52 protein-coding genes, 3 tRNA genes and 1 pseudogene (2 of these 56 cut by a window edge) are annotated in these 55,504 nt (G+C 66.9%); 27 read left to right on the forward strand and 29 right to left on the reverse strand.

What is annotated here, in order from left to right; translation table 11 throughout:
- The 3 genes from PHR85_RS00555 to PHR85_RS00565 all read left to right on the forward strand — a co-directional run.
- Positions 1-895 carry the 3' portion of an aminotransferase class I/II-fold pyridoxal phosphate-dependent enzyme gene (locus PHR85_RS00555; RefSeq protein ID WP_300049213.1) on the forward strand. Its footprint begins 389 nt before the window's first position, so the window shows 895 of its 1,284 coding nt (coding positions 390-1,284); the start codon falls outside the window, past its left edge; the stop codon is at positions 893-895.
- Between the two features lie 93 nt (positions 896-988).
- Positions 989-2,275, forward strand: coding sequence for an AAA family ATPase (locus PHR85_RS00560; RefSeq protein ID WP_300049214.1), 1,287 nt, complete (start codon positions 989-991; stop codon positions 2,273-2,275).
- A 4-nt stretch (positions 2,276-2,279) separates the two neighbouring features.
- Positions 2,280-3,020: a hypothetical protein gene (locus PHR85_RS00565; protein WP_300049216.1), complete on the forward strand. Its 741-nt coding sequence runs from the start codon at positions 2,280-2,282 to the stop codon at positions 3,018-3,020.
- A gap of 76 nt (positions 3,021-3,096) precedes the next feature.
- Here PHR85_RS00565 and PHR85_RS00570 read toward each other — a convergent pair.
- From PHR85_RS00570 to PHR85_RS00580, 3 genes are all read right to left on the reverse strand, one after another.
- A tRNA-Arg gene (locus PHR85_RS00570) sits at positions 3,097-3,173 on the reverse strand.
- Between the two features lie 76 nt (positions 3,174-3,249).
- A tRNA-Arg gene (locus PHR85_RS00575) sits at positions 3,250-3,326 on the reverse strand.
- Positions 3,327-3,402: 76 nt separating this feature from the next.
- A tRNA-Arg gene (locus PHR85_RS00580) sits at positions 3,403-3,479 on the reverse strand.
- Between the two features lie 117 nt (positions 3,480-3,596).
- On the opposite strand from PHR85_RS00580, the gene PHR85_RS00585 reads away from it, so the two are divergent.
- The 7 genes from PHR85_RS00585 to PHR85_RS00615 all read left to right on the forward strand — a co-directional run bounded on the left by PHR85_RS00585 (position 3,597) and on the right by PHR85_RS00615 (position 9,679).
- Positions 3,597-4,247, forward strand: a complete 651-nt coding sequence (locus PHR85_RS00585) for a TetR/AcrR family transcriptional regulator (RefSeq protein WP_300049218.1) — start codon at positions 3,597-3,599, stop codon at positions 4,245-4,247.
- 96 nt (positions 4,248-4,343) lie between these two features.
- Positions 4,344-4,877: a TRAP transporter small permease gene (locus PHR85_RS00590; protein ID WP_300049220.1), complete on the forward strand. Its 534-nt coding sequence runs from the start codon at positions 4,344-4,346 to the stop codon at positions 4,875-4,877.
- A gap of 30 nt (positions 4,878-4,907) precedes the next feature.
- Positions 4,908-6,188: a TRAP transporter large permease subunit gene (locus PHR85_RS00595; RefSeq protein ID WP_300049222.1), complete on the forward strand. Its 1,281-nt coding sequence runs from the start codon at positions 4,908-4,910 to the stop codon at positions 6,186-6,188.
- A gap of 94 nt (positions 6,189-6,282) precedes the next feature.
- Positions 6,283-7,284: a TRAP transporter substrate-binding protein gene (locus PHR85_RS00600; protein WP_300049224.1), complete on the forward strand. Its 1,002-nt coding sequence runs from the start codon at positions 6,283-6,285 to the stop codon at positions 7,282-7,284.
- A gap of 70 nt (positions 7,285-7,354) precedes the next feature.
- The gene (gene aroQ / locus PHR85_RS00605) at positions 7,355-7,828 is read left to right on the forward strand and encodes a type II 3-dehydroquinate dehydratase (protein WP_300049226.1); all 474 of its coding nucleotides are present in this window, start codon (positions 7,355-7,357) and stop codon (positions 7,826-7,828) included.
- Positions 7,829-7,845: 17 nt separating this feature from the next.
- Positions 7,846-8,679 (forward strand): shikimate dehydrogenase, encoded by an 834-nt coding sequence (locus PHR85_RS00610; protein ID WP_300049228.1) that lies wholly within the window; start codon positions 7,846-7,848, stop codon positions 8,677-8,679.
- A gap of 67 nt (positions 8,680-8,746) precedes the next feature.
- Positions 8,747-9,679 (forward strand): AEC family transporter, encoded by a 933-nt coding sequence (locus PHR85_RS00615; RefSeq protein WP_300049230.1) that lies wholly within the window; start codon positions 8,747-8,749, stop codon positions 9,677-9,679.
- 40 nt (positions 9,680-9,719) lie between these two features.
- Here the strand turns inward: PHR85_RS00615 and PHR85_RS00620 are convergent, their stop codons facing one another.
- Both PHR85_RS00620 and PHR85_RS00625 read right to left on the reverse strand, forming a co-directional pair.
- Positions 9,720-10,628: a sugar phosphate isomerase/epimerase gene (locus PHR85_RS00620; RefSeq protein ID WP_300049232.1), complete on the reverse strand. Its 909-nt coding sequence runs from the start codon at positions 10,626-10,628 to the stop codon at positions 9,720-9,722.
- 3 nt (positions 10,629-10,631) lie between these two features.
- Positions 10,632-11,546, reverse strand: a complete 915-nt coding sequence (locus tag PHR85_RS00625; protein WP_300049233.1) for a 4-hydroxyphenylpyruvate dioxygenase — start codon at positions 11,544-11,546, stop codon at positions 10,632-10,634.
- A 125-nt stretch (positions 11,547-11,671) separates the two neighbouring features.
- On the opposite strand from PHR85_RS00625, the gene PHR85_RS00630 reads away from it, so the two are divergent.
- Positions 11,672-12,451 carry an IclR family transcriptional regulator C-terminal domain-containing protein gene (locus tag PHR85_RS00630; RefSeq protein ID WP_300049235.1) on the forward strand — a complete coding sequence of 260 codons (780 nt, stop codon included), beginning with the start codon at positions 11,672-11,674 and terminating at the stop codon, positions 12,449-12,451.
- A 25-nt stretch (positions 12,452-12,476) separates the two neighbouring features.
- Here PHR85_RS00630 and PHR85_RS00635 read toward each other — a convergent pair whose 3' ends face one another.
- Together PHR85_RS00635 and ffh are read right to left on the reverse strand one after the other, a co-directional pair.
- Positions 12,477-13,115, reverse strand: coding sequence for a hypothetical protein (locus PHR85_RS00635; protein WP_300049237.1), 639 nt, complete (start codon positions 13,113-13,115; stop codon positions 12,477-12,479).
- Positions 13,116-13,141: 26 nt separating this feature from the next.
- Positions 13,142-14,527 carry a signal recognition particle protein gene (gene ffh / locus PHR85_RS00640; RefSeq protein ID WP_300049239.1) on the reverse strand — a complete coding sequence of 462 codons (1,386 nt, stop codon included), beginning with the start codon at positions 14,525-14,527 and terminating at the stop codon, positions 13,142-13,144.
- A 111-nt stretch (positions 14,528-14,638) separates the two neighbouring features.
- Here ffh and PHR85_RS00645 point away from each other — a divergent pair, with 111 nt between their 5' ends.
- The 4 genes from PHR85_RS00645 (at position 14,639) to PHR85_RS00660 (ending at position 16,790) form a co-directional block, all read left to right on the forward strand.
- Positions 14,639-15,433 (forward strand): inner membrane protein YpjD, encoded by a 795-nt coding sequence (locus PHR85_RS00645; RefSeq protein WP_300049241.1) that lies wholly within the window; start codon positions 14,639-14,641, stop codon positions 15,431-15,433.
- Positions 15,430-15,687, forward strand: coding sequence for a PP0621 family protein (locus tag PHR85_RS00650; protein ID WP_300049244.1), 258 nt, complete (start codon positions 15,430-15,432; stop codon positions 15,685-15,687). The genes PHR85_RS00645 and PHR85_RS00650 overlap by 4 nt, the downstream gene beginning before the upstream one ends.
- Positions 15,677-16,282, forward strand: a complete 606-nt coding sequence (gene ampD / locus PHR85_RS00655; RefSeq protein WP_300049246.1) for a 1,6-anhydro-N-acetylmuramyl-L-alanine amidase AmpD — start codon at positions 15,677-15,679, stop codon at positions 16,280-16,282. Before PHR85_RS00650 ends, ampD begins: the two co-directional genes overlap by 11 nt.
- A gap of 256 nt (positions 16,283-16,538) precedes the next feature.
- Complete coding sequence (locus tag PHR85_RS00660; protein WP_300049248.1) at positions 16,539-16,790, forward strand: hypothetical protein; 252 nt, start codon at positions 16,539-16,541, stop codon at positions 16,788-16,790.
- Positions 16,791-16,870: 80 nt separating this feature from the next.
- On the opposite strand, the gene prmA is transcribed toward PHR85_RS00660, so the two are convergent.
- Genes prmA through accB form a run of 3 tightly spaced genes read right to left on the reverse strand, consistent with a single transcriptional unit; the run spans position 16,871 to position 19,570 of the window.
- Entirely contained in the window at positions 16,871-17,758 is an 888-nt protein-coding gene (gene prmA / locus PHR85_RS00665; protein ID WP_300049250.1) for a 50S ribosomal protein L11 methyltransferase, read from the reverse strand.
- Positions 17,759-17,762: 4 nt separating this feature from the next.
- Positions 17,763-19,112 (reverse strand): acetyl-CoA carboxylase biotin carboxylase subunit, encoded by a 1,350-nt coding sequence (accC, locus tag PHR85_RS00670; RefSeq protein ID WP_300049252.1) that lies wholly within the window; start codon positions 19,110-19,112, stop codon positions 17,763-17,765.
- A gap of 11 nt (positions 19,113-19,123) precedes the next feature.
- Positions 19,124-19,570, reverse strand: coding sequence for an acetyl-CoA carboxylase biotin carboxyl carrier protein (gene accB / locus PHR85_RS00675; RefSeq protein ID WP_300049254.1), 447 nt, complete (start codon positions 19,568-19,570; stop codon positions 19,124-19,126).
- 155 nt (positions 19,571-19,725) lie between these two features.
- Here accB and pilB point away from each other — a divergent pair, with 155 nt between their 5' ends.
- Entirely contained in the window at positions 19,726-21,450 is a 1,725-nt protein-coding gene (gene pilB / locus PHR85_RS00680; protein ID WP_300049256.1) for a type IV-A pilus assembly ATPase PilB, read from the forward strand.
- A gap of 50 nt (positions 21,451-21,500) precedes the next feature.
- Positions 21,501-22,715: a type II secretion system F family protein gene (locus PHR85_RS00685; protein ID WP_300049258.1), complete on the forward strand. Its 1,215-nt coding sequence runs from the start codon at positions 21,501-21,503 to the stop codon at positions 22,713-22,715.
- Positions 22,716-22,731: 16 nt separating this feature from the next.
- Here PHR85_RS00685 and PHR85_RS00690 read toward each other — a convergent pair whose 3' ends face one another.
- Genes PHR85_RS00690 through PHR85_RS00705 form a run of 4 tightly spaced genes read right to left on the reverse strand, consistent with a single transcriptional unit; the run spans position 22,732 to position 30,510 of the window.
- Positions 22,732-23,886, reverse strand: a complete 1,155-nt coding sequence (locus PHR85_RS00690; protein ID WP_300049260.1) for a two-component system response regulator — start codon at positions 23,884-23,886, stop codon at positions 22,732-22,734.
- Between the two features lie 2 nt (positions 23,887-23,888).
- Entirely contained in the window at positions 23,889-25,583 is a 1,695-nt protein-coding gene (locus PHR85_RS00695) for a GAF domain-containing protein (protein WP_300049262.1), read from the reverse strand.
- Positions 25,580-29,623, reverse strand: coding sequence for a response regulator (locus PHR85_RS00700; RefSeq protein WP_300049264.1), 4,044 nt, complete (start codon positions 29,621-29,623; stop codon positions 25,580-25,582). Before PHR85_RS00700 ends, PHR85_RS00695 begins: the two co-directional genes overlap by 4 nt.
- Positions 29,620-30,510 carry a GAF domain-containing protein gene (locus tag PHR85_RS00705; protein ID WP_300049266.1) on the reverse strand — a complete coding sequence of 297 codons (891 nt, stop codon included), beginning with the start codon at positions 30,508-30,510 and terminating at the stop codon, positions 29,620-29,622. The genes PHR85_RS00700 and PHR85_RS00705 overlap by 4 nt, the downstream gene beginning before the upstream one ends.
- Positions 30,511-30,663: 153 nt before the next feature.
- On the opposite strand from PHR85_RS00705, the gene PHR85_RS00710 reads away from it, so the two are divergent.
- Genes PHR85_RS00710 through PHR85_RS00725 form a run of 4 tightly spaced genes read left to right on the forward strand, consistent with a single transcriptional unit; the run spans position 30,664 to position 33,154 of the window.
- Positions 30,664-31,512: an A24 family peptidase gene (locus PHR85_RS00710; protein WP_300049268.1), complete on the forward strand. Its 849-nt coding sequence runs from the start codon at positions 30,664-30,666 to the stop codon at positions 31,510-31,512.
- A complete protein-coding gene (coaE, locus tag PHR85_RS00715; protein ID WP_300049270.1) occupies positions 31,512-32,126 on the forward strand; it encodes a dephospho-CoA kinase in 615 nt (204 codons plus the stop codon). The genes PHR85_RS00710 and coaE overlap by 1 nt, the downstream gene beginning before the upstream one ends.
- A gap of 34 nt (positions 32,127-32,160) precedes the next feature.
- Positions 32,161-32,916, forward strand: a complete 756-nt coding sequence (gene zapD / locus PHR85_RS00720; protein WP_300049272.1) for a cell division protein ZapD — start codon at positions 32,161-32,163, stop codon at positions 32,914-32,916.
- A 10-nt stretch (positions 32,917-32,926) separates the two neighbouring features.
- Positions 32,927-33,154, forward strand: coding sequence for a DNA gyrase inhibitor YacG (locus PHR85_RS00725; RefSeq protein WP_300049274.1), 228 nt, complete (start codon positions 32,927-32,929; stop codon positions 33,152-33,154).
- Here the strand turns inward: PHR85_RS00725 and PHR85_RS00730 are convergent, their stop codons facing one another.
- The 5 genes from PHR85_RS00730 to PHR85_RS00750 all read right to left on the reverse strand — a co-directional run bounded on the left by PHR85_RS00730 (position 33,155) and on the right by PHR85_RS00750 (position 37,623).
- Positions 33,155-33,622 carry an NUDIX domain-containing protein gene (locus PHR85_RS00730; RefSeq protein ID WP_300049576.1) on the reverse strand — a complete coding sequence of 156 codons (468 nt, stop codon included), beginning with the start codon at positions 33,620-33,622 and terminating at the stop codon, positions 33,155-33,157.
- Positions 33,616-34,515, reverse strand: coding sequence for an ATP-binding protein (locus PHR85_RS00735; protein ID WP_300049276.1), 900 nt, complete (start codon positions 34,513-34,515; stop codon positions 33,616-33,618). The genes PHR85_RS00730 and PHR85_RS00735 overlap by 7 nt, the downstream gene beginning before the upstream one ends.
- Positions 34,512-35,741, reverse strand: a complete 1,230-nt coding sequence (gene argJ, locus PHR85_RS00740) for a bifunctional glutamate N-acetyltransferase/amino-acid acetyltransferase ArgJ (RefSeq protein WP_300049278.1) — start codon at positions 35,739-35,741, stop codon at positions 34,512-34,514. The genes PHR85_RS00735 and argJ overlap by 4 nt, the downstream gene beginning before the upstream one ends.
- 124 nt (positions 35,742-35,865) lie before the next feature.
- Positions 35,866-36,210, reverse strand: coding sequence for a hypothetical protein (locus tag PHR85_RS00745; protein WP_300049280.1), 345 nt, complete (start codon positions 36,208-36,210; stop codon positions 35,866-35,868).
- Between the two features lie 105 nt (positions 36,211-36,315).
- Positions 36,316-37,623 carry a YadA C-terminal domain-containing protein gene (locus tag PHR85_RS00750; RefSeq protein WP_300049282.1) on the reverse strand — a complete coding sequence of 436 codons (1,308 nt, stop codon included), beginning with the start codon at positions 37,621-37,623 and terminating at the stop codon, positions 36,316-36,318.
- A 297-nt stretch (positions 37,624-37,920) separates the two neighbouring features.
- On the opposite strand from PHR85_RS00750, the pseudogene PHR85_RS00755 reads away from it, so the two are divergent.
- Positions 37,921-38,100 (forward strand): annotated as a pseudogene (locus PHR85_RS00755) (3',5'-cyclic-nucleotide phosphodiesterase); the annotation flags it as partial.
- Between the two features lie 44 nt (positions 38,101-38,144).
- Here the strand turns inward: PHR85_RS00755 and pyrF are convergent.
- Entirely contained in the window at positions 38,145-38,981 is an 837-nt protein-coding gene (gene pyrF, locus PHR85_RS00760) for an orotidine-5'-phosphate decarboxylase (RefSeq protein WP_300049284.1), read from the reverse strand.
- 113 nt (positions 38,982-39,094) lie between these two features.
- On the opposite strand from pyrF, the gene PHR85_RS00765 reads away from it, so the two are divergent.
- Positions 39,095-39,862, forward strand: coding sequence for a class II glutamine amidotransferase (locus tag PHR85_RS00765; protein WP_300049286.1), 768 nt, complete (start codon positions 39,095-39,097; stop codon positions 39,860-39,862).
- Here the strand turns inward: PHR85_RS00765 and gshB are convergent, their stop codons facing one another.
- The 3 genes from gshB to gshA form a co-directional block, all read right to left on the reverse strand.
- A complete protein-coding gene (gshB, locus tag PHR85_RS00770) occupies positions 39,863-40,819 on the reverse strand; it encodes a glutathione synthase (RefSeq protein ID WP_300049288.1) in 957 nt (318 codons plus the stop codon). It lies immediately after the preceding gene.
- 51 nt (positions 40,820-40,870) lie between these two features.
- Complete coding sequence (locus PHR85_RS00775) at positions 40,871-42,739, reverse strand: potassium transporter Kup (RefSeq protein WP_300049290.1); 1,869 nt, start codon at positions 42,737-42,739, stop codon at positions 40,871-40,873.
- A 96-nt stretch (positions 42,740-42,835) separates the two neighbouring features.
- A complete protein-coding gene (gene gshA, locus PHR85_RS00780; protein ID WP_300049292.1) occupies positions 42,836-44,131 on the reverse strand; it encodes a glutamate--cysteine ligase in 1,296 nt (431 codons plus the stop codon).
- Positions 44,132-44,328: 197 nt separating this feature from the next.
- Between gshA and PHR85_RS00785 the strand changes: the two genes are divergently transcribed.
- Complete coding sequence (locus PHR85_RS00785) at positions 44,329-45,510, forward strand: MFS transporter (RefSeq protein WP_300049294.1); 1,182 nt, start codon at positions 44,329-44,331, stop codon at positions 45,508-45,510.
- 109 nt (positions 45,511-45,619) lie between these two features.
- Here PHR85_RS00785 and PHR85_RS00790 read toward each other — a convergent pair whose 3' ends face one another.
- The 4 genes from PHR85_RS00790 to PHR85_RS00805 all read right to left on the reverse strand — a co-directional run bounded on the left by PHR85_RS00790 (position 45,620) and on the right by PHR85_RS00805 (position 51,899).
- Entirely contained in the window at positions 45,620-47,611 is a 1,992-nt protein-coding gene (locus PHR85_RS00790) for a methyl-accepting chemotaxis protein (RefSeq protein ID WP_300049296.1), read from the reverse strand.
- Positions 47,612-47,820: 209 nt separating this feature from the next.
- On the reverse strand, positions 47,821-49,311 hold the full coding sequence (locus tag PHR85_RS00795; protein ID WP_300049298.1) for a M20 family metallopeptidase: 1,491 nt from the start codon (positions 49,309-49,311) through the stop codon (positions 47,821-47,823).
- Positions 49,312-49,354: 43 nt separating this feature from the next.
- On the reverse strand, positions 49,355-49,903 hold the full coding sequence (locus tag PHR85_RS00800; protein WP_300049300.1) for an adenine phosphoribosyltransferase: 549 nt from the start codon (positions 49,901-49,903) through the stop codon (positions 49,355-49,357).
- A 7-nt stretch (positions 49,904-49,910) separates the two neighbouring features.
- Positions 49,911-51,899 carry a monovalent cation:proton antiporter family protein gene (locus PHR85_RS00805; RefSeq protein WP_300049302.1) on the reverse strand — a complete coding sequence of 663 codons (1,989 nt, stop codon included), beginning with the start codon at positions 51,897-51,899 and terminating at the stop codon, positions 49,911-49,913.
- A gap of 68 nt (positions 51,900-51,967) precedes the next feature.
- Here PHR85_RS00805 and PHR85_RS00810 point away from each other — a divergent pair, with 68 nt between their 5' ends.
- From PHR85_RS00810 to lptC, 3 genes are read left to right on the forward strand one after another with little or no spacing between them, the layout of a single operon-like run.
- Positions 51,968-52,957, forward strand: a complete 990-nt coding sequence (locus PHR85_RS00810) for an SIS domain-containing protein (RefSeq protein ID WP_300049304.1) — start codon at positions 51,968-51,970, stop codon at positions 52,955-52,957.
- Positions 52,958-52,982: 25 nt separating this feature from the next.
- On the forward strand, positions 52,983-53,555 hold the full coding sequence (locus PHR85_RS00815; RefSeq protein WP_300049306.1) for an HAD family hydrolase: 573 nt from the start codon (positions 52,983-52,985) through the stop codon (positions 53,553-53,555).
- Positions 53,552-54,175: an LPS export ABC transporter periplasmic protein LptC gene (gene lptC / locus PHR85_RS00820; RefSeq protein ID WP_300049308.1), complete on the forward strand. Its 624-nt coding sequence runs from the start codon at positions 53,552-53,554 to the stop codon at positions 54,173-54,175. Before PHR85_RS00815 ends, lptC begins: the two co-directional genes overlap by 4 nt.
- 103 nt (positions 54,176-54,278) lie before the next feature.
- Here the strand turns inward: lptC and PHR85_RS00825 are convergent, their stop codons facing one another.
- Together PHR85_RS00825 and PHR85_RS00830 are read right to left on the reverse strand one after the other, a co-directional pair.
- The gene (locus PHR85_RS00825; RefSeq protein WP_300049310.1) at positions 54,279-54,716 is read right to left on the reverse strand and encodes an RNA-binding protein; all 438 of its coding nucleotides are present in this window, start codon (positions 54,714-54,716) and stop codon (positions 54,279-54,281) included.
- Positions 54,717-54,984: 268 nt separating this feature from the next.
- Positions 54,985-55,504: the 3' portion of a formate/nitrite transporter family protein gene (locus tag PHR85_RS00830; protein ID WP_300049313.1), read on the reverse strand. The gene runs 302 nt beyond the window's last position; only the last 520 of its 822 coding nucleotides appear in the window; its start codon lies beyond the right edge, outside the window; the stop codon is at positions 54,985-54,987.

Raw genomic sequence — 55,504 nt, forward strand, 5'->3', positions numbered from 1 at the left:
CTTTGCCGACTCGACCGATCCCGGCAGCTTCGAGGCGCTGATCGACGACCGCACCAAGGCCATCTACGCCGAATCGCTGGGCAACCCGCGCGGCAACATCACCGACATTGCCGCGCTGGCAGAGGTCGCGCACCGCCATGGCGTGCCGCTGATCGTTGACAACACGGTGCCCAGTCCCTATCTGTGCCGCCCCTTCGAGCATGGGGCCGACATCGTCGTGCATTCGCTGACCAAGTACCTGGGAGGGCACGGCAACAGCCTGGGCGGCGCGATCGTGGATTCGGGCAAGTTCCCCTGGGCGCGGCACAAGGAGCGCTTCAAGCGCCTGAACGAGCCTGACGTGAGCTACCACGGCGTCGTCTACACCGAAGCGCTGGGCGCCGCCGCCTATATCGGCCGCGCGCGCGTGGTGCCGCTGCGCAACATGGGCGCGGCGATTTCGCCGTTCAACGCCTTCCTGATCCTGCAGGGCATCGAAACGCTGCCGCTGCGCATGGACCGCATCTGCGACAACACGCTGGCGGTGGCGCAGTACCTGAAGAACCACCCGAAGGTGCAATGGGTGAACTACGCCGGCCTGAGCGACCACCCGGACCACGCCCTGGTGCAGCAGCTGATGGGCGGCCGTGCCTCCGGCCTGCTGACCTTTGGCGTGAAGGGTGGCCGTGCCGGTGGCGAGCGCTTCCTCGACGCGCTGCAGCTGTTCACCCGCCTGGTCAACATCGGCGACGTGCGCTCGCTGGCCACCCACCCCGCGTCCACCACCCACCGCCAACTGTCGGCGGCCGAGCTGGAGGCTTCGGGCGTGACCGAGGACACCGTGCGCCTGTGCGTGGGCATCGAGCATATCGACGACCTGAAGGCCGACCTGGAGCAGGCGCTGGCCGCGGCGTGATGGCAGCAGTCGCCGTGTGCATGCGCGGCGACTGTACTGAAGTAAAGCGCGCTGAAAATGTCGTCCGCAACGCCTTGAAAACGAAGGACCGCCATGTACCTTGATCACGTTACCTTGAAGAACCTCAAGGGCTTCACAAACTTGTCGTTCAGTCTGGCGAGGCCTGACGGGTCTTACGCCGGCTGGACGGTATTCACGGGCGACAACGGATCGGGCAAGAGCACGCTGCTCAAGGCGATCGCGATCGGCTTGACCGGACGCGACGTGGCGCGCTCGCTGCAGCCGAGCTTTCACCGCTGGATCAGCGAAGGTTCGCAGCAGCAGAGCGGCACGATCGAACTGACCCTGGTGCCAGAAAAGGGCGTGGACGAATACCTCCAAGTCGGGCGCACCAGCTACAGCCCGTTCCAGGCCGTGATTCACCTCAAGGCTGTCAATTCCGATGCCATGCTGGAGGAAGACGCCTCGAAGAAAAAGGCGATCTCGGCGCAGCGCGGTCCCTGGTCGGGTCAGGCCAAGGGATGGTTCTCTTGCGGCTACGGACCGTTCCGGCGCGTGTTCGGCGCTTCGCCCGAAGCCACCCGGCTCATGGTCGGTTCGACTACAGAGCGCTACGTGACGATGTTCCAGGAGGCCGCTTCGCTGTTCGAGGTGGACCAATGGCTCAGGAGCCTGAGCCACAAGAAGCTGGAACAGAAACAGCCTGAAGCACAGTTGCTTGATCTGATTCTTGAAATCCTGCGCGATGACCTGATGCCGAACCAGATCACGATCGACCGTGTTGATTCGGACGGTCTGTGGCTACGCGATCGCAATGGCATGCAGTTGGCCTGGAGCGAGATGAGCGATGGCTATCGTGCCGCACTGGCTCTGCTGGCCGACATCCTGCGCCATCTGATCAAGGCTTACGGCTTCGACGGCCTGACCGAGCGCGATGCGGAGGACAAGCTGCGCGTCGTGCGCAGCGGCGTGGTCATGATCGACGAAATCGACGCTCACCTGCACCCCGAATGGCAACAGAAAATCGGTTTCTGGCTCAAGGCACATTTCCCGAACATCCAGTTCCTGGTCACCACGCACAGCCCCATCATCTGCCAGGCGGCCGACCCGAACGGCTTGTTCGTGCTGCCTGAACCTGGCAGCATGCAGGAGCCGCGCGCCCTGAACCATGACGAATACCAGCGCATCATCGCCTCGCGCCCCGACACCATCCTGCTGACTTCGGCTTTCGGTCTGCAGAACACACGCTCGCCGCGTGCCGTCAAGGCCCGTGCGGATTACTCCAAGCTGGCGGCCAAGCGCAATGCGGGCGCGGCGCTATCGGCGCAGGAAACCGAGGCGCTGCAGCAGCTCAAGCTGTTCGTGACCGACGAGGAATGACGGCATGAAACGGGTGCAGCGACCGGAATTGCCCCATCGAGTGGCGCAATACCTGGAGCGCCAACAGCAAGAGATCAATCGGCGACAGTCAACGGGGATGCTGAACATTGACGCATTCTGGAAAGGTCGCCGCGCCACCAAAACCGTAGGCCAGGCACTCAAGGCTCTGCAAAAATCCATGGGGCCGACCGAGCCCTGTATGTATTGCGTGGACAACCATGGCACCGACGTCGAGCATTTCTGGCCCAAAGGCCATTACCCCGGCAGAGCTTTTGACTGGGCCAACTGGCTGCTGTGCTGCACGGAGTGCGGGCGCATCAAGGGCGTTCGGTTTCCACTGGATCAGTACCAACAGCCACTGCTCATTGACCCGACCATCGAGGACCCATGGGACTACATGGACTTCGACCCGGACACTGGCAACCTGGTGGCTCGTTTCGACCTGACAGCCAACGATTGGATGACAAAAGGCGTGGCGACAGTGGATGTGTTGCAACTTGATCGTCGTGAAGCCTTGGCGGAACGCTACCACAAGACTTTTCGGCATTTGTGCCAGAAAGTGACTACCGCTCTACAAGCACCGGACCTGGACTCCACCAACTTTATCGACGAGCTGCTGAAAACAGACGACCACGGGCTGCTGCCGTGGTGCATCAACGGCGCGGGACAGTTTCGAGCTCCCTTTGACCAGCTTCGTGCGGCCTACCCCCAGATCTGGGGCGTGCTCAGACAGAGATTTTGCTGAGGCACTGCTGACCGCCGCCAAGCGCGCGGTCAAGGCGAAAAAAAACCTGCCGCATTGCTGCAGCAGGTTTTTTGATTGGTGCGGCTGGCAGGATTCGAACCCACGACCCCTTGGTTCGTAGCCAAGTACTCTATCCAACTGAGCTACAGCCGCTAAACCGTAGTCCGCCTTGCGACGGATGAAACTCTTGCAGTGAAAACGCCACCGTTGGCGCGGCGTTTTCTATATATGGTGCGGCTGGCAGGATTCGAACCCACGACCCCTTGGTTCGTAGCCAAGTACTCTATCCAACTGAGCTACAGCCGCTAAACCGTAGTTCGTCTTGCGACGGATGAAACTCTTGCAGTGAAAACGCCACCGTTGGCGCGGCGTTTTCTATATATGGTGCGGCTGGCAGGATTCGAACCCACGACCCCTTGGTTCGTAGCCAAGTACTCTATCCAACTGAGCTACAGCCGCTGAAGCCGAAAGTATAGCAGCGTTTTTAGCGTCATCAGGAGTTTGTCCAATTTTCTTCTGCCAGCCAAGGGTTTTCGAGCATGGCCAGGGCCGGACCCCGCTCCTATACTCGCCAGAATGAACGAACCAGTACATTCATTCACGAAGGGGTCCCGGACCAACGACCCCGAGCGCACCAAGGCCAACATCCTGGCCGTCGCCGAGCAGGAGTTCGGCGAGAAGGGGCTGGCCGGCGCCCGCATCGACGAGATCGCCGCCGCCACCCAGACCAGCAAGCGCATGATCTACTACTACTTCGGCAGCAAGGAGGGGCTCTACCTCGCCGTGCTGGAGGAGTCGTATCGCAAGATCCGCCAGGAGGAAACCGACCTGCACCTGGAAAGTCTGGCGCCCGAGGCCGCGCTGCGCCGCCTGGTCGGCTTCACCTTCGACCGCCATTTGCGCAACGAGAGCTATGTCCGGATCGTGATGTCGGAAAACATCCACCGTGGCCAGTTCATGCGCCAGAGCCAGTACATCCAGGACCTCAACGTGCCCGCGATCGACGCGATCCGCGAGCTCTACCAGCGCGGCGTGACCGGCGGCGTGTTCCGCCCGGGGCTGGACCCGGTCGACATCCACGCCTCGATCTCGGCGCTGTCTTTCTTCAACGTCTCGAACCGGCACACCTTCGGCCTGATCTTCAAGCTCGATACCGCCTCGCCCGACTACCTGGCGCAGCGGCGCGAGAGCGTGATCGACATGGTCTGGCGCCACCTGCGGAGCTGACCCCGCGCGACCAACCCTCGGTGGAAAACGAGGGTTTCCCCCAGCTACAAAAAAAACTAACCAGTTCGTACAATTCGCTGCTTCCAGGAGAACCTCATGCTTCAAAAACTCATAGACCAGCTCTCCAAGCTGCTGTCGCTGCTGATGGTGGCGGCGCTGGCGCTGATGGTGGTGCTGGTATTCACCAACGTGGTGCTGCGCTACGCCTTCAACTCCGGACTCACGCTGTCGGAGGAACTCTCGCGCTGGCTGTTCGTCTGGATGACCTTCCTGGGCGCCTTCGTGGGCCTGCACGACAAGGGTCACCTGGGCACCGACACGCTGATCGCCAAGCTGCCGGTCGCGGGCAAGAAGGTCTGCTTCCTGCTGGCCCATGTGCTGATGCTGTTCTGCGCCTGGCTGATCTTCCGTGGTTCCTGGGACCAGGTGGTGATCAACTACGAAACCACCAGCCCGGTGATGGAAGTCTCGATGGCCTGGTTCTATGCGTCGGGCGTGGTGTTCTCGGTGCTCGCGGGCCTGATCCTGAGCCACGACCTGTTCAAGCTGCTCGCCGGGCGCCTGAGCGAGGGCGAGCTGATCGGCGTGCGCGAGTCCGACGACATGCCGCATGGCGATCCGCATCCCTGAACCACTGGCTGAACCGAATAGGAGAATTCCATGACGATAACCCTCTTTCTGGGCGCGCTGATTGCCGCCATGATGCTGGGCGTGCCGATCGCGTTCTCGCTGCTGCTGTCGGGCGCGGCGCTGATGTGGCACCTGGACATGTTCGACGCGCAGATCCTGGCGCAGAACGTGATCGAGGGCAGCAACAGCTTCCCGCTGCTGGCCGTGCCCTTCTTCATGCTGGCCGGCGAGATCATGAACGCCGGTGGCCTGTCGCGCCGGATCGTGAACTTCGCGATGACCCTGGTCGGCCATGTGCGGGGCGGGCTGGGCTATGTCGGCATCATGGCCGCCATCATCATGGCCGCGCTGTCGGGCTCGGCGGTGGCCGACGCGGCGGCGCTGGCCGCTCTGCTGCTGCCGATGATGAACCGCGCGGGCTATGACCCGGCGCGCTCGGCCGGCCTGCTGTCGGCCGCCAGCATCATCGCGCCCATCATCCCGCCCTCGATCGGCTTCGTGGTGTTCGGCGTCGCGGCCAACGTCTCGGTCTCCAAGCTGTTCATGGCCGGCATCGCCCCGGGCCTCATGCTGGGCGCGGCGCTCTGGATCACCTGGTGGCTGCTGGTGCGCAAGGAGAAGATCAAGGCCGCGCCGCGCGCGAGCAAGGCCCAGGTGCTGGCCGCCTTCAAGGACGCGACCTTCGCGCTGGTGCTGCCGGTGATCGTGGTGGTGGGCCTGAAGTTCGGCGTCTTCACGCCGACCGAGGCGGCCGTGGTGGCGGCCGTCTACGCGCTGCTGATCTCGACCCTGGTCTACAAGGAGCTCAAGCTGAACCAGCTCTACGGCCTGTTCCTGGCCGCGGCCAAGACCACCTCGGTCATCATGTTCCTGGTCGCCGCCGCTATGGTCTCGGCCTGGATGATCACGGTGGCCAACCTGCCGGCCGATCTGGTCGCGCTGCTGGAGCCGCTGCTGGACAACCCCACCATCCTGATGTTCGCCATCATGGGCGTCGTCATCCTGGTCGGCACCGCGATGGACATGACGCCTACCATCCTGATCCTGACGCCGGTGCTGATGCCCATCGTCAAGGCCGCCGGCATCGACCCGGTCTACTTCGGCGTGCTGTTCATGATCAACAACGCCATCGGCCTGATCACGCCGCCGGTGGGCACGGTGCTCTCGACCGTGGCGGGTGTCGGCAAGATCAGCATGGACGAGGTGACCAAGGGGGTCTGGCCCTTCATGATCGCGCAGTTCGCGCTGCTGTTCCTGATGGTGATATTCCCCGAGCTCGTCATGGTCCCGGCGCGCTGGTTCTACGGCTGAACCACGGTTCCCAAGCGCCTGGCGTGAACGGGTACGCCATGCCAGGCGCAATAATCAAGCGTACGACCATCCATCCTCAGACTGGAGACTCCACATGAAACGCCTGTTCATCAAGACCGTCCTCGCCACCGTCACGCTGGCCGCCTGCGGCATGGCCGCCGCGCAGAGCAGCAAGACCATCAAGTTCGCGACCCAGAACCCCAAGGGCCACCCGCTGGTGGCCGGCATGGAGAAGTTCAAGGAGATCGTCGAGGCCAGGTCGGGTGGCAAGCTCAAGGTCAACCTGTTCCCTGGTGGCACCCTGGGCAGCGACCAGGCCAACGTCTCGGCGCTGCAGGGCGGCACGCTCGAGATGGTGACGATGAACTCCGGCATCCTGTCGAATCAGGTCAAGGAATTCGCGATCTGGGACTTCCCCTTCATGTTCAGCAACGAGAAGGAAGCCGACGCCATCATGGACGGCGCCTTCGGCCAGAAGATGCACGCCAGGCTCGAACCCAAGGGCCTGATCGGCCTGGCCTACTACGAGCTGGGCTTCCGCCAGATCAGCAACGGCAAGCGCCCGATCAACAAGGTCGAGGACCTGGCCGGCCTCAAGCTGCGCGTGATCCCGAACCCGATCAACGTCGACTGGGTCAAGGCCCTGGGTGCCAACCCGACCCCGCTGCCCTTCCCCGAGGTCTACGGCGCGCTGGAGCAAGGCGCGATCGATGCCCAGGAGAACCCGATCTCGGTCATCCACGCCAACAAGTTCCAGGAAGTGCAGAAGCACCTGGTGCTGAGCAACCACCAGTACAACCCGCAGTCGGTGCTGATCAGCAAGAAGTTCTGGGACAAGCTCGACGCCAGCGAGCAGAAGGTCGTCGCCGATGCGGCCAAGGAATCAGCCAGGTACCAGCGCGAGTTCAACCGCGGCCAGACCGCCGGCGCGCTGGCCAACCTGAAGAAGGGCGGCATGCAGGTCACCGAGCTGCCGCCGACCGAACTGGCCAAGCTGCGCGACAAGCTGCGCCCGGTGACCGCCAAGTACGCGGTCAACGTCGGCCAGGAAACCGTGCAGGAATTGCAGGCCGAACTGGCCAAGGTCCGCAAGTAAGCGCGACAGGGACGCCGGGCTGCCGGCGCCCCTTTCTTGACAGCATGAAAACCAACCGGTTCGTACAAAAATGAAGAAGATCCTGATCCTCAACGGCCCCAACCTGAATCTGCTCGGCACGCGCGAACCGGCCCAGTACGGCTACACCACGCTGGCCGATGTCGAGGCGTTCTGCCAGGCCCATGGCGAGCGGATCGGCTACGAAGTCGAGTGCTTCCAGAGCAACTGGGAAGGCGCGCTGCTCGACAAGATCCATGAGTACGGCCGTCTCTACCAGGCGGGCGAGGCGCTGGGCATCGTCTTCAACCCGGGCGCCTTCACCCACACCTCGATCGCGCTGCATGACGCGATCAAGGGCGTCGATCCGCTGCCGGTGATCGAGTGCCATATCTCCAACGTGCACGCGCGCGAGGAGTTCCGCCATCACAGCTGGGTCTCGCCGGCCGCCGCCGGCATCGTGGTCGGCTTTGGCGTCGACGGTTACCTGGTCGCGATCGACGGCCTGGTGCGCAAGTTCGTCCATTCCGCCGCCCGCAAGGCCTGAATCCGATAAAACCGACCATGATCACCGGCAACACCGAAATCATCGCCCACATTGGCTACCCGACTTTCAGCTTCAAGTCGCCGATGATCTACAACCCCTACTTCGAGCAGGCCGGCATCGACTGCGTGGTGGTTCCGATGGGCTGCCAGGCGCCGGACTATCCGGCCTTCCTCAAGTCGGTGTTCCAGCTCACCAATATCCGTGGCGCGCTGATCACGATGCCGCACAAGGTCACGACGGTGGGCCTGCTCGACGAGGTGACGGCCACCGTCAAGGTCGCTGGCGCCTGCAATGCCGTCAAACGCCTGGCTGACGGCCGGCTGGTCGGCGACATGTTCGACGGCGCCGGCTTCGTGCGCGGCGTGCAGCGCAAGGGCCTGGACCTGAGCGGCGCGCGCGTGCTGGTGGTCGGCGGCGGCGGCGTGGGCTCGGCGATCGCGGCTTCGCTGGCCGGCGCCGGCATCGCCTCGATCGGCCTGTTCGACGTCAACACCGCCTCGGCCGAGGCCCTGGGCCAGCGCATCCAAACACACTACCCGCAAATCGAGGTCCGCACCGGCAGCAACGACCCAACCGGCTGCGATCTGGTGGTCAATGCCACGCCGATGGGCATGAAGGCCGGCGACCCGCTGCCGCTCGACGTCAACCGGCTCGCGCCCGAGACCTTCGTCGGCGAGGTGGTGATGGCGTCCGAGGTGACCGCCTTCCTGGCCGCGGCGCGCGAGCGCGGCTGCCGCACCCAGGTCGGCTCCGACATGCTGTTCGAGCAGATCCCGGCCTACCTCGAATACTTCGGCCTGCCGAGCACCACCGCCGAGCAGCTGCGCTCGGTGGCCCGTCTGTCATACTGACAGCCTCGCGGCTACCAAGCGCCCGCCCTGCCCCACACCGGCCCGCATTCGCGGGCTTTTTTCCGCCATGCTGCATATCCTCTCGATCACCTCGCCCATCTTCCTGCTGATCGCGGTCGGCTACCTGGCCGTCTGGCGCGGCCTCTTCAAGCGCGAGGACATGCTGGTGCTGGGCAAGCTGCTGGTCGACTTCCTGCTGCCGGCGCTGGTCTGCCGCGCGATCACCCAGTTCCCGCTGCAAGAGGTGCTCAACCTGCGCTACCTGGCAGTCTACGGCACCGGCTCGGCGGTGGCGCTGCTGGCCGGCGTGCTCTACGGCCGCTGGCGCCACATGGCCTGGCCACGGGCCGCGCTGACCGGCATGGGCATGTCGGCCTCCAACACCATCTTCGTCGGCTTTCCCATCGTCAGCGAGCTGATCGGCCCGGGCGCGGCGATCGCGATGACGCTCGGCGTGCTGGTCGAGAACCTGCTGGTGGTCCCGGTCATGCTGCTGCTGGCCGGGCGCGACGCCAGTCTGCCCTGGCAGCGTTCGCTGGCCCAGTCGCTGCGCACGCTGGCGCGCAATCCCATCATCTGGGCCATAGCGGCCGGCGTGGCCTGCTCGGCGCTGGAATTGAAACTGCCCTATGTGCTAGACCGCAGCCTGCAGATCGTCGGGTCGGCCGCCACCGGCGTCGCGCTGCTCATGATCGGTGGCGTGCTGGTCGGCCAGCGCCTGCAAGGCATGCAGCTGGACCTGCCGGTCGTGGTCGGCGGCAAGCTGCTGCTGCACCCGCTGTGCGTGCTGGCCGCGCTCGCCCTGCTGCCGGCGGTCGCGCCCGAGCTGCACCAGGCCGCCATCCTCTACGCCTGCATGCCGATGCCCGCGCTGTTCTCGGCGCTGGCGCAGCGCCTGGGCCACGGTGGCTACGCCGCCACCTTGCTGGTGGCCTCGACCGTGGTGGCCTTCTTCAGCGTCAACGCCTGGATCTGGGTCGTGATGCACGGGCTGGGCTGATACGGCTGATACGCCGGCCCCACTTGCGTCTGCGCCAGCCTCAGCCCGGCGTCTTCAAGCGCATCTGGTTCGGCAGCGGCACCGAGCAGCGCAGCACCTCCTCGGCCAGCCAGAGCGCCGACCGGCGCGCGCGCTCGGCCACGAAGGGCAGCGGCATCTGCACATAGTCGTCGTTGAAGACCTCGAAGCTGTAGTCGCCCCGGTAGCCCAGGCGGTCGAGCCGCAGCACCAGGTCGACCAGCTGCTCGCTGTGCACGCCCTCGCCCGGGAAGACGCGGAAGGTGCGCGCGGTCGCCATGCGCTCCTCGAAGGTCTTGGTCTCCTGCCACATGAAATCGGCCAGCTGCACCAGGAAGATCTTGCTCGGGTCGAGGTAGTCGATCTCGTCGAGCGGAGTCTTGGCGGCGAAGATGTGATACGAGTCGATGCCGAGCCCCAAGTTCGGGCAGTCGGCGCGCTGGACCACGTCCCAGGCGGTGGTGAACTCGTTGATCGTGCGGCCCCAGGACAGGCCCTCGTAGGCTATTCTGATGCCGTGCGGAATCGCCAGCAGCGCGAGCTTGCGCAGGTCGCGCGCGATCTGGTCGAGGTCCGAGCTCGCGTGCGCCGAGGTCGACGAGCAGGCCAGCAGCACCTTGCAGCCGAGCGCGGCGCACATCTCAAGCATCATCTTGGCGATGTCGACCTTGTAGTGGTGCAGATGCCCGCTCAGACCCTCGAAATCGCGCAGCACCTGGAAACCGGTGCCGCGCAGGCCGCTGTCTTGCACGGCCCGCACCGCGGCCTGCCAGCCGCCGAGGTGGCCGACCAGGTCATTGGCCTTGAGCATGACCTGACTGAAGCCGGCGTCCTTCATCGCGGCCAGCTTGGCCTCGAGCGGCCCGGCCAGCGTGATGGTGTCCATGCCGAAGCCTGCGATGGCCTGGGCGGTGCTGCGCTTGAGCGTCATGGTTCAGGCCTTCTCGTCGTGGACCAACTCGAACACCACCGATCCGAGGTAGGTCTTGCTGATCGCGCCGCGCGCGCCGCTGTGCGCGGCCGGGCTCTCGACGAACTCGACCCCGAGCGCGCGCAACGCCTGCACCGCCGCCGGCACGTCGGGCACGCCCAGGCCGATGCGCTGCAGCCGCTCGTCGGCGTCCAGCACGTTGACATCGGGCTCGATCAGCTGGATCATGAAACGCTTGTCCGGGTCCAGCGCCGGCGTGCGCAGCAGCTTGCCCTTGGGCATGATGCCGAAGCGCTGCTCGTCGGGGATCAGCTCGGCGCCGATCAGCTCGCGGTAGAACTCGATCCAGTCGTAGCTGCGCTCCGGGCCGATGTACTGCACGATGCCGAAGAAATGGATGCCGGCCGTCGCCGCCGGGCGCTGCTCGACCGACGGAATCGGCACGAAGTCGACGTCGTAGATCGAGAACTCCTTGTAGCGATCGACGAAGTAGATCCGGCTGCCACCGGCGCCGTGGATGGCGGGGATATTGAGCTCCATCACCTCGGGGTGGGTGCTGACCTCCCAGGCACCGCGCTCGAGCACATACTCGTAGGCGGCGCGCGCGTCGCGCACGCGCAGCGCGATGGCCGAGATGCTCGGCGCCTCGCTGACGCGGCCAGTGCCCTGGGCCACCGGCGGGTGTGCGTTGACCACGATGTTGAGCTCGCCCTGGCGGTACAGCAGCACCTCGCGCGAGCGGTGGCGCGCGACCGGCTTGAAACCCATGGTTTCGAGCACCTGGCCCAGCGCCTGCGGCTTGAGCGTCGCGAACTCGATGAACTCGATGCCGTCCAGGCCGATGGGGTTGGCGGCGTCGCTGAAAGAGGCTTGCAGCGGCTCGCGCTCGCCGGCCGACTTGAGCAGAAGGTCACTCATAGGATATCTCCAGGTTCAGCCAGCACTGTAAGCCAGTCCGGGGGGCTTTTCTCGCATCTGCTCACTCACGGCGATCGATAATCGAACCATTTACATCAATCATCGAACGAAACAGGCCAGAATCCATGAACGACTCCGATCCCCCCTTCACGCTCGAACGCCGCGACTGGATCGCCGGGCTCGAAAAGGGACTGGCCGTGATCGAGGCCTTCGACGCCGAGCACCCGCGCCTGAGCGCCAGCCAGGCCGGCCAGCGCTGCGGCCTGACCCGCACGGCGGCGCGCCGCCACCTGCTCACGCTGGTCCATCTGGGTTATGTCGCGACCGACGGCAAGCTGTTCTCGCTCACGCCGCGCGTGCTGCGCCTGGGTCAGGCCTACCTCGAATCAGCCAGGCTGCCGCGCGCGGTCCAGCCCTATCTGCAGCGGGTCACCGCCGGCACCGGCGAGGTCGCCTACGCTGGCGTGCTGGAGCAGGATGAACTGATCCATGTCGCGCGCAGCGGCACCCACCGCCAGCTCAATGCGGGCTACATGCTGGGCTCGCGCGTGCAGGCCCAGGTGACCGCGGCCGGCCTGGTGATACTGGCCATGTCGGGCCCCGAGGTCTACGAGCCCTGGCTGGCTCGGCAGGAATTGCGCGCCTACACCTCGCACACCGTGGTTGACCGGGACGAGTTGCGCGGGCGGCTTGAGCTGATCCAGCGCCAGGGCTGGGCATTGTCCGAACAACAGCTCGAAATGAACTACCGCGGCGTGGCCGTGCCGCTCTACGACCACAAGGACCATCTGGTGGCCGCGATGAGCGTGACCATGCCGATGCAGAACGAGGGCAGCGCAGACGCCGTCCGGCGCGTGCTGCCGGTGCTGCAGGACACGGCGCGCAGCATGAGACCGCTGCTCTGACCTGGCATGGCGCGAAGCAGCGCCTTCAGCCTGGCGGCGGCTCCAGGTAGCGCCGATCCGACCAGGTCGCCAGCCACTGCGGCGCGAAGGCGACGAAGATAGCGCAGAACATGCCGGTCAGGAAGGCATCGCCCCAGGCCATGAGCCAGCGCGCCACCAGCGCCTCCTGCAGACTCACGCCGGTGAGCCAGCGCTGGGCGAATTCCTGCAGCAGGCCGGCGCCAAACACCGCCAGCGCCGTGCCAAGGAAGCCTCGCCCCAGCGTGTAGACAAACGGGTTGGCCGGCATGAAGCGCCGCAACAGGGCGCCGATGCCGAGCGCCAGCGTCGCGGGCACCAGGCCCAACCAGACCCATTGCGACAGCACGGCCAGCGCATCGTGCTGGCCGATCAGCCAGACCAGCAGCGCCACCAGCGCCAGCACGGGCACCGCCAAGGGCCAGCCCAGCATCAGGGCCAGCAGGCTGGCGCCCGAGAGCTGGACCTGCAGGCCCTGGGGCAGCTGCTGCGGCAGCAGCCAGAACCAGGGCAGCAAGGCGAGCGCGGCCAGCGCGGGCGTCAGCAGCGGGCCGCGCAACATGCGCCAGGGCTTGAGCGAGCAGGCGGCGACCAGCGCTGGCAGCCCCAGCACCAGTTCCAGCACGAGCAAAGCGTCGCCGTCCATCAAAGCCCTCCGCCGCCGCGAACGGCTTACATGCCCGGCAGCTTGGGCATGCCCGGCATGCCGGCCAGGCCCTTCATGCCGCCGAGCTTCTTCATCATCTTCATCAGGCCGCCGCCCTTCATCTTCTTCATGACGGACTGCATCTGCTCGAATTCCTTCAGCAAGCGGTTGACCTCCTGCACCTGGACGCCGGCGCCAGCGGCGATGCGGCGCTTGCGCGTGGCCTTGATCAGCTCGGGCTTGCGACGCTCCTGCGCCGTCATGCTGCAGATGATGCCTTCCTTGCGCTTCATTTCCTTCTCGGCGCGGCCGAGATCGGCCTCGCTGGCCTTGGCCGACATCTGGCTCGGCAGCTTGTCCATGAAGCTCGACAGGCCGCCCATCTTCTTCATCTGGCGGATCTGGTCGAGGAAATCCTCCAGGTCGAAGCCGTCGCCGCTCTTGACCTTGGCCGCCAGCTTCTCCGCCGCCGCCAGGTCGATGCCGGCCGTGACCTGCTCGACCAGCGCGACGATATCGCCCATGCCCAGCACGCGGCCGGCATGGCGCTCGGCGTCGAACAGCTCCAGGCCGTCGATCTTCTCGGAGACGCCGGCGAACTTGATCGGCGCGCCGGTGACCGCGCGCACCGACAGGGCGGCGCCGCCGCGCGAGTCGCCGTCGAGCTTGGTCAGCACGATGCCGGTCAGCGGCAGCGCCTCCTTGAAGGCCTTGGCGGTGTTGATCGCGTCCTGGCCCTGCATCGCGTCGACCACGAACAGCGTCTCGACCGGATTGAGCGCCGCGTGCAGCTGCTTGATCTCGGCCATCAGCGCCTCGTCGATCGCCAGCCGGCCGGCGGTGTCGACCAGCAGCACGTCGAAGTAATGCTTCCTCGCGTAGTCCAGCGCGGCGCGCGCGATGTCGAGCGGTTTCTGCTCGGGCGAGCTCGGAAACCATTCGGCGCCAGCCTGCTTGGTCACGGTCTTGAGCTGCTCGATCGCGGCCGGGCGGTAGACGTCGCCCGAGACCGTCAGCACCTTCTTCTTGCGCCGCTCGATCAGGTACTTGGCCAGCTTGGCGGTGGTGGTGGTCTTGCCCGCGCCCTGCAGGCCGGCCATCAGGATCACGGCTGGCGGCTGCGCGGCCAGGTTGATGTCGCTGACCCCCTCGCCCATCGTCGCGGCGAGCTCGCGCTGGATCACGCTGACCAGCACCTGGCCAGGGGTCAGCGAGCCGACCACCTCGGCGCCGAGCGCCTTTTCCTTGACGCGCGCGATGAAGTCGCGCACCACGGGCAACGCGACGTCGGCCTCCAGCAGGGCCATGCGCACCTCGCGCAGCATGTCGCTGACGTTGCTTTCGGTGATGCGGGCCTGGCCGCGCACCTCCTTGACCAGTCGAGACAGTTTTTCGGTGAGGGCAGAGGCCATGATGAGCTGCTGTATGAGCGCCGGCTGCGGTCGCCGCTTGGGGCGACCCGGGGCTGGGGGATAGGGACGAAAAGGGGAATGACCGGCCGCGCGGGCCGTTAAACTCTGGGCATGATTCTATCCCCGAGCCCCTGGTGGAGCACCATCCCCGCGCTGGGTGCGGCGCTGGGCTATGCCTTGCTGGCGTGGCGACCGGCCAGGCTGACCAGCGGCAGCGTCAATGCACTGATGGTGCTGGTCTGGCTGCTGCACGCCCTGGCCTTGGCAGCGGGCCATGCCGGCACACCGGTTCGCTTCGGCTTCGCGCCGGCGCTGTCGGTCACGGCCTGGCTGGTCTTCACGCTGTACGCCATCGAGAGCCGGCTCTATCCCCAGCTGCATGTGCGCGCGCCAATGGCCGGTCTCGGCGCGGCGACCGTGCTGCTCGCGCTGCTGTTCCCGGGCACGCCGCAGCAACCGTTCGCCTCGCCCTGGCTGCCGCTGCATTGGTGGCTGGGCATCATTTCCTACAGCCTGCTGGCCGCGGCCGTGCTGCACGGCTGGCTGGCACAGCGTGCCGAGACCGCGATGCGCCAGGCGCGCCCGGGCGACACCACCCTGCCCCTGCTCGCGCTCGAACGGCTGACCTTCCGCCTGGTCGGCGCCGCGTTCGTGCTGCTCAGCGCCACCCTGCTGGCCGGCTGGTGGTTCAGCGAGCAGCTGCCGGCGCAAGGCTGGAGCTGGAACCACAAGACCGTCTTCACCCTGCTGTCCTGGCTGACGCTGGCCGTGCTGCTCTGGGGTCGCCGGACCCAGGGCTGGCGCGGCCGGATGGCGATCCACATGCTCTATGCCGCCGCCGCGCTGCTGCTGCTGGGCTATGTGGGCTCGCGCTTCGTGCTGGAAGTCGTACTATCGCGCGCATGAAATACCTGCTGTTACTGATGGTGATCCTGGCCGGCGTCTGGCTCTGGCGCAGTCGCCGGGTCGAACAGCGCCCACCCGCCGCGTCCAAGGCGCGCCAGCCCGCCGCACCAGACGCAATAGTGAGCTGCCGCCACTGCGGCCTGCACCTGCCAGCCAGCGAGGCCATCTCCGACGCCCAAGGGCATTACTGCAGCGTCGAGCACCTGCGCCTGCAGCGCAAGGAGCCGGCCCAGCTCCCGCGCGATGAGGACTGAACCGCATCCTGCGCCCAGCGGCTGGCGCGACGGCTGGCTGCTGGCGGCGCGCGCATCACCCTCGCCCAATTTCGGCCCGCGACCGGCCCGAGCGCCAATCGACCTGATCATCCTGCACTCGATCAGCCTGCCGCCCGGGCGGTACGGCGGACCCGAGATCGAGCAGCTGTTTTGCAACCGGCTGGACTGGGAGGCACACCCCTATTTCCAGGGCATTCGCGGCCTCGAAGTCTCCAGCCATTTCCTGATCCGGCGCGATGGCGAGCTGGTGCAGTTCGTCTCCTGCGACGATCGCGCCTGGCACGCCGGTCGATCAAGCTGGCGCGGGCGCGACAACTGCAACGACGACTCGATCGGCATCGAGCTGGAGGGCCTGGAGGGCGAAACCTTCGCGCCAGCGCAGTACCGCATCCTGGCCAGGCTGTGCCAGGCGCTGGCGCGGCGCTACCCGATCGCCCATGTCGCCGGCCACGAGCATGTCGCTCCCGGCCGCAAGCAGGACCCCGGGCCGGGTTTCGACTGGACGCTGCTGCGGCAGGTCACCCGCTGGCCGGCGGACCGCTTCCCGACCGCCAACCTGCCAAGCACGCAATAAAAGTGGAAAATTCGCGCCTGGCAGGGCTTGCATTTCGCCGCGACACTTTCATAATATAAAAGTCAGAGTTTGTGTATGTGGCATTTCCCTATCCGGTGTCGGGCCAGCAGCCCGCCTGAGCCGGATTCGGCATCCACCTGCCACGCCCTGGTTTCACTGGCGTCTTGCGCGCCCCGAGGCCATGGCGCTGACTCGCTGGGCCGGAATCGTCCGGAGCCATGCGCAACATGCAAGCTGTTTCAGGAGAAGATGCAAGATGGCGACTGCGAAGAAGGCCGCTCCGGCCAAGAAGGCGGCGGCGAACAAGGCGATCGAGCCCGCCGAGCTGGCGGAGCCTGTGCGCGCGGACGACGCTGCGCCGGCCAGGAAGACCGCGGCAAGAAAAGCCGCCACACCCAAGGCCGCCGCCAAGAAGGCCGCCAAGGTCCAGCCACCAGCCGAGCCCAACGCCGTGACCCGCCTGTCCCCGACCGCGGCCTGGCCCTTCCCGACCGGCAATCGGCCCTGAGGAACCCAAGCCCTGAATGACAAAAGCCTGATCGGCACCGGTCCGGATCAGGCTTTTGCCAGGGAAAAGCGCCTGCGCGCTCAGTCGGCGGCGCGCGCCGTCATCAGGATCCAGCCGTCCTCGCTGTCCGTCACCTCCAGCGCCAGCCAGGGCGCGTAGGCCTCCTTGAGCTCGTCGGCCTGGCGCTCCAGGATGCCGGCCAGCACCAGATGGCCGCCGGCCTTGACATGGCCGCACAACAGCGGCGCCAGCACCTTGAGCGGCGTGGCCAGGATATTGGCCAGCACCAGGTTGAAACCCCCCTTGACCAAGTCAGGCAGGCCCGCCCCCAGCGTGACATGGTTGTTGGCGGCGTTGATCTGCGTCGACTCGACCGCGGCCGGGTCGATGTCGACCGCCACGATCTCGGCCGCGCCATGCTTGGCCGCGCCGATCGCCAGGATGCCGGAACCACAGCCATAGTCGAGCACGCGCTGCGCCGACAGGTCGCGCCGGGCGATCCAGCGCAGACACATGCGGGTGGTCGGATGGGTGCCGGTGCCGAAGGCCAGGCCCGGATCGAGCCGGATCACCTGCTCGGCGGCCGCCGGCGGCTCGTGCCAGCTCGGCACGATCCAGAAGGTCGGCGTGATCTCGACCGGCGCGAACTGCGACTGCGTCAGACGCACCCAGTCCTGGTCGGCGACCAGGCGCACGCCCACGGTCTCGCAGCCCTCGAAGAAGTCCTGCTGCGCGAGCAGCGTGGCCGCCTCGCGCGCCTGCGCTTCCTGCTGGAACAGCGCGACCACGCGCGAGCGCTGCCAGCCGGCCTTGGGCGCGGGCATGCCGGGCTCGCCGAACAGGGCCTGTTCGGCCGGCGTCTGCGCGTCGGCGTCCTCGACCGACACGCTCAGTGCGTCCAGCGCTTCCAGCGCGTCGCTCAGATCCTCGATGCGCAACTCCGGCGCCAGCAATACGAGTTCAAACATCGGCTTAGCGCTTGTGTTGCTCGAGCCAATGCTCAAGGTAGTGGATGTTGGTGCCGCCGGCCTCGAAGCTGGCGTCGACCATCAGCTCGCGGTGCAGCGGCACGTTGGTCTTGATGCCCTCGATCGCCACCTCGGACAGCGCGGTGCGCATGCGCGCCAGCGCCTGCTCGCGGGTGTCGCCATGCACGATGATCTTGCCGATCATCGAGTCGTAGTTGGGCGGCACCAGGTAGTTGGCGTAGACATGCGAGTCGACCCGCACGCCCGGCCCGCCCGGCATGTGCCAGGTCGTGACGCGCCCCGGCGAGGGCGTGAACTTGAACGGGTCCTCGGCGTTGATGCGGCACTCGATCGCGTGGCCGCGCAGCTGGATCTGGCGCTGCGTGAACGGCAGCTTCTCGCCGGCGGCGACCAGGATCTGGGTGCGCACGATGTCGATGCCGGTGATGGCCTCGGTCACCGGGTGCTCGACCTGGACCCGGGTGTTCATCTCGATGAAGTAGAACTCGCCGTTCTCGTACAGGAACTCGAAGGTGCCCGCGCCGCGGTAGCCGATCTTCTTGCAGGCCGCCGCGCAGCGCTCGCCGATCTTGTCGATCAGGCGGCGCGCGATGCCCGGCGCCGGCGCTTCCTCGATCACCTTCTGGTGACGGCGCTGCATCGAGCAGTCGCGCTCGCCGAGGTAGACCGCGTTGCGGTGCTGGTCGGCCAGCACCTGGATCTCGATGTGGCGCGGGTTCTGGAGGAACTTCTCCATGTACACGGCCGGGTTGTTGAAGGCCGCGCCCGCTTCCGACTTGGTGGTCTGGACCGCGTGCAGCAGCGCCGCCTCGGTGTGCACCACGCGCATGCCACGGCCACCACCACCACCGGCGGCCTTGATGATGACCGGATAACCGATCACCTTGGCGATGCGCCTGACCTCGACCGGATCATCGGGCAGCTCGCCCTCGGAGCCCGGCACGCAGGGCACGCCGGCCTTGAGCATGGCCTGCTTGGCCGCGACCTTGTCGCCCATGATGCGGATAGACTCGGGCGTCGGGCCGATGAAGGTGAAGCCGCTTTGCTCGACGCGCTCGGCGAAGTCGGCGTTCTCGGACAGGAAGCCGTAACCGGGGTGGATGGCCTCGGCATCGGTGACTTCGGCCGCCGAGATGATCGCCGGCATGCTGAGGTAGCTCTGTCCCGAGGCGGCCGGACCGATGCAGACCGCTTCATCGGCGAGCTTGACATACTTGGCCTCGCGGTCGGCCTCGGAGTAGACCACCACGGACTTGATGCCCATCTCGCGGCAGGCCCGCTGCACGCGCAGCGCGATCTCGCCGCGGTTGGCGATCAGGATTTTCTTGAACATGGCCGCCGCCCTTATTCGATCACGAACAGGGGCTGGCCGTATTCGACAGCGTTGCCGTTTTCGACCAGAATCTGGGTCACGGTGCCCGTCTTGTCGGCCTCGATCTCGTTCATGATCTTCATGGCCTCGACGATGCAGATCGGCTCGCCTTCCTTGATCTGGCCGCCGATATCGACGAAAGCCTTGGCGCCCGGGCTGGCGGAACGATAGAAGGTGCCGACCATGGGAGACTTGACGACATGGCCCTTGACGGCCTCGGGCTCGGCGACAACGACCGGCGCGGCAACCGCCACGGGGGCCACGGCGACAGCGGCCGGGGCGGCGGCCACCATGGGCACGGCGCCAACCGGCGCGCTCTTGACGATTCGAACCTTGCCCTCGGCCTCGGTGATTTCGAGTTCGGACACGTTGGATTCCGACACCAGGTCGATCAGGGTCTTGAGTTTGCGCAGATCCATATCTTCTCCAATAAGTGCATCTAAAATGCACCAAAGTTTCCACAACGACGTGAAATTGGGCACGAATATACACGATACGGCGCAAGCTGCGTGTACTGATTTTGTGGTATGGCCAGCGGCATTTTTCGCAAAAATGCGGAAAATATCCAAGAAAAATGCCTGAAAGAAGCCCTCCATCCGCGACCGAACTGCCGGGACTGGCACGCGCGCTGGTGTCGGCCGGCAAGCTCTCGCTCGCCACCGCCGAGGAGCTCTACAGCAAGGCCCGTGAACATAAAAGCAGCTTCATCGCCGAGCTGCCCGGCAGCGGCGCGGTCTCGGCGGCCGACCTGGCCCATATCCTGTCGCAGGCCTACGCCGTCCCCCTGATCGACATCGACGCGCTGGACCCGCAGCGCCTGCCCAAGAACCTGCTCGACCCTCGGACCTGCCTGCAATACCATGTGCTGCCGCTGGGCCGGCGCGGCAACCGCATCAGCATCGCCACCGCCGACCCATCGGACCAGAAGGCCGCCGAGAAGGTCAAGTTCGCCACCCAGCTCGGCATCGACTGGGTCGTCGCCGAGTTCGACAAGCTCGGGCGCTTGGTCGAGGCCGCCGCCGCCAGCGCTGGCGAGACCATGGAGCAGATCATCGGGAGGGACTTCGAGTTCGACGAGTCCAAGGTCGAGCTGACCAGCTCCGAGGCGTCAGACAAGATGGCGCAGGAAGTCGAGGACGCTCCCATCGTGCGTTTTCTGCACAAGATGCTGCTCGACGCCTACAGCCAGCGCGCCTCCGACCTGCACTTCGAGCCTTATGAGCACAGCTACCGGGTGCGCTTCCGCATCGACGGTGAGCTGCGCGAGATCGCCGCGCCCCCGGTCGCGATCCGCGACAAGCTGGCCTCGCGCATCAAGGTGATCTCCAAGCTCGACATCTCGGAAAAGCGCATCCCGCAGGACGGACGCATGAAGCTCAAGGTCGGCGCCGACAAGGTGATCGACTTTCGCGTCAGCACGCTGCCGACGCTGTTCGGCGAGAAGATCGTGATCCGGATCCTGGACCCGAGCAGCGCCCAGATGGGCATCGAGGCGCTCGGCTACGACCCGCAAGACAAGCAAACGCTGCTGGAGGCGATCGCCAGGCCCTACGGCATGGTGCTGGTCACCGGACCGACCGGATCGGGCAAGACCGTCTCGCTCTACACCTGCCTCAACATCCTGAATCAGCCCGCCGTCAACATCTCGACCGCCGAGGACCCGTCCGAGATCAACCTGCCCGGCGTCAACCAGGTCAACGTCAACGAGAAGGCCGGATTGACCTTCGCGGCCGCGTTGCGCGCCTTCTTGCGCCAGGATCCGGACATCATCATGGTCGGCGAGATCCGCGACCTCGAAACGGCCGACATCGCCATCAAGGCCGCGCAGACCGGCCACCTGGTGCTGTCGACGCTGCACACCAACGACGCGCCCAGCACGCTGTCACGCCTGCTCAACATGGGCGTCGCGCCGTTCAACATCGTGTCCAGCATCAACCTGATCACGGCGCAGCGGCTGGTGCGCAGGCTGTGCCCCGCCTGCAAGACGCCGCTCGACATCCCGCCGCAGGCCCTGGTCGACGCCGGCTTCAAGCCCGAGGAGCTCGACGGCAGCTGGCAGCCCTACCAGCCCGTAGGCTGCAAGGACTGCAACGGTGGCTACAAGGGACGGATCGGCATCTACCAGCTGATGCCGATCAGCGAGGCGATGCAGCACATCATCCTGGCCAATGGCAGCGCGCTCGAAATCTCGCAGCAGGCCAGGCGCGATGGCATGCCGAGCCTGCGTGAATCCGGGCTGCGCAAGGTTAAACTGGGTATCACTTCGCTGCAGGAGGTGTTGGCGAACACCAAGGATTGAGCTGGCACGGCCGCGTCAGGCAGACGAGCATTCAAAAAAGAGGGGAAGTCATGGCCACAGCCGTGAGCAAGGTCAAGGAATACGTCTTCGAGTGGGAAGGCAAGGATCGCAGCGGCAAGGCCATCCGCGGCGAGACCCGCGCCGCCAGCGAGAACCTGGTCATGACCGCGTTGCGCCGCCAGGGCATCGTTCCGCTCAAGGTCAGGAAACGTCGCATGTCGGGTGGCAAGTCGATCCGCCCCAAGGACATCGCGATCTTCACCCGTCAGCTCGCGACCATGATGAAGGCGGGCGTGCCGCTGCTGCAGGCGTTCGACATCGTCGGGCGCGGCAACCCCAACCCCAAGGTGAGCCGGCTGCTCAACGAGATCCGCACCGACGTCGAGACCGGCACCTCGCTGAGCGCGGCCTTTCGCAGGCACCCGCTCCACTTCAACGCGCTCTACTGCAACCTGGTCGAGGCCGGCGAGGCCGCCGGCATCCTGGAGGACATCCTCGACCGGCTGTCGGTCTATCTCGAAAAATCCGAGGCGCTCAAGAGCAAGGTCAAGTCGGCGCTGATGTACCCGACCGCGGTGCTCGTGGTCGCCTTCGTGGTGGTGGCCGTGATCATGATCTTCGTGATCCCGGCCTTCAAGGAGGTGTTCTCCTCCTTCGGCGCCGACCTGCCCGCGCCCACGCTGTTCGTGATCGCGCTGAGCGAGTTCTTCGTCGCCTGGTGGTGGCTGATCTTCGGCGGCCTGGGCGGCGGCTTCTACTTCTTCATGCAGGCCTGGCGCCGCAACGAGAAGGTGCAGCGCGTGATGGACCGGCTGCTGCTCAAGCTGCCGATTTTCGGCACGCTGGTCGAGAAGTCGACCGTGGCGCGCTGGACCCGCACGCTCGCGACCATGTTCGCCGCCGGTGTGCCGCTGGTCGAGGCGCTCGACTCGGTCGGCGGCGCCTCGGGCAACTCGCTCTACGCCGACGCCACCGTCAGGATCCAGCAGGAGGTCTCGACCGGCACCAGCCTGACGCAGGCCATGACCAATACCCGAATCTTTCCGTCCATGGTGCTGCAGATGTGCGCCATCGGCGAGGAGTCGGGCTCGATCGACCACATGCTGAGCAAGGCGGCCGATTTCTACGAGCAGGAAGTCGATGACATGGTGGCCGGTCTGTCCAGCCTGATGGAGCCCATCATCATCGTGATCCTGGGCTCCATCATCGGCGGCATCGTGGTCTCGATGTACCTGCCGATCTTCAAGCTGGGGCAGGTGGTCTGAGCGACATCGCTGGCGCTCAGGCGCTCATGACACGCGTGACATGCTGGCGCTTGAGTTCGAGCTCGGCGTCGCTGTCGACATAGCGCTGCGCGATGGCGCGGAACTCCTGCTGGATGAGGAGGAAGGCATCCACCATGTCGGGATCGAAATGCCTGCCGCGCCCCTCGGTGATGAGGGCCACCGCCTGCTCGTGCGGCATGCCCTCCTTGTAGACGCGGCGACTGATCAGCGCATCGTAGACATCGGCCAGCGCCATCATGCGGGCCGAGACCGGGATGGCCTCGCCCTGGAGCCCCTCGGGGTAACCCGAGCCATCCCATTTCTCCTGGTGGCTGTAGGCGATCTCCTTGGCCAGCGTCAGGAACTCGACCGGCATGCCGAGCTGGCGCTCGGCGGAGTGGATCGCGTCGCGCCCGAGCGTGGTGTGCGTCTTCATGAGCTCGAACTCCTCGGGCGTGAGCTTGCCGGGCTTGAGCAGGATGCGGTCCGGGATGCCGACCTTGCCGATGTCATGCAGCGGCGCCGACTTGAACAGCATCGCGACATAGCGGTCATCGAGCCAGCTGGCGAACCTGGCCTGCTCGCGCAGCTTGAGCGCCAGCGCCTTGACGTAATGCTGGGTGCGTCGAATGTGGTTGCCGGTGTCGGAGTCGCGCGTCTCGGCCAGCGAGGCCATGGCCAGGATGGTCACATCCTGGATCGCGACGACCTCGGCGGTGCGCTTGCCGACCTCGCGCTCCAGGAATTCAGCCTTGTCGCGCAGGAAATCGGCACTGGCCTTGAGGATCAGGTGGTTGCGCACCCGCGCCATCACGATCGGCGGGCTGATCGGCTTGGTGATGTAGTCGACCGCGCCGAGGTCGAGCCCCATCTTCTCGTCCTCGACGCCGCTCTTGGCGGTCAGGAAGATCACCGGAATGTCGCGCGTGGCGGGGTCGGCCTTGAGCTGGCGGCAGACCTCGTAGCCGTCCATGCCCGGCATCATGATGTCGAGCAGGATCAGGTCGGGCGGCGGGATCGCCTGCGCGATGCGCAAGGCTTTTTCGCCATCGATCGCGGCCTTGACCTTGTATTCGTCGCGCAGCAGCCCCGTCATCAGCGAGAGATTGGCCGGGGTGTCATCGACCACCAGGATGGTGGCGGGCTCTTGGGGCTTGGTGTCGGGGTTCATGGTCATGCTCGAAAAAGGGTGGCTCGTTCGGTAGCGGGGCTCCGGGCCGCGGGTGCGGCAGCCGTAGTGTCAGCGTAATCCAGCTGCGGACTGGCGTCGACCGCGACGGCCGCGGCGCCGGCCTGCGCGCGCGCCTCGGCCAGCAGGCGCTCCAGGCGCTGCTCGGCCAGCAGGACTTCGAGGTTCATCGCCAGCACCGGCAACAGGCCCTCGAGCGCGGCCTCGATCCGAGCGCAGTCCGGGTCCATCGAGGCGAGCTCCAGCACCCCGATCAGGACATCGTTGCGCAGCACCGGCAGCAGCAGCAGGGAGCGCGGCAACGCCTGCCCCAGGCCGGATTCGATGGTCCAGAAGCCCGGGGGCACGTCGCTGAAGCTCAGGCTGCGCCGCTCGCGCGCGCATTGTCCCAGCAACCCGTCGCCCAAGGCCACCCGCTCGGGCGCCTGGTCGGTCGCATAGCTGCCCGCCAGGCGCAGCCGAGGCTCGCCCGCGGGCCCCGGCTCGACGCAGTAGAGGCTGCCCTGGTGCATGGGCAGGAAGCGGCTGATCTCGTCGAACAGCGTGCGGGCCAGGGCTGGCAGTTCGCGCGCGCGCTGCAGTTGCAGCGTCAGCTCGGACTGACGCGCCTTGAACTGGGCCAGTTGCATGAGTTCACGCGAGGCCGCCTCGCTCAGGGCCAGCGCCTGGCGCCGGGCATCGTGGTTTTGCACCCCACGCAGCAACAGGGCCAGCAGGGCAAAGACCAGCAGCGCAACGACGCCACCGATCGTCATCAAGCCAAACGCCGATTCCTGCCGCGAGGGCGAGGCCAGCAGCACCAGTTGCCAGCGGCCGGTGGCATCGGGCCAGCGCAGGCTGGCGCGCGCACTCAGGTGACGCTCGCCGAGCAGGGTGACCCGGTCACGCGCCAGGTCGAAGGACAGCCGGCGCGGGATGGCGCCATCCTGGAACGCGGGCCCGAACTGCTGACTCAGGCCAGCGGCCTGGGCGTGGTCGAGGTCGGCAGCCAGCCGGAAATTCCAGCGCTCGTCGCTGCTCGCGTAGACCAGACCCAGGGGCGACAGCAGCAGGGCGTGCTCGCCGAGCGCGCGCAAGCTCGCATCCAGGCCCTCGGCCGGGAGCTTGATGGCGACAACGCCGATCACCAGGCTGGCACGATCGGCTTCGGCGTAGAGCGGCGCGGCCAGGAAGAGACTGCGCCGCAGCACATCATCGCCCTCCGCTATTGGATAGACGGTTTCCTGGCCAGCGAAGGCCTGCTGCCAGTAGGGCCGGTCCTGCCACAGCAAGCCGGTGACCGCGGGAAAATCGGAGGCATTGGCGACCACCCGGCCGTCGGCATCCATGACATAGAGGCCCTCGGCAGCGAGCGCACGCCGCAGTGGCTGCAGCCGCTCAAGCGCCCGCGGTGCGTCAGGCGGCAGGCGGCCCTGGACCAGTTCCTTGAGGACGGGCTCGTTGATGCCGAGCATGGCGACGGCCCCCATGGTCCTGCCACGCAGGGTCTCATCGGTCAGTTGCACCGCCTGGCGCTGCGCCTGGGTCTTGAGCAGATGGCTCAGGTCGGCCTCGTCCGCGCGTCGGTAGGTGCCAGCCGCCAGCCCGCCCGCCAGCAGCGACAGCAGCAGGGCGAACACCAGATAGGTGGGCGCATGCCGCAGCAGCCCGCGCGCGAAGTCTTCCCTGAGGCGGCTCATGCGGCCTCCCCTCGGGCGAGCACCGACTCGCGCAGGGCGCGCAGCGCAAGGTCGTAATCGAAGCCGCGCAACGCGCCGTCCACCTCGGCCCAGCGTTCGCCGAGCGCGGAGCGCAACAGCGCGCCGTCGGTCTCCCAGGCCTGCTCGGCGGCTGAATCGGAATCCGCCAGCAACCGCTCCAGCCGCTGCCAGGCGGCACGCAGCGCCAGCTCGTCCACTTCGGCTGGCATGGCCGGCGCCGGGGCATCGCCATCCTGGTTCGCGGCCAGCCATTGCGCGAGCGCGGCGACCAGCGGATCCAGCCGCGCCGAGCAGGCCACCAGCAGGGGCCCGAGCGCATCGCGCGGCGCGCGCTCGCGCAAGGCCTGCTCGAGTTGCTCGGCCTCGGCCTGCAGCTGTGTCGCGCCTATGCTGCCGGCGGTCCCCTTGAGCGTGTGCGCCGCGCGCTCGGCACCGACCTCGTCGCCGGCGTCGAGCGCGGCCGACACCTGCGCGACAGCGCCCTGTTCTAGCGCGATGAACTTCTGCAGCAGCTTGCGGTAGAGCGCCGGCTTGCCAGCGGAACGGGCGAGGCCGAGCACGGCGTCCAGTCCGGGGATCTCCTGCGGGAGCAAGGCATCGGCCTGCTGCGGACGGGGCACTGACGGCAGTTCGACCGGTACAGGCAAGGCGATGGCATCCGGGACTGGCGCCTCCGCAACCGCGTTGCCGACGGCTGCGCTCACGGCGCGCGGCGGGATCCGGCGCAGCAGGGCCCGCCAGAGCTCGTCGGGATCGATCGGCTTGGCCACGTAGTCGTTCATGCCCGCCGCCAGGCAGCGCTCGCGGTCGCCCTGCATCGCGTTGGCGGTCATCGCGATGATGGGCAGATCGGCGAACTGGGGCAACTGGCGGATCTCGGCGGTGGCGGCCAGACCGTCGAGCACCGGCATCTGCATGTCCATCAGCACCGCGTCGTAATGGCCGACGGGATGCCGCAGCAGCTGGTCGAGCGCGATGCGACCGTCGACGGCGACCTCGACGGCGAAGCCGGCGTCATGCAGCAACTCGACCGCCACCTCCTGGTTGAGCTCGTTGTCCTCGGCCAGCAGCAGCCGCGCGCCAGCGATGGCAGCGAGCGCCGGCCCGGCCGGCGCCGCTTCGCGCCCCGCCGGGGGCTGCGGTGGCTGTTCACCGAGCGCCCGCATCGCGGCATCGAACAGCTGCGAGGGGTTGGCCGGCTTGGTCAGCACGCTGGCGAAACCGGCTGCCTCGGCCGCCTCGGCCACCTCCTCGCGGCCGTAGGCGGTCACCATGACCAGGCGCGGCGGCGGCTGCAGGCCCAGCGCCAGGATGCGGCGACCCGCCTCCAGCCCGTCGATGCCGGGCATCTGCCAGTCGCTGAAGATGAGCCGGAACGGCCGCCCCGCAGCGGCGCCGCGGCGCACGGCCTCGATGCCCGCCTCGCCACCGGCAGCCCCCGTGACGTCGAAGCTCATCGCAGCCAGCATCTCGGCCAGGGCGAGACGCGCGTACTCGTTGTCCTCGATCACCAGCACGCGGCAACCGCGCAGGTCGATGCGCGGCTGCAGGACACGGGCCTGCTGGACCCCCTTGCCCAGGCGCGCGGTGAACCAGAAGGTCGAGCCCCGGCCGAGCTCGGACTCGACACCGACCGCCCCGCCCATGAGCTGGGCCAGGCTCTTGGAGATCGCCAGCCCCAGCCCGGAGCCGCCATAGCGGCGCGAGGTCGAGCTGTCGGCCTGGCTGAAGCTCTGGAACAGCCGGCCTTGCTGCTCCTGACTCAGACCGATGCCGGTGTCCTGCACCGCGAAATGCAACAGCACGTCATGCTCGCCTTCCTCGCGCAGGGAGACCCGGATCCGGATCTCGCCGCGCTCGGTGAACTTGACCGCGTTGTTGCAGTAGTTGACCAGGATCTGGCCCAGCCGCAGCGAGTCGCCGATCAGGGAGCGTGGCAGGCCGGGTTCGAGCTCGAACACCAGCTCCAGCCCCTTGCTGCTGGCCTTCTCGGCCACCAGGTTGGCGACATTCTCGAACACCGCGTCGAGCTCGAACTCGGTCGATTCGATCTCGAGCTTGCCGGCCTCGATCTTGGAGAAGTCGAGGATGTCGTTGATGATGCCGAGCAGGTGCTGGCTCGAGCGCTGGATCTTGCCGAGGTAGTCGCTCTGGCGCGGGTTGAGCCCCGACTTGTGCAGCAGGTGGGCCATGCCGATGATGGCGTTCATCGGGGTGCGGATCTCGTGGCTCATGTTGGCCAGGAAGCTGCTCTTGGTGCGCGCCGCGTCCTCGGCCAGTTCGCGCGCGCGCCGCATTTCGTCGGCGACGCGCCACTCCTCCGAGATGTCGTCGAGCGTCCAGACGACGCCCTGCGACAGGTCCTGCAGGTCGATCGCGTGACCGTTGAGCCGCACCCAGAGCTGGCTGCCATCGTGGCGCCGCAGGGCCGCGTCCAGCCGCACGGCGTCACCGCGGCGGATCTGCTCGTCGCTGCGCTCGATCTGTTCGCGCGTGCGCGGATCGGCGAACCAGTGCAGCATGCCGCGGCCGACCAGCTCGGGACAGGACTGGCCCAGCAGCCGACCCAGCGGCGGGTTGCACTTGACGACCTGCTGCTCGCGCAGCACGGCAATCCCGCTCGTCACCGACTCGAAGATCGCATTCTGCTCGTCGAGGATGGCGGAGATCGAACGGCGCTGGAACTCGATCTCCTCCTTCTGGCGCGCGAGTTCCAGCGCCTGCTGCTGGCTGGACTCCAGCAGGCGCTGGGTCCTGACGTTGCGCTCCAGGATCTCAAGCCCCAGCGCCAGCATCGGCAACAGGCCTTCGAGCAGGCCCTCCTCGCGCTGACCGAACACGCGCAGCGCCGCCAGCTCGATCACCGCGAGCACCTTGCCGCTGCTGAGCACGGGCAGCGCAATGATGGCCTCGGGCGCCGCCTCGCCCAGGCTGCTGACGATGCGCACGTAGTCGGCCGGCGGACGGGTGATCTGGATCACCGCCTTCTCCAGCGCGCACTGGCCGACCAGGCCCTCGCCGAGGTCGAAGCGCTGGGCCAGGCCCTTGCGCTCGGAATGGGCGTACTGGGCGATCAGGCGCAGCTGGCGCTGCTCGGCCTCGACCACGTAGAACACCGCATGACCGACCTGCAGCAGGGGCGAGACCTCGGACAGGAAGCGCTGCGCGAGCTCGCTGAAGCTGTTGCAGGACTGCAGCAGGGTCGCGATCCTGGCTTGGTGCGACTTGGCCCATTGCTCCTGCGCGACCTGCTCGCGCGTGACGCTGTACTGGGCCAGCGAGCGCGCCAGCTCGCCGACCTCGCTGAGCTCCTGCTCGCAGGCCAGCGGCTTGAAGGGCTGGCCGGTCTTCATCGCCTGGACCTGCTCGTTCATCTCGGACAGCGGCCGGATCACGCGCCGCCGGTAGTAGTAGCCCAGCATCACCGTCATCAGCAGGGCATTGAGCAGGATCAGCCCGAGCTGGGCGGAGCGGGCCTGATCCAGACGGCGATCGGCCGAGCGGAGTTCGGCATCCAGCCGTGAGCCGAGTTGGCGGCGAAAGCGCCGTACCGGCTCCTGGATATCCGCCAGCGCCGCGTCATAGGCCGGGCCGAACACCAGATCGGTCGCGGTGGCCCTGTCGCCACTGCTGCGCCCATCCAGCGCCATCGTCTCGATCTGGAGCAGACCAGCGGCCCGCTCACGCGCCTGATCGAGCAAGCCTTGCTCGGCGGGCAGCAGTCCCATGCGTTGCAAGGCGTCGAGTGCCCGCGGCACACGCTGATTGAGCTGGACTTCGTCCCTGTAGGCGCGCTCATAGCGGGCATTGCCCGTCACCACGAAAGCCCGCACCTGATTGCCCAGATAGGTGACACCCTCCAGAAACAGCTCGCTCTGCTGACTGGCCACGAACTGGCGTTCGGAGGCGAGCTGTCTGCGACCCGTGAGATGGCTGACGAACAGGAAGCCCAGGCCGTCGAGCAATGCCAGCAGCAGGCAAAGCGCCACCGCACTGAAGTTGATGCGACTGAGCTTCATGAGCGCAGCCCGGAAGGCATGGCAGCCAGCGCCACCCTGGCCTGCTCAAGCAGGCCCTCGCTGTGCTCGGCCCGCTGCAGGATATCCAGGCACATCGCAAACACCGGGGCGATCTCGTCGAGCAGCGCGCGCGCCGCCTCGTCCAGGGGCCGCAGGCTGGCCAGTTCCAGCACCGCGAACAGGCGACCCCGGTGCTCGATCGGCTGGATCAGCAGCTCGGCCGGCTCGGCGTCGCCCAGGCCCGAAGTGATGCGCAGGTAGCCAGGGCCCGGCTGGGCGATGACGATCCTGCGCCGCAGGCGGGCGGCTTCGAGCAACAGCGGTCCGATACGGGGCTGGCGCTCCAGCACGGCGGCGGCACTGGAACCCTCGGCGCCATAGCGCGCCGCCGCCGTCGGCGACTGGCTGCCCTCGTCCCAGAAGCAGCACAGCCCCTGCTGCATGGGCAGGCTGGGCGCCAGACCGGACAGCAGCTGGCGGGCCAGTTCGTCAGGACTGCGGGCCTGTTGCAAGCGCGCCGACAAGCTACCGAACAGGGCGCGCCGCTCGGCCTGGGCCGCGGCAAGACGCTGACTGACTTCGACCCGCTCCAGCTCGGCCATGACCTGGCGACCGGTCGTGAACCGGGCCAGCAGCAGCAACAGGATGGAAAACACCGCCATGCCGACCACGGCGAACGAGAGCATCGAGGCCGATCCGGGCGGCAGCAGGCCGGTCGACTCGGCGGCGTGAAAACCCGCAGTGGCCAGCAATGCCGCCAGCAGGTTCAGCGCGGACAGCCACCCGCTCAGGCGGTGCAGCGAGCGGCACCAGGCGGGCAGGCGCACCACCTCGGCGACCGCCAACCTGGGCGAGTCGGGCTCCGCCACTACTCGGCCTTCTTCCATCACAAGCCAGTCTCCATCATCCATCCACGTGCGACGCGGCCCGCTGGATTACGATCGAAAATCGTCCGCCTGACCCTGTCACGGCTGCGGCGCGAATCCGGAACACGGCCGCCTTGACTTATGCTAGAGATGTTAAACCAAAGGTGCGCCTAATTGCTTGACCTCCCGAATGGAATATGGAACTGGTGGCTGGCTGGCCTGATCGGCCTGCTGGTCGGCAGCTTCCTCAACGTGGTGATCCACCGCCTGCCGCTCATGCTGGAGCGGCGCTGGGCGCGCGAGTGCGCCGAACTGAGCGGACAGGAACCCGCGCCCGGGGAGGCCCTGAGCCTGGCCCGGCCGCGCTCGCGCTGCCCGTCCTGCGGCACACTGATCCACTGGCATCAGAACATTCCCTTGCTGAGCTACGCCCTGCTGCGCGGGCGCTGTGCCCACTGCGGCGCGGCCATAGGCTGGCGCTACCCGCTGGTCGAGGCGCTGACCGGCCTCCTGTTCGCCTGGGTGGTCGCACACCACGGCAGCGGCATGGCCGGTCTGGCCGGTTGCGGACTGGCCGCCACTCTGGTCGTGCTGACATGCATCGACTGGGACACCACGCTGCTGCCGGACGACATCACGCTGCCACTGAGCTGGGCCGGACTGGTCGTCGCCGCGCTGGGCTGGAGCGCGACCGGGCTGACCGACGCGCTCTGGGGCGCGGTCGCGGGCTACCTCTCGCTCTGGCTGATCTACTGGGCCTTCAAGCTCGCCACCGGCAAGGAGGGCATGGGCTACGGCGACTTCAAGCTGCTGGCCGCGCTCGGCGCCTGGTTCGGCTGGCAGGCGCTGATCCCCATGATCCTGCTCGCCTCGCTGAGCGGCGCGGCGGTCGGCATCGCGCTCAAGCTGCGCAGCGGGCTGCGCGAGGGCGGCTACATCCCGTTCGGCCCCTTCCTGGCGCTGGGCGGACTCTGGGCCCTGTTGTTCGGCCCCGACAATTTCCTGCACTGGATGGGACTCTGATGAAACAACATGTTGTGAGGCTGGGCCTGACCGGCGGCATCGGCAGCGGCAAGAGCACGGTCGCGGCCACGCTGGCCGAACTCGGCGCAGTGGTGATTGACGCCGACGCCATCTCGCGCGCCAGCACCACCGCCGGCGGGATCGCGGTCGAGGCGATTCGCGCCGCCTTCGGCGACGAGTTCGTCACCGCCGAGCATGCGATGGATCGCGAGCGCATGCGCGCGCGGGTGTTCACCGACCCGGCCGCCAAGGCCCGGCTCGAAGGCATCGTGCATCCGATCGTGCGGGCCGAGATCGACCGCCAGGTCGCGGCCATGACAAAGGGCATCGCGGTGCTGGATCTGCCGCTGCTGGCCGAGTCGCCTGCCTGGCGCCAGCGCTGCGATCTGGTCTGGGTCGTCGACTGCGACCCCGAAACCCAGATCCGGCGCGTGATGCGGCGCAACGGCTGGCCGCGCGCCCAGGTCGAGCAGGTACTGGCCGCCCAGGCCAGCCGGGCACAGCGGCTCGCGATCGCCGACGGCGTGATCGCCAACGACGGGGTGACGCTGGCCGAGCTCAGGGCAACGGTGGGCCAGCGCTGGGACGAGCTGCGCCAGCGATTCGGGCTATGATGATCCGTTAAGCCCGAATACCGACCCGCGCGCCGTGATCCTCTACGAGTACCCCTTCAACGAACGAACCCGCACCTACCTGCGCCTGGAACACCTGCTGAACCGGCTCGCCTTGCTGGTCTCGCGCACCCACTCGGTCGACCACCACTACGCGATCCAGACCCTGTTCGAGTTGATGGAAGTGGGCTCGCGCTCGGACCTCAAGTCCGAGCTCATGAAGGACATCGAGCGCCACAAGCAGATACTCAATGGCTACCGCGACAACCCGGCGATCTCGGAGCAAGCGCTGGACCAGTTCATCGCCCGGCTCGACGCCTGCTTTGCGGTGCTCAATGCCGATGGCGGCCGGGTCGGCCATGGCCTGCATGGCAACGATTGGCTGATGGGCATTCGCAATCGCATGGGCATCCCGGGCGGCACCTGCGAGTTCGACCTGCCCTCCTACCATGAGTGGCTGCACCGCCCGCCCGAGGCGCGCCAGCATGACCTGGCCCAATGGTCGGACGAATTCAGCGGCCTCGGCCGCGCGCTGACCATGCTGATGAAGCTGCTGCGCGACAACGGGATGCCGCAGAAGGTGATGGCCATGGACGGGCAGTACCAGCAAAGCCTGCCGCAGGGAAGAGGCTTCCAGCTGCTGCGCTTGCGGCTGGACCCCAAGTCGGGACTGGTGCCGGAAATCAGCGGCAACCGTCTGCTGTTCTCGGTGCGGCTGATGCGGCGCGGTGACGACGGCCGCCTGCAGCCCTCCGCTGCCGACCTGCCACTCGAAGTGAGCCTCTGCGCCTAAAGGAGAAACCATGAGCCAGCCAAACCGCCACCAGGCGCCCGCCAGCTTCGAGGCCCGGACCGTCAAATGCCCGGCCTGCGGTGGCCCCAGCCGCTATGCCGCCGACAACCCCTACCGGCCATTCTGCTGCGAGCGCTGCAAGAAGCTGGACCTGGGCGCCTGGGCCAGCGAGGAGTTCCGCGTTCCGAGCGCGCCGCCACTGGAGCCCGCGCCGCCCGAGGACGGCTGGCGCTCCTGATCAGGGCTGGCCGGCAGCCTGGTCGGCCTCCTGCTGCAGCCATTCGAGCACCGGCACGGTACCGGGCAGCACCGGCTCGACATTCACCGGCAGGGTCTGCCAGGCGGATTCCTGGCCCTCGTGCATGTGCAAGTCACCGCTCCAGTGGTAGACCTTGCAGAAGTTCAGCCGCACCAGCGCGTGCGGATAGTCGACCAGCTTCTCGTGCCAGGGGTGGGCCTGGCCGATCGTGACGCCGATTTCCTCCTGCAGCTCGCGCCGCAGCGCCTGCGCCACGGTCTCGCCGGCTTCGAGCTTGCCACCCGGAAATTCCCAATAGCCCGCGTAGACCTTGCCAGGCGGGCGCGTCGTCAGCAGGAAGCGGCCCCGGGCGTCGATCAGCACCCCGACCGCGACCTCGGTCACGGGACGATCAGCCCCGCCCTCGCGCGGCCGGTCGCCGTCCGCCACCAGCAGCCCGCTCACGATGAGGCTCCAGCATGGGCAGCCTTTGCGTCGGCACGCTCGCCCGCGTGGTGACGAGCGAACTGGTAGGCCACCCGGCCGCTGCGCGAGCCGCGCTCGAGCGCCCAGACCAGCGCCTGCGGGCGCGCCGCCTGGAACTCGGACTCGGGCACGCCGTAGGACGCCAGCCATTGCCAGACCACGCTCAGGTACTCGTCCTGGCTGAAGGGATAGAAGCTGACCCAGAGCCCGAAGCGCTCGGACAGCGAGATCTTCTCCTCGACCGCCTCGCCCGGGTGCAGCTCGCCGCTCTCGCCCCGGCTGGCACCGAGGTTGTCCTTCATGGTCTCGGGCAGCAGGTGGCGCCGGTTGCTGGTCGCGTAGATCAGCAGGTTGTCGCTCGCGGCCGAGACACTGCCGTCCAGGATGGACTTGAGCGCCTTGTAGCCGGACTCGCCGCTCTCGAAGCTGAGGTCATCGGCGAACACGACGAACTTCTCGGGCCGATCCGCCACCAGCTCGACGATGTCGGGCAGGTCGATCAGATCGTCCTTGTCGACCTCGATCAGGCGCAGACCCTGCGGCGCGTAGGCGTTCAGGCAGGCCTTGATCAGCGAGCTCTTGCCCGTGCCGCGCGCGCCGGTCAGCAACACGTTGTTGGCCGGCAGGCCGCGCACGAAATGCTCGGTGTTGCGCTCGATCTTTTCCTTCTGGCCCTCGATCTCCCGCAGGTCGGCCAGTGCGATGGTCGCGACATGGCGCACCGGCTCCAGCCGGCCATGGCCGCCGCGCTTGCGGTAGCGAAAAGCCACCGAGGCCTGCCAGTCCGGCGCCGACAGCGGCTGCGGCAGCACCGCCTCGATGCGCTCGATCAGGGATTCGGCCCGCTGCAGCAGGCGCTCGAAGGCTTCGTTCATGAGCGGTAGTCGGCGTTGATGGTCACGTAGTCGTGGCTGAAGTCGCAGGTCCAGACGGTGTCGGACACCTCGCCGCGGCCCAGGCCGACGCGGATCGTGATCTCGCTTTGCGCCATCACGCGCGCGCCGTCCTCCTCGCGGTACTCGGGGCGGCGGCCACCCTGGCTGACCACATGCACATCGTCGAGGTGCAGCTCGATCAGGCCCTGGTCGAGGTCGGCGATGCCGGCGTAACCCACCGCCGCCAGGATGCGGCCCAGGTTCGGGTCGCTGGCGAAGAAGGCGGTCTTGACCAGCGGCGAATGCGCGATCGCATACGCGACCTTCAGGCATTCCTCGGTGGTCTTGCCACCTTCGACGCGCACAGCGATGAACTTGGTCGCGCCTTCGCCGTCGCGCACGATCGCATGCGCCAGCGTGCGCGCGACCTCGGTCATGGCGGCGACCAGGGCCTGGCCGTCGGCGCTGCCCAGGTCGGTGACCGGCGCGTTGCCGGCCTGGCCGGTGGCGATCACGACGAAGCTGTCGTTGGTCGAGGTGTCGCCGTCGACCGTCACGCGGTTGAAGGAGGCGTCGGCCAGCTGCTTGGCCAGCGCCGGCAGCAGCTCGGGCGCCACCGCGGCATCGGTCGCGAGGAAGCCCAGCATGGTCGCCATGTTCGGGCGGATCATGCCCGCGCCCTTGGAGATGCCGGTCACGCTCACGGTCTTGCCGCCGACCTGGGCCTGGCGGCTGGCGGCCTTGGGCACGGTGTCGGTGGTCATGATGCCCTCGGCGGCCTTGAGCCAGTGATCGGCCTGGGCATCGGCCAGCGCGGCCGGCAGGCCCGCGACGATGCGGTCGACCGGCAGCGGCTCCATGATGACGCCGGTCGAGAACGGCAGGATCTGCTCGGGCGAGACGCTGAGCTCGCGCGCCAGCGCGATGCAGGTCGCGCGCGCGTCGACCAGGCCCGGTGCGCCGGTGCCGGCATTGGCGTTGCCGGTGTTGATCACCAGCGCGCGGATGCCGTGATGGGCACTCAGGTGCTCGCGACAGACCTGCACCGGCGCGGCGCAGTAGCGGTTCTGCGTGAAGACGCCCGCCACCGCAGTGCCCGCGTCGAGCAGGAAGACGGTCAGGTCCTTGCGGTTGGCCTTGCGCACGCCGGCTTCGGCGACACCGATCTTGACGCCCGCGATGGGCAGGAGGCTAGCGGCCTCGGGTGCGGTCCAGTTGACTGCCATGTATGACTCCGGATGATGTATTCGGGCGCCGACGCGCGCCATCGCGCGCCTGGACGGAGGGAATTGAGCGTCCGATTCTAGGCGCTCGCAATGACGGTGAGATCCGACGGGAACGCCCGCGTGCTCACTTTGGCCGTGCGGCGGCCGGTGCACTGGCGCTGCCCTGCGTGGCAGGGGCAGGCGGCGTCACGTCTACCACCTGCTGGCGATTCTTGACGCAGCTGATCGCGCCGACATTGTTGCCGTCGTAGACCAGATTGCCCTCAACCGACTTGCGCGACGCGCGCTCGGGCGTCAGCACGTAGCAGATCACATCGGCTTGCTGGTCGTAGAGCTTGAGGATGACCGCCTCCGGCTGGCCGGCGTCGAACACCTCGACCAGTTGCATGGGCTTGGCTTTCTGGGCGAGCGCGACGCCCGCCGTGCCTGCCAACAAGGCGACCAACAGGGAATGAAGGGGCTTTTTCATCAGATCGATTATCCGTTTGTATCCGGCCCCGGGGTGTCGGCGCTCTGCATACGAAAAAGGGCCGCCCGAAGGCGGCCCCGTCAATTATCCGGCCTCAGGGTCGGATCAGAAGCTCCAGCCGACACCGGCGCTGACGGTGGCATCGCTGCCAGTGAAGCCGACGCCGAACTTGGCGGTGGTGTCGGGGTTGATGCGGGCATGACCGCCGAGCGACAGCGCACTCTCGCCCTTGTAGTGGCCGACACCGACGCCGAAGTTGTACTGCTTGCCGGTTTCGAGAGCCGGCAAGCCGGCCAGTGCGGCAGCGCCGGCGATACCGCGGCGAGCTTCCTTGCGGACGTCCTGCACCTGACCCCAGTTGGCGGCGTCGTGAGCATTGGTACCGTCAGCCAGCCCCGTGATCTTGTTGCCATTCATATTGGCACCAGTGTTGTAAGTCACCGATGTCGGCGTGACCACCAGCGGTGCGCTCGCGTCCGTCCCCCCCAAATAGGCGTTGGGGGTGGAAATCGAGTTGGTGGCGTTCACGTTCGCGACGTTGGAGTTGGTCGCGGTCACAGTGCCGGCGCTCACGCTGGTAGCGTTAATGACCCCGGTCGTACCATCCAGCGTGATGGTGTTGGTGCCAGCGCCATTGGTGACGTTGACCGAACCCGCCTGCGTGTTGCCGACCGTGCCGTCACCGCCAACACTCAACGCGCCAGCATTGCTGACGGCAAGAGTCTGGCCATTAGTGGTGTCGGCCACCGTCATGCCACCATCGCCCAACGTCAGCGTGGTGGAAGCCGTGCCGCCGCGCAGCGAAGCGCTGCTGTCGGTCACGGACAGGCCGTTCCAAGCCGTGTTGGCAGTATTCCTGACGCCGATGCCAGCGGACCCGGCAGTCACCTGAAGACCACCAGCGCCAGCGACATCCGTGCCGCTGTTGGTGTGAACCTGGAGTCCGCCAGCTGCAACTGAAGCCGCAGACACCTGACCCGAAGCGCCGTCCAGACTGATGGTCGTCGCGGCACCATCGCGAACATTCACGACACCCGCGATACCACTCGTGCTGCCGAAGTTGCCTTGACGGGCACCCAGGGTGTTGACGCCGGTGATGCTGTTACTGTCAGAGGGATTGATGCTGATCGAGCCGGAGTTGATGCCACCATTGGCAGTCAGCACGCCCGTCATCGTCGTCGCGCCGGTCACACCCAGAGTGCCCGCCACGGTGGCATTGCCGCCCACCGAGGCATCACCAGTGGTCGTCAGGGTGGCGGTGCCGATGATCGACCCACCAGTAAGGGCGACTGAATCCCCGTTAACAACCGCCCCGCCCACGCCACTACCACCTGAAATCGCCCCCGTAACTTGAGCGAATGCACCACCAGACAGCAGGCTTGCGACGGTCAAAGCAATTACTCTTTTTTGCATTAAAGATCCCCCTTGAGTTGGTTATGGATGGGCATGACTGCGCCAGCAGATCGATTTATTCGATACCGGGACTGCAGTCAAACCTCCCACCCCAAGAGGCAGTCTATATCATGATATTTTCATATTCAACGACTCTTTAGTCCCATGATAATACCAGGACAAATCATAAACAACATATGACACATGACATCCAGTCGCCCTCAGACGCCGAGAAAGACATATGCCCAAGCTGACCGTCAAGGCGCACCCGAGGCTGGGCAAGCCCGGCATCGCGGTGGTTCCGATCGTGCGACTCGCATGAAGGTACGCGTGCTGGGCTGCTCGGGCGCGATCGCGCGCCATGCGTGCACCACGTCCTTCCTGATCGACGAGTCCCCGCGGGTCGATGCCGGCACCGGCGTGGGCGACCTGACGCTCGACGAGATGGCGCGCATCGACCATGTGTTGCTGACCCAATCGCACCTGGACCATGTGGCCTGCGAGATCCTCGATGCGAGCCGACAACCGCCAGCCTGCCGCTGTCAGCGCGCAGCGTTCAGCAGGTCGCGCGTGCGCAGCGCCTCGGCGCGCGCGGCCTGCGCGAAATCCTCGCCGGCGCTCGCGTAGAGCACGGCACGCGAGGAATTGACGATCACGGCGCCAGTCGTGACACCGCCCTCGGCGCGCCAGCCGGCCTGCACCGTGGCCTTGGCGTCGCCGCCCTGGGCGCCCACGCCGGGGATCAGCAGCGGCAAGGTCGGGGCGAGCTCGCGCACGCGGCGGATCTCTTCCGGATAGGTCGCGCCGACCACCAGGCCCAGCTGGCCGTTGAGGTTCCAGGGGCCTTGGGCCAGGCTGGCGAGGTGCTCGAACAGGCGCGGCTGGCCCTCGACATCGGCCAGGCGCTGGAACTGGAAGTCGTCGCCGCCCGGATTCGAGGTGCGGCAAAGCAGGAACACCCCCTTGCCGGGATAGCGCAGGTAGGGCTGGACGGTGTCGAAGCCCATGAAGGGTGACAGCGTGACGGCATCGGCGCCGTAGCGCTCGAAGGCCTCCTTGGCATACTGCTCGGCGGTGCTGCCGATGTCGCCGCGCTTGGCGTCCAGGATGATCGGCACCTGCGGCGCGCGCACCCGCATGTGCGCCATCAGGCGTTCGAGCTGGTCCTCGGCGCGGTGCGCGGCGAAATAGGCGATCTGCGGCTTGAACGCGATCACGAGGTCGGCGGTCGCGTCGACGATGGCCGCGCAGAAGTCGTGGATCCTGGAGGGATCGTTGCGCCAGTGGTGGGGAAATTTGGCCGGTTCGGGGTCCAGGCCCACGCAGAGCATGGACTGGTTCTGGCGCTCGGCCGCGCCCAGCATGTCGATGAAGTTCATGCGCCCGATTGTAGAGAGGCACACCCCAGGCCGGAAGTTCCCGCAGCACAGCGACTGGCCGGAGAGTGCAGGCGCTAAACTGCTGGATCTGCCCCTACCCTCTGCCCGCCCCCATGTGCCAACTGCTCGGACTCAACTGCGCCACCCCGACCGACGCCACCTTCAGCTTCTCCGGCTTTTGCCAGCGCGGCGGCGCCACCGATCAGCATGCCGACGGCTGGGGCATCGCCTTCTTCGAGGGCAAGGGTCTGCGCCTGTTCGTCGACCATCACAGCGCGGCGGCCTCGCCGATGGCGGACTTCCTGCGCCATTACCCGCTCAAGAGCACCAACATCATCGCGCATGTGCGCAAGGCCACGGTGGGCCAGGTCAGCCTGGAGAACGCCCACCCCTTCACGCGCGAGCTCTGGGGCCGGCATTGGGTATTCGCGCACAACGGCGACTTGAAGGACTACCAGCCGCGGCTGCACAGCCAGTTCCAGCCAGTCGGCAGCACCGACAGCGAACGGGCCTTCTGCTGGATCATGCAGGAGCTGGCCAAGTCGCATGCCGGCGTGCCCAGCATCGCCGAACTCACGCTGACGCTGCGCGAACTGGTGCCTCAGATCAGAAAGTTCGGCACCTTCAACTTCCTGCTCTCGAACGGCGAGGCGCTGTGGGCGCACTGCAGCACCAAGCTGTACTACCTGGTGCGCCAGCATCCCTTCCACCAGGCCACGCTGATGGACCAGGACTTGACGGTGGATTTCGCCCAGCTCAACCAGCCGGGTGACCGCGCCGCCGTGATCGTGACCCAGCCGCTGACCAAGGACGAGGACTGGATCGCCTTCGAGCCCAACGAGCTCAAGGTGTTCGTCGACGGCCTGCCGCAGCCAGGCTGATCAGGCCAGCGCCACCTCGAGCGCGTCGAGGTAGAGCGCCGCGACGTCGCAGCCGGTCTGGTCGAAGATCTCCTGGAAGCAGGTCGGGCTGGTGACGTTGATCTCGGTCAGGTGCTCGCCGATGATGTCCAGCCCCACCAGCAGCAGGCCGCGCGCCAGCAGGATGGGACCGAGCGCCTCGGCGATCTCGCGGTCACGCGCCGACAGCGGCTGCGCCACGCCCTTGCCGCCAGCGGCCAGGTTGCCGCGGATCTCGCTGCCCTGCGGGATGCGCGCCAGGCTGTAGGGCACCGGCTTGCCACCGATCAGCAGCACCCGCTTGTCGCCCTGGGCGATCGACGGCAGGAACTTCTGCACCATCAGGCTCTGCGCGCCATGGCGGTTCAGCGTCTCGATGATGCTGCCCAGGTTCAGGCCGTCCGGACCGACGCGGAAGATGCCCATGCCGCCCATGCCGTCGAGCGGCTTGAGGATGATGTCGCCATGCTCCTCATGGAAGCGGCGCACGTCAGCGGCGTCGCGCGTGACCAGGGTCGGCGCGATCAGCTCCGGGAACTCCATGATGGCGAGCTTTTCCGGATGGTCGCGCAGCGCGGCCGGGGCGTTGAAGACGCGCGCGCCCTCGCGTTGCGCCTGGCCCAGCAGGTGGGTGGCGTAGAAATATTCGCTGTCGAAGGGCGGGTCCTTGCGCATCAACACGGCGTCGACCTCGGCCAGCACCTGGGGCCGCTCGTCGGGCGCCTGCTGTGCGGCGACGAACCAGTCGTCGGCGTCGCCGGTCAGCGTGATGTCGCGCACATGGGCCGTCACGCGACCGCCGCGCTGCCACATCAGGTCCTGGGGCTGGCAGGCCATCAGCTGGTGGCCGCGCCGCTGCGCCTCGCGCATCATGGCGAAGGTGCTGTCCTTGTAGGTCTGGAACGATTCGAGCGGGTCGGCGATGAAAAGTATTTTCATGAGATTGGCGGGACAGACCGGCGCCTGGCGACGCTCTGTCCTAAACAGGTATTAGATTTCGATCTTGGAGCCCAGCTCGACCACCGCGTTGTTGGGCAGGTGCAGGAACTGAGCCGCCGCGCTAGCGTTGTGGTGCATGGAGGCAAACAGCTTTTCGCGCCATTGCGCCATGCCGCCACCGATGGTGGGGATCACGATGTCACGCGACAGGAAGTAGCTGGTCGTCATCGGTTCGAGCGCGACGCCACGGCCCTTGAGCTGCTCCAGCGCCTTGGGCAGGTCGGGATCGTTCTTGAAGCCGTAGTTGACGATCACCTCCCAGCAGTCGTGACCCAGCGGCTCGATTTCGAGGCGCTTGTCCATTCCCACCCAGGGCACCGGATGGTTGCGCACGGTCACGAACAGGTTGTGCTCGTGCAGCACCTTGTTGTGCTTGAGGTTGTGCAGCAGCGCATTGGGCACGACACCAGGCTGGGCCGTCAGGAACACCGCCGTGCCCTGCACCCGCACCGGCGGACTGATGAAGACCGCATCGAGGAAGCCGCCGAGATCGAGCGCATCGCTCTTGAGCGACTCGTTGAGCAGACGCCGCCCCTCATGCCAGGTGATCATCAACAGGAAGATCGCGGCACCGATCAGCAGCGGGAACCAGCCCCCCTCGGTGAACTTGAGCAGGTTGGAACTGAAGAAGGCCAGGTCGATCACGAAGAAGAAGCCGGTAGCCCCCACGCACAACCACCAGTTGTAGCCCCAGCCGTAGCGGATCACGAAGAAGGTCAGCACGGTGGTGATCAGCATGTCGAGCGTGACCGCGATGCCATAGGCGGCGGCCAGGTTGCTCGACGACTTGAACAGCGCCACCGCCAGCACGATGGCGACGAACAGCCCCCAGTTGACCAGGGGGATGTAGATCTGGCCGGTATCCTTGATGCTGGTGTGCAGGATATGCAGGCGTGGCAGGTAGCCCATCTGGATCACCTGCTTGGTCACGCTGAAGGCGCCCGAGATCAGCGCCTGCGAGGCGATCACGGTCGCTGCGGTCGCCATGATCACGGTCGTCGGCAGCAGCCAGTCCGGCGCCAGGTTGAAGAAGGGGTTCTTGACCGCCGTCGGGTCGGCCAGCAGCAGCGCGCCCTGACCGAAGTAGTTCAGGATCAGGCAGGGCATGACCACGCTGAACCAGGCGAGCCGGATCGGCTTCTTGCCGAAGTGGCCCATGTCGGCATAGAGCGCCTCGCCGCCCGTCACGCACAGCACCACCGCGCCCAGGATGATGAAGGTGGTGCCGGGGTAGTTCCAGATGAAGCGCAGCGCGTGGTGCGGGCTCAGCGCGCCGAGGATCTCGGGGTGGTCGGCAATGTGCGGCACGGCCAGCGCGGCGATGCCGATGAACCACAGCAGCGTGATCGGGCCGAAGAACTTGCCGATGCCGGCGGTGCCGTGCTTCTGTACCGCGAACAGGCCGAACAGGATCACCAGCGTGAGCGGGATCACCGCCTTCTTGAAGGTCGGCGAGATCACCTCCAGGCCCTCAACCGCCGACAGCACCGAGATCGCGGGCGTGATCACGCCGTCACCGTAGAACAGGCAGGTGCCAAAGACACCGATCAGCAGCATCCAGCGCCGCAGCCTGGGCTTGTGCTTGATCGATTCCGACGCCAGCGCCAGCATCGCGACCAGCCCGCCTTCGCCGTGGTTGTCGGCGCGCAGCACCAGCGTCACGTACTTGAGCGAAACGATGATGGTCAGCGTCCAGACAAAGATCGACAGCACGCCGTAGATGTTGTCCGGGGTGAACTCGACATGGCCGGAGTGGAATACTTCCTTGACCGCGTACAGCACGCTGGTGCCGATGTCGCCGTAGACGACGCCGATCGCGCCCAGGGTGAGCGCACCGAGTGAAGATTTGGAAGCAGACACGGGATATGCGGGTGGCCCCTGGCCACCCGGTAAGTTTAGCTGGCGCTATTGTGCGCCCGAATTGTTACCGGGCGTAACCGATGGAGCGCCGCCGCTTCAGTCGTAGACTTCGGCGTTGGGGTCGGTGGCCTCCAGCTCGTAGCTCGCCGCCAGCATGGCCAGGCGCCCGATCACGCCGTACATGTAGAAGCGATTCGGCACGCTGGCGCCGGGCTTGAAGCCGGGCTGCGGCTGCTGCGCGCCCTTCTCGAAGGCCAGCGGCACGAAGCTGGCGCCCGGCGCATTGAGGTTCTCGTCGACGCCGCGATCGGCATGGACGCGGTAGAAGCCGCCCACCACGTAGCGGTCCAGCATGTAGACCACCGGCTCGGCGACCGCGTCGTTGACGCGCTCGTTGGTCAGCACGCCCTCCTGGATGATCACGTCGTTGACGATCTGGCCGTCCTTGATGACGTTCATCTTGTTCTTGGTGCGACGGTTCAGGCTTTCGAGCTCCTTGGCGTCGCGCACCGTCATGATGCCCATGCCATAGGTGCCGTTGTCGGCCTTGACCACCACGAAGGGCTTCTCGTTGATGCCGTATTCCTTGTACTTGCGCCGGATCTTGCCCAGCAGCGCATCGACATTGGTCTGCAGGCATTCCATGCCGGTGCCCTCGGCGAAGTTGACCGCGCCACAGCTGTTGAACAGCGGGTTGATCAGCCAGGGGTCCATGCCCAGCAGCTTGCCGAAGCGCTTGGCGACCTCCTCGTAGGCCTTGAAATGCTGGCTCTTCTTGCGCACATGCCAGCCCGCGTGCAGCGGGGGCAGCAGGAACTGCTCGTGCAGGTCCTCCAGGATGCCGGGCACGCCCGCGCTCAGGTCGTTGTTGAGCAGGATGGTGCAGGGGTCGAAGTCCTTCAGGCCGATGCGCCGGTTGTGGCGGATCAGCGGCTCCAGCATGACCTGCTCGCCGTTGGGCAGCTGGAAGGTGGTGGGCTCCTTGATCTCGGGGTTCAGCGAGCCCAGGCGCACGTTGAGACCGGCCTGGTAGAAGATCTTCTGCAACTGCGCCACGTTCATCAGGTAGAACATGTTGCGGGTGTGGTTCTCGGGCACCAGCAGCAGGTTCTTGGCCTCGGGGCAGATCTTCTCGATCGCGGCCATGGCGGCTTGCACCGCCAGCGGCAGCATCTCGGGCGTGAGGTTGTTCCAGCCGCCGGGGTAGAGGTTGGTGTCGACCGGCGCGAGCTTGAAGCCGGCGTTGCGGATGTCGACCGAGGAGTAGAACGGCGGCGTGTGCTCCATCCACTCCAGGCGAAACCAGCGCTCGATCACCGGAGTGGATTCCAGGATGCGCTGTTCGAGTTCGTTGATCGGGCCGGTGAGTGCGGTGACGAGATGGGGAACCATGGTGAGGCCCTTTTTTAAGTATTGGATTGCGCCTGGTCAGGCACCGTTATGAGGCGACATTCTAGAGACTGGGGGCGACAGCGGCTATTGCAAGCAAGACGATCGCAGACTGGGACACGCCCGAGCTCGAAAATACCCCGCCCCCCATATACTCGCAAGCTGCCCTCCCGACCTGTCCACCTGCTACCTCGCCTTCCATGAACCCCAACCTCTGGCTGCTGGCCGCCGCGCAAGGCCTGTTCCTGACCAACAACGTGGTCTTCATCGCGATCAACGGCCTGGTCGGCCTGAGCCTGGCGCCGCTGGGCTGGATGGCCACCCTGCCCGTCATGGGCTATGTGGTCGGGGGGGCGCTATCGACCGGACTGGTCGCGCGCAGCCAGCGGCGCTGGGGCCGCAAGGTCTCGTTCCAGCTCGGGCTGGGAGTGGCGCTGCTGTCGACCCTGGCCTGCGCCGCCGCGCTGCAGCTCGGCAGCTTCTGGCTGCTGGTCGCCTCCACGCTGGTGGCGGGCTACTACAGCGCCAACGGCCAGCTCTACCGCTTCGCCGCTGGCGAGCTGGCCGCGCCGGTCTTTCGCGAGCAGGCGGTCTCGCTGGTGCTGGCCGGTGGACTGATCGGCGCCGTCGCCGGCCCCAACCTGGCCACGCAGACGCGCGACTCGCTGGGGCAGCCCTTCCTGGGCGCCTACCTCGCGCTGGCGCTGGTCGCGCTGCTGGGAATGGCGGTGATCGGACTGATCCGCTTTCCGGCGGAACCGGCCAGGAAGGCCGGCGCCAGCAGCGGCCGCCCGCTGCGCGAGATCGCGCGCCAGCCGGAGTTCATCGTCGCGGCGGCCTGCTCGGCGCTCGGCTACGGCGTCATGAACCTGCTGATGGCCGCCACGCCGCTGGCGATGCAGGTCTGCGGCATGCCGTTCTCGGACGCGGCGCTGGTGCTGGAGTGGCATGTGATCGGCATGTTCGCGCCCGGTTTCTTCACCGGCCATCTGATCAAGCGCCTGGGCGTGCTGCCCGTGATGGGCGCGGGCGTGCTGCTCAACGCGGTCTGCATCGCGATCGCGCTCTCGGGCCAGGAGCTGCACCAGTTCCTGCTCGCGCTGTTCCTGCTCGGCATGGGCTGGAACTTCCTGTTCACCGGCAGCACCACGCTGGCGATGCAGGCCTACCGCCCCGAGGAGAAGGACAAGGCGCAGGCCGCGATCAACTTCTGCGTCTTCGCCACCATGGCCCTGACCTCGTTTGCCTCGGGCGCCCTGGTCACGACCCAGGGCTGGGTGCTGTTGAACTGGGGCTCGCTGATCCCGGTCGGTCTGACCGGCCTGGCCTTGCTGTGGCTGGCCGCCAAGCGGCGCACCATCAACGGCAAAGCCCCGGTCTGACCCAATCCATTATTCTTGGCGCCGGCCGCGCCTGGTGGCTGAAAAGTTTCCAGAACGTTTCCAGAACGCGGCCTGCCGCGTCGCTCTCGCTGGGCCGTGGCCAGCGGCGCTAAGCCGCCTGCGGCCCGGGCAGGGCAAGTTGGCTGTTCGGCTCCAACTGGAACACCGACACCACCTTGACCAGATCGTCGGCCTGCATGCTCAGACTGCTGGCGGCGGCGGCCATCTGTTCGACCATCGCGGCATTCTCTTGCGTCGCCTGGTCCATCTGCGTGACCGACTTGCCGACCTGCATCACGCCCGCGCTTTGCTGCGCACTCGCCACGCTGATCTCACCCATGATGCGGGTGACGCGCTGAATCGCGTTGACGACCTCCGACATGGTGCGGCCAGCCTGATCCACCAGCAGCGAACCCTGTTCGACCCGTTCGACGCTGATGCCGATCAGGTCCTTGATCTCCTTGGCGGCGGCCGCGGACCGGCTGGCCAGACTGCGCACCTCGGAGGCCACCACCGCGAAGCCGCGACCCTGCTCGCCGGCCCGCGCTGCCTCTACCGCCGCATTCAGGGCCAGGATATTGGTCTGGAAGGCAATGCCATCGATCACGCCGATGATGTCGGCGATCCGGTTGGAGCTTTCGTTGATCGAGCGCATGGTGGTGACGACGCGACCCACCACCTCGCCGCCAGCCAGGGCCACCTGCGAGGCCGTCTGCGCCAGCTGGGTGGCCTGCTGGGCGTTCTCCGCGTTGTGCTTGACGGCGGAGCCCAGCTCATCCATCGAGGACGCGGTTTGCTGCAAAGTGAACGCCTGGTTCTCGGTGCGGCTCGACAGGTCGTGGTTGCCCATCGATATTTCGGCGCTGGCCGAGGCCACGGCCCGCGCGCCCTGACGCACCTTGGCCACCACGTTGACCAGGCTGGCTTGCATGGTTTGCAGCTGCATCATCAGGCAGTTCGGGTCCTGGCCTTGCCCTCCTGCCGGCTGGCTCAAATCACCGGCGGCGATGCGCTGGGCGACTGCCGCCGCGTCGGCCGGCTCGCCACCAATCGGCCGCAGCACCATGCGATCCAGCGACAAGCCCAGCACCAGCGAGACACCCACGATGCTGACCAGCCCGAGGGCCAAGGCCCAGAAGCGCAGCCGATGGACCTCGGCCAGCATTTCGCTGGTGGGAATGGTCACGACAAACGACCAGGGCATCTGGGTCGCCCCCACCTTGACCGGAACATAGAGGCGGGTGACCTCGCCCAGGCGCTCGTCGTGGGTGGTCAACTCGTGCCGCTGGCCAGCCTGGATGGCGGACCGCACCGCGGCGAGCCCGGATTCCTGGCCCAGGCTCTTGCCAATATTGGCCGCGTCACGGTCGCCGACATAGACCGCCTGGTTCGACAGCAAGCTGGCATAGCCGGTGTCGAGGATACGGATCTTGCCGACATGCTGCTGCAGGCTGGACAAGGTGATGTCCACCCCGGCGACCCCGACGAATTGGCCGTCGATCCTGATCGGCACCACCACGCTGGTGATCTGGAACTCCTTGCCGACCACGACATAGGGGTAGGGCTCGACCAGCGTTTCATTGCCCGTCTGCTTGGGGATCAGGTAATAGTCGCCGGGCCCGGGCTTGTCGTAGTCGAGCAGCGGCTCCAGCACGATCTGGCCCGAGCCACGGTTCCAGTAAGGCACGTAGCGGCCGGTGCCATCGTGGCCGGACTGGTTGATGTACTTGGCATCCTGGCCGTCGAGTGCATTAGGCTCCCAGCCAGACCAGACCCCCAGAAAGTTCGGATTGCCCGCCAGCACCCCCTTGAGCATGGCATCGGCCTTCGCTCGGTCGATATGGCCCTGGGCTTTCATCTCGCCCATGGCCTGCGCCAGCGTGCGCGCCGCGTCCAATGCGTTGTCAAGCACGGCGGAGACCTGCCGGCTCTGATGATCCGCCAGCTCGTTGGCGTAATCCAGGGACAACCGTTTTTGCGCGCTCCCGGCCTGACCGACCAGGACGGCCACGGTCAGCGAAAAACCGATCAGGACAACCAGTATCACCAGCAACTGCTGCCTGAGGCGCAGGTTGAATTTCGGCTTGATTGGGTTCCACATGCTGACGTTCCTTGCAAAGACCGATCCGGCCTCGATCCAGGTGTGAAGCCATATCGGGATGGGTCGGCTGTCATCAAGCACGATCCATGCCGGGCGATTCCCAGCGCTGGGGCAGCGCGGAACCAAAAACAGGAAAGTCTGTTGGGAAAGAAGAGGCAATGCGCACCAATATGGGGCGAAAGCCGGAACCTCAAGGCCCAATTGCGGGCTCAGGGCATGCGCGCGATCACCTCGACCACGGCAGCCGTCAGGCGCTGCGCATAGGGCAGATGCAGGAATTCATTCGGGCCATGCGCGTTGCTACGCGGGCCCAGCACGCCGCAGACCATCATCTGCGCCTTCGGGAAGCCCTGGCTCAGCATGTTCATCAAGGGGATGGTGCCGCCCTGCCCCAGGGTCGCGCAGGGCGCGCCGTAATGCGCCTGACTGGCGGCCTGCAGCGCCTGCTCGAACCAGGGCGTGGTGGCAGGCGCGTCCCAGCCGGTCGCGGCGCCCTCGGGCTCGAAGGTGACCTTGGCCTGATAAGGGGCGTTGTCTTCGAGCAGGGTTTTCAGCTGCTGCACGGCCTGGCCCGCGTCAACGGTGGGCGGCAAGCGCAGACTGAGCTTGAACGCGCTCCAGGGGCGCAGCACGTTGCCGGCATTGGCCAGGCTCGGAAAACCGTCGGCGCCGGTCACGCTCAAGGTCGGACGCCAGGTGCGCCGCAGCAGCGCCTCGACCGGATCGGTCGTGGTCGGCAGCGTGAAGCCCGAAGATCCACCGCAGTCATGGTGCGCCCAGGGAAAGCGGCGCCAGACCTCGTCGCCCAGGATGGCCGCGGTCGCGCGCGCCTGCTCCAGGCGCAGCGCCGGGATCTCGCCGTGGAAGGCGCGTGGCAGCAGCTCGCCACTGGCGCTGTCCTCAAGCCGGTCGAACAGCTGGCGCATGATGCGAAAACTCGACGGCACCAGGCCCGAGCTGTCGCCCGAATGGATGCCCTCGGTCAGCACCTCGACCTTGAGCACGCCGCTGGCGACGCCGCGCAGGCTGGTGGTCAGCCAGAGCTGATCGTAGTTGCCGGCACCGCTGTCGAGGCAGATCACCAGGCCGACCTGGCCCAGGCGAGGCTTGAGCGCGTCGACATAGGGCAGCAGGTCGTGCGAGCCGCTCTCCTCGCAGGTCTCGATCAGTCCGACGATGCGCGGGTGCGCCACGCCCTGCGCCCGCAGGGCCTGCACCGCCGTGATGCTGGCATAGACCGCGTAGCCATCGTCGGCGCCGCCGCGACCGTAGAGCTTGTCGTCGATGATCCTGGGTGTCCAGGGGCCGAGGTCGCTGCGCCAGCCGCTGAACTCGGGCTGCTTGTCGAGGTGACCGTACATCAGCACCGTCTCGCCGCTGGCCGGCGCCGGACTGCCCTCGCATCCACTGCTGGCCGGGATCTCGAAGAACAGCACCGGGGTGCGCGGCTGGCCGTCCGGCGTCTGAAGGCGCAGGATCTCCAGCGTCAGTCCGTCGATGCGCTGCGCCTGCACCCAGTCGGCCGCCTGGCGCAGCACGGCATCCAGATAGCCATGCTCGGCCCAGGCCGGGTCGAAGGCCGGCGACTTGGCCGGTACCGCGATGTAGCGCTGCAGCTCGGGCACGATGCTGGCGCGCCAGCGTTCCTCGACGAGCGCGGCAAGGGACTGGGAATCGAGAGCGGGAATTCTGGCGTTCATGCCTTCATTCTCACATGCCGACCCGACCCGCGTCAGACCGGACTCAGTGGCCGCCGAAGCTCATCAGGCAATGCACCGGCAGGCCGGCGGCGCGCAGGCGATCGGCGCCGCCGAGCTCGGGCAGGTCGACGATGGCGGCCGCCTCGACCACCTCGGCGCCGAGGCGCTCAAGCAGACGCTTGCCCGCCATCATGGTGCCGCCGGTGGCGATCAGGTCGTCGACCAGCAGCACGCGCTCGCCTGGCGCGACGGCATCGGTGTGCAGCTCCAGCGTGGCGCTGCCGTACTCGAGCTCATAGGTTTCGGCGATGGTGCGAAACGGCAGCTTGCCCTGCTTGCGTATCGGCACGAAGCCCAGCCCCAGCGCGTAGGCCAGCGCCGCGCCGACGATGAAGCCGCGCGCGTCGAGACCGGCCACCCGGTCCGGACGCAGCGCCGGGTCACGGTAGCGGCTGGCCAGGCGCTCGACCACCTCACGCAGCAGCTGGGCGTCCTGCAGCAGCGGGGTGATGTCGCGGAACTGCACGCCGGGGGCCGGCCAGTCGGGCACGGTCCGGACATGCGATTTCAGGTCTATGCGGGTGACGTTCATGGGATGATTATCGTCCGCTGACCAGTTTTTTCTCGGCCAGCCCGAGCGCATCGGGCCGGCCCGACAGCACCAGCGTATCGCCACCTTGCAGGACCAGTTCATCCGTCACTGGGACGTTCTTGCCGTCGGCGCGACGCAGACCCACGACCATGACGTCCAGCAAGGGCAGCAGCAGATCGCCCAGCGTCTTGCCCAGCATCTTGCCCGCCGGCGGCAGCGTCACCGTGACCAGGCGCTCCTGCCCCTGATCATCGGCCGTGCTGTCATCGGCACCGTGGAAATAGCCGCGCAGCAGCGAGTAGCGCTGCTCGCGCTGCTCCTGCACGACGCGGAACACGCGCCGCATCGGCACGCCGACCAGCGCCAGCGCATGACCGGCCAGCATCAGGCTGGCCTCGATCGCCTCGGGCACCACCTCGGTCGCACCGGCCTGACGCAGCTTCTCGATATCCTGGTCGTCGACCGTGCGCACCATGACCGGCACGGTCGGGGCATGCTCGTGCGCGAGCGCCAGCACCTTGATGGCGCTTGGGGTATCGAGGTAGGTCACGACCACCGCACTGGCGCGCTTGAGTCCGGCCGCCTTGAGCGCCTGTACCCGCGCCGCGTCGCCATAGACCACCGAATGGCCGGCTGCCGCGGCCTGGCGCACCCGGTCCGGATCCAGGTCCAGCGCCATGTAGGGGATGCGCTCGCGCTCAAGCATGCGCGCGAGGTTCTGGCCGCAGCGGCCATAGCCGCAGATGATCACATGCTTGTCGGCCGCCATCGCGCGGGTGGCGATCTGCGTCATCTGGACCGACTGCATCAGCCAGTCGCTGCCAACCAGCCGGCTCACGATCACGTTGCTGCCCATGATCATGAACGGCGCCAGCAGCATCGAGATCACCATGGAGGCCAGCACCGGGTTGAACAGCTCGGGCGGAATCAGGCGGTTCTGTGCCGCGAGCTGGAGCAGCACGAAGCCGAACTCGCCAGCCTGCGCCAGGTAGAGACCCACGCGCAGGGAGGTGCCCAGCGGCGCGCCAAAGGCCCGCACCAGACCGCTGATCACGGCCAGCTTGAACAGGAACGAGACGACCAGCAGCAGCAGCACCAGCGGCCAGCGCTCCCAGACGATGCGCCAGTCGAGCAGCATGCCTATCGTGATGAAGAACAGCCCCAGCAGCACGTCATGGAAGGGCCGGATATCGGCCTCGACCCGGTGCTTGAACTCGGTCTCCGAGATCAGCATGCCGGCGACAAAGGCCCCCAGCGCGAGCGACAACCCGGCGTGCTCGGTCAGCCAGGCCAAGCCCAGCGTGAGCAGCAGGATGTTGAGCATGAAGAGCTCCTCGCTCTTGCGCCGCACCACCAGCGTCAGCCACCAGCGCATCACCTTCTGGCCGCCGGTCAGCAGGATGCCGAGCAACACGACCGCCTTCAACAGCGCCAGCCCCAGGCCCGTGAGCAGTTGTTCGGGCGGCGAGCCCAGCGCCGGAATCAGCACCAGCAGCGGCACCACGGCCAGATCCTGGAACAGCAGGATGCCGACCACGCGCTTGCCATGCTCGGACTCAAGTTCCAGACGGTCAGACACCAGCTTGATGACGATGGCGGTCGAACTCATCGCCATCACACCGCCGAGCGCGAGCGCGTTGTACCACTCGAGCTTCCACCAGCGCGGCAGCCACCAGTCGAGCAGCACCGAGCCCAAGGTGGTCAGTGCGACTGTCAGCACCACCTGCAGCAGCCCCAGGCCAAAGACATGGCGGCGCATCGTGCGCAGCTTGGGCAAGCTGAACTCCAGCCCGATCACGAACATCAGGAACACGACGCCGAACTCGGCCAGGTAACGCAAGCCAGCCGAGTCCTGCGCCAAGGCCAGCGCATTGGGTCCGATCAGCACGCCAACGGTGAGGTAGCCCAGCATGGGGGGCAACTTGACCAGGCGGCACAGCACCACGCCCGCCACGGCGGCCACGAGGTAGAGTAACGCGATATCGAGGGAATTCATGCCCCGATTTTATCGGCACCGGCAACCCGGCCGACTGCGGGCTCGCTCCTTGTCCGATAATTCCGCCCATGACTGCAAGCCACCTGCTCGACCCGGACGCCACGCTGGCGCTGGCGCGCGACGTCCTCGACATCGAATCCCAGGCCATCAGCGCGGCGGCGGCCCGGCTGGACGAACGCTTCGTGCAGGCGGTGCGGATCGCGCTGAACTGCGGTGGGCGCGTGGTCGTGACCGGCATGGGCAAGAGCGGCCATGTCGGGCGCAAGATCACCGCCACGCTGGCGTCGACCGGCACGCCGGCGATGTTCGTGCACCCGGCCGAGGCCAGCCACGGCGACCTCGGCATGATCACGCGCGCCGACGTCGTGCTCGCGATCAGCAACAGCGGCGAGAGCGAGGAGCTCACCGCCATCCTGCCGCTGATCAAGCGCATGGGCGTGCCGCTGCTGGCCATGACCGGCCGCTCCAGCTCCAGCCTGGGCCGGCATGCCGACGTGGTGCTCGACACCGGCGTCGAGAAGGAGGCCTGCCCGCACAACCTGGCACCGACCGCCAGCACGACGGTGCAGCTCGCCATGGGCGACGCCCTGGCGGTCGCGCTGTTGAGCGCCAGAGGGTTTCGCCCCGACGACTTCGCGCGCTCGCACCCGGGCGGCGCGCTCGGGCGCAAGCTGCTGACCCTGGTCGGCGACGTGATGCGGCCGGCCGAGCAAGCCCCTCGCGTGGGTCTGGATGCCTCCCTGTCGGAGATGATGCGCGAGATCAGCGCCAAGGGCCTGGGCGCGACCGCGGTGATCGACGCGACCGGTCGTCCAGTCGGCATCTTCACCGACGGCGACCTGCGCCGCCTGATCGAAGGGGGCACCGAGCTGCGCGCGGTCAGCGCCGGCGCGGTCATGCACCGCCATCCACGCACCGTGCGCCCGGACGCCTTGGCGGTCGAGGCCGCCGAGCTGATGGAAACGCACAACATCAACAGCCTGCTGGTGGTCGATGCCCAGGGCCACCTCTGCGGTGCGCTCAACAGCCACGATCTGATGCGCGCCAAGGTGATCTGACCCGACCCCATAACCGTTTTCTGCCATGAATCCACCTGCCGCCCTGCCCCCCCTGAAACCGGTCCTGCAATTCACGCCTGAGCTGTTGCTGCGCGCGCAAGCGATCAAGGTGGCTTTCTTCGACGTCGACGGCGTGCTGACCGACGGGGGACTCTACTTCACCGAGACCGGCGAGACGATCAAACGCTTCCACACGCTGGACGGCCACGGCATCAAGCTGCTGCAGCGCATCGGCGTGACCCCGGTGGTGGTGAGCGGGCGCGACTCGGCGCCGCTGCGCAAGCGCCTCGCCGCGCTGGGCGTGACGCACTGCCGCTTCGGCACCGAGGACAAGCGACCAGCGGCCGAAAGCATCATGGCCGAGCTCGGCCTCGACTGGAGCCAGGCAGCGGCCATCGGCGACGACTGGCCCGATCTGCCGGTGCTGCGTCGCTGCGCCCTGGCCGTGGCGCCACCAGCGGCCCAGGCCGAGGTGCTGGCGCTGGCGCACCATGTCACGCGCGCGGCCGGCGGACTCGGTGCGGCGCGCGAATTCTGCGACCTGATCCTGATCGCGAGCGGCCGCTACGCCGCTCTGCTCGAAGAGGCGGCCGCATGAAGCTGGCAGGGCCGCTGGCGCCACTGCGACAGGGCTGGGACCGCGCGGCCGTCTACCTGCCAGTGCTGACCATGGGCTTGTTGGCGCTGGGCAGCTACTGGATCCTGCGCAGCACGCCGATGCCACTGGAACCGGCTGCGGCACGCCCGGTAGCGCACGAGCCCGACTACTTCATGCGCGGCTTCTCGGTGCGCAGCCATGGTGCCGACGGCCAGTTGCGCAGCAAACTGTCCGGCACGCAGGTCCGCCACTACCCGGACGACGACACGATAGAAATCGATCAGGTCCATCTGCTCGCCTTCGGCGAGGGCGGGACCTTGACACTGGCCCAGGCCAGGCGCCTGCGCACGGACGACAGCCAGAGCGAATACTGGCTGGAGGGCGAAGTCAGCGTCGAGCGCGGCGGCAGCACCGGCCAGGACGGACGGGCACGGCCCGCCATGCGCTTCAAGGGCGAGCAGTTACGGGTCTACGACGAGAACCAGCGCATCGCTTCCGACCTGCCAGTCGAGCTGACGCAAGGCGGGAATCTCGCCACCGCCGAAACGCTGCGCTATGACGCCAGCACCCGGGTGGCCGAACTGCAGGGACGGGTACGCGCGCGGTTCTCGCCGCGCTGAACCGCCCGGAAAACGACAAACCCCGGAGCCTTGCGGTGCCGGGGTCAGCTCAGACGCACCGAGGTGCGCCGAAATTCAAGGGCGCCTGAGAGCGCCCAGGCGATCAGTAACCGCCGCGGTTGCCGCCGTCGCGGCGACCCGGGTTGCCGTAGGGGCTACGGAAACCGCCTTCGCTACCGCCGCCGAAGCCGCCTTCGCGACGACCGCCGCCGAAGCCGCCTTCGCTGCGACCGCCACCGAAGCCACCTTCGCTACGGCCACCGCCGAAGCCGCCGGTACGGGGCGGACGGGGTTCCATCGGGCGGGCTTCGTTGACCACCAGGCTACGGCCGCCGAGCGACTGACCGTTCATGCCTTCGACAGCAGCTTGAGCTTCCGCGTCGCTGCCCATTTCCACAAAGCCGAAGCCCTTGGAACGGCCAGTGTCGCGCTCCATCATGACCTTGGCGCTGGTCACCAGGCCGAATTCGCCGAATGCCTGTTGCAGATCGTTGTCGCGCACCGTGTAAGGCAGGTTGCCGACGTACAGTTTGTTGCCCATCAAGGGACTCCCGAAAAAAAACACGAAACAAGTAGCGATGGAGCCCCGGTAGCACGACGAAACCGCATGTCTTGGCCGCTGTGGCGCACGAAACTGACCTATCACCAATTACGCCTGCAATAACAGGCGTACCCCATTATGCGTCATTGGGCGGAAAAGGGGGATTTTTTTCACCATGCCGGACACCGAACCCTGATCCGCTGCAGGTTGCGGGGATTCGGGGCCTGACGACCTGTGATTTCGTTGTGACAGAACAACAAGGCAGCGCTCAAGCCTGGGGCGGCTGGCGGCGATAGATCACGTGGTAGCTCAATGCGACCAGCACGCTGCCGCCGAGCAGGTTGCCCACGATGACGGGAATCCAGTTGCCGAGCATGCCGACCCAGGTCACGACCGGCGTGGCCGGCACCGCGCCGGACTGCTGCAGCAGCCAGGCCAGCGGCATGAGGTACATGTTGGCGATGCTGTGCTCGAAGCCGGCCGCGACGAAGGCGCTGACCGGAAACACGATCGCGACCGCCTTGTCGACGACGCTGCGCCCGGCCATCGCCATCCAGACCGCCATGCAGACCAGCAGGTTGCAGAGCACGCCGCGGCACAGGGCCTCCTGCCAGGGCAGCGCCTGCTTGGCCAGCGCGATCCTGAACACCGCCTGCCCGATCGCGCCGCCATTGAGCTGGGCGTGACCGCTCAGGAACACCAGCAGCGCCAGGCCGGCCGCGCCGGCCAGATTGGCCAGACAGACCACGCCCCAGTGGCGCAGCAACTCGGCGCTGCTGATCTGGCCA

Source organism: Malikia sp. (assembly GCF_028687635.1).
GTDB lineage: Bacteria > Pseudomonadota > Gammaproteobacteria > Burkholderiales > Burkholderiaceae_C > Malikia.

What these genes read in the sequence shown, in the direction of transcription:
- PHR85_RS00660 (WP_300049248.1), top strand. Translation starts at nt 16,539, where the DNA reads ATGGCGACTGCGAAGAAGGCCGCTCCGGCCAAGAAGGCGGCGGCGAAC.
- PHR85_RS00690 (WP_300049260.1), bottom strand. Translation starts at nt 23,886, where the DNA reads ATGAACCCCGACACCAAGCCCCAAGAGCCCGCCACCATCCTGGTGGTC.
- PHR85_RS00750 (WP_300049282.1), bottom strand. Translation starts at nt 37,623, where the DNA reads ATGCAAAAAAGAGTAATTGCTTTGACCGTCGCAAGCCTGCTGTCTGGT.
- PHR85_RS00645 (WP_300049241.1), top strand. Translation starts at nt 14,639, where the DNA reads ATGATTCTATCCCCGAGCCCCTGGTGGAGCACCATCCCCGCGCTGGGT.
- PHR85_RS00630 (WP_300049235.1), top strand. Translation starts at nt 11,672, where the DNA reads ATGAACGACTCCGATCCCCCCTTCACGCTCGAACGCCGCGACTGGATC.
- lptC (WP_300049308.1), top strand. Translation starts at nt 53,552, where the DNA reads ATGAAGCTGGCAGGGCCGCTGGCGCCACTGCGACAGGGCTGGGACCGC.
- PHR85_RS00560 (WP_300049214.1), top strand. Translation starts at nt 989, where the DNA reads ATGTACCTTGATCACGTTACCTTGAAGAACCTCAAGGGCTTCACAAAC.
- argJ (WP_300049278.1), bottom strand. Translation starts at nt 35,741, where the DNA reads ATGGCAGTCAACTGGACCGCACCCGAGGCCGCTAGCCTCCTGCCCATC.
- accB (WP_300049254.1), bottom strand. Translation starts at nt 19,570, where the DNA reads ATGGATCTGCGCAAACTCAAGACCCTGATCGACCTGGTGTCGGAATCC.
- PHR85_RS00610 (WP_300049228.1), top strand. Translation starts at nt 7,846, where the DNA reads ATGATCACCGGCAACACCGAAATCATCGCCCACATTGGCTACCCGACT.
- PHR85_RS00805 (WP_300049302.1), bottom strand. Translation starts at nt 51,899, where the DNA reads ATGAATTCCCTCGATATCGCGTTACTCTACCTCGTGGCCGCCGTGGCG.
- PHR85_RS00700 (WP_300049264.1), bottom strand. Translation starts at nt 29,623, where the DNA reads ATGAAGCTCAGTCGCATCAACTTCAGTGCGGTGGCGCTTTGCCTGCTG.
- PHR85_RS00795 (WP_300049298.1), bottom strand. Translation starts at nt 49,311, where the DNA reads ATGAACGCCAGAATTCCCGCTCTCGATTCCCAGTCCCTTGCCGCGCTC.
- PHR85_RS00600 (WP_300049224.1), top strand. Translation starts at nt 6,283, where the DNA reads ATGAAACGCCTGTTCATCAAGACCGTCCTCGCCACCGTCACGCTGGCC.
- PHR85_RS00825 (WP_300049310.1), bottom strand. Translation starts at nt 54,716, where the DNA reads ATGGGCAACAAACTGTACGTCGGCAACCTGCCTTACACGGTGCGCGAC.
- PHR85_RS00810 (WP_300049304.1), top strand. Translation starts at nt 51,968, where the DNA reads ATGACTGCAAGCCACCTGCTCGACCCGGACGCCACGCTGGCGCTGGCG.
- ffh (WP_300049239.1), bottom strand. Translation starts at nt 14,527, where the DNA reads ATGGCCTCTGCCCTCACCGAAAAACTGTCTCGACTGGTCAAGGAGGTG.
- PHR85_RS00625 (WP_300049233.1), bottom strand. Translation starts at nt 11,546, where the DNA reads ATGAGTGACCTTCTGCTCAAGTCGGCCGGCGAGCGCGAGCCGCTGCAA.
- PHR85_RS00635 (WP_300049237.1), bottom strand. Translation starts at nt 13,115, where the DNA reads ATGGACGGCGACGCTTTGCTCGTGCTGGAACTGGTGCTGGGGCTGCCA.
- PHR85_RS00585 (WP_300049218.1), top strand. Translation starts at nt 3,597, where the DNA reads ATGAACGAACCAGTACATTCATTCACGAAGGGGTCCCGGACCAACGAC.
- gshB (WP_300049288.1), bottom strand. Translation starts at nt 40,819, where the DNA reads ATGAAAATACTTTTCATCGCCGACCCGCTCGAATCGTTCCAGACCTAC.
- PHR85_RS00615 (WP_300049230.1), top strand. Translation starts at nt 8,747, where the DNA reads ATGCTGCATATCCTCTCGATCACCTCGCCCATCTTCCTGCTGATCGCG.
- ampD (WP_300049246.1), top strand. Translation starts at nt 15,677, where the DNA reads ATGAGGACTGAACCGCATCCTGCGCCCAGCGGCTGGCGCGACGGCTGG.
- PHR85_RS00765 (WP_300049286.1), top strand. Translation starts at nt 39,095, where the DNA reads ATGTGCCAACTGCTCGGACTCAACTGCGCCACCCCGACCGACGCCACC.
- PHR85_RS00725 (WP_300049274.1), top strand. Translation starts at nt 32,927, where the DNA reads ATGAGCCAGCCAAACCGCCACCAGGCGCCCGCCAGCTTCGAGGCCCGG.
- PHR85_RS00735 (WP_300049276.1), bottom strand. Translation starts at nt 34,515, where the DNA reads ATGAACGAAGCCTTCGAGCGCCTGCTGCAGCGGGCCGAATCCCTGATC.
- PHR85_RS00815 (WP_300049306.1), top strand. Translation starts at nt 52,983, where the DNA reads ATGAATCCACCTGCCGCCCTGCCCCCCCTGAAACCGGTCCTGCAATTC.
- PHR85_RS00745 (WP_300049280.1), bottom strand. Translation starts at nt 36,210, where the DNA reads ATGAAAAAGCCCCTTCATTCCCTGTTGGTCGCCTTGTTGGCAGGCACG.
- PHR85_RS00800 (WP_300049300.1), bottom strand. Translation starts at nt 49,903, where the DNA reads ATGAACGTCACCCGCATAGACCTGAAATCGCATGTCCGGACCGTGCCC.
- aroQ (WP_300049226.1), top strand. Translation starts at nt 7,355, where the DNA reads ATGAAGAAGATCCTGATCCTCAACGGCCCCAACCTGAATCTGCTCGGC.
- PHR85_RS00695 (WP_300049262.1), bottom strand. Translation starts at nt 25,583, where the DNA reads ATGAGCCGCCTCAGGGAAGACTTCGCGCGCGGGCTGCTGCGGCATGCG.
- PHR85_RS00620 (WP_300049232.1), bottom strand. Translation starts at nt 10,628, where the DNA reads ATGACGCTCAAGCGCAGCACCGCCCAGGCCATCGCAGGCTTCGGCATG.
- PHR85_RS00785 (WP_300049294.1), top strand. Translation starts at nt 44,329, where the DNA reads ATGAACCCCAACCTCTGGCTGCTGGCCGCCGCGCAAGGCCTGTTCCTG.
- PHR85_RS00650 (WP_300049244.1), top strand. Translation starts at nt 15,430, where the DNA reads ATGAAATACCTGCTGTTACTGATGGTGATCCTGGCCGGCGTCTGGCTC.
- PHR85_RS00685 (WP_300049258.1), top strand. Translation starts at nt 21,501, where the DNA reads ATGGCCACAGCCGTGAGCAAGGTCAAGGAATACGTCTTCGAGTGGGAA.
- prmA (WP_300049250.1), bottom strand. Translation starts at nt 17,758, where the DNA reads ATGTTTGAACTCGTATTGCTGGCGCCGGAGTTGCGCATCGAGGATCTG.
- accC (WP_300049252.1), bottom strand. Translation starts at nt 19,112, where the DNA reads ATGTTCAAGAAAATCCTGATCGCCAACCGCGGCGAGATCGCGCTGCGC.
- gshA (WP_300049292.1), bottom strand. Translation starts at nt 44,131, where the DNA reads ATGGTTCCCCATCTCGTCACCGCACTCACCGGCCCGATCAACGAACTC.
- PHR85_RS00565 (WP_300049216.1), top strand. Translation starts at nt 2,280, where the DNA reads ATGAAACGGGTGCAGCGACCGGAATTGCCCCATCGAGTGGCGCAATAC.
- PHR85_RS00705 (WP_300049266.1), bottom strand. Translation starts at nt 30,510, where the DNA reads ATGGAAGAAGGCCGAGTAGTGGCGGAGCCCGACTCGCCCAGGTTGGCG.
- PHR85_RS00590 (WP_300049220.1), top strand. Translation starts at nt 4,344, where the DNA reads ATGCTTCAAAAACTCATAGACCAGCTCTCCAAGCTGCTGTCGCTGCTG.
- pyrF (WP_300049284.1), bottom strand. Translation starts at nt 38,981, where the DNA reads ATGAACTTCATCGACATGCTGGGCGCGGCCGAGCGCCAGAACCAGTCC.
- PHR85_RS00790 (WP_300049296.1), bottom strand. Translation starts at nt 47,611, where the DNA reads ATGTGGAACCCAATCAAGCCGAAATTCAACCTGCGCCTCAGGCAGCAG.
- coaE (WP_300049270.1), top strand. Translation starts at nt 31,512, where the DNA reads ATGAAACAACATGTTGTGAGGCTGGGCCTGACCGGCGGCATCGGCAGC.
- pilB (WP_300049256.1), top strand. Translation starts at nt 19,726, where the DNA reads ATGCCTGAAAGAAGCCCTCCATCCGCGACCGAACTGCCGGGACTGGCA.
- PHR85_RS00595 (WP_300049222.1), top strand. Translation starts at nt 4,908, where the DNA reads ATGACGATAACCCTCTTTCTGGGCGCGCTGATTGCCGCCATGATGCTG.